This window comes from Streptomyces sp. TLI_053 (assembly GCF_900105395.1).
In the GTDB taxonomy this organism is placed as follows: Bacteria; Actinomycetota; Actinomycetes; order Streptomycetales; family Streptomycetaceae; genus Kitasatospora.
Genome location: NZ_LT629775.1, coordinates 9,795,249 through 9,852,919, shown reverse-complemented (window position 1 = coordinate 9,852,919; position 57,671 = coordinate 9,795,249). Strand labels below are relative to the sequence as shown.

Sequence of the window (57,671 nt, the reverse complement as noted above, 5' to 3'; positions counted from 1 at the left end):
GGTCGGTTGGCCTGCGGTAGGACTCGCCGGTGGCCAGGAGCAGGCCCACGTCGTAGCGGGTCGCGGGGCGGCGGTTCTTCGAGCCGGGTGGGCGGCCGTGACCCGGCCGGGCGGATCAAGGTGGGGTGGACGACACGGGTTCCTCTCAGTCCGCGCGAGGCCGCTCTCGGCCACGCTCTCGCCGGTGCCTGGGGCATCGGAGCACTGGGAACCTTCAAGTCCGTCATCGGACATGGCGGAGTACCTCTGTGACCCGGCCGGGCGGAAGGTTCCAAGGGTCGTTGCAACACGTGGCCGGCTCGATCAGGCTTCGATGAGTTCATGCAAACGCTCGGCCGGGGTCTCCCGGCCGAGCGTTTTGCGTGCGCGGCCGTCGAGTTCGACGGCGACCGCGGCCGAATCCTTCGGACCGTGGAGAGACAGATCGGTGCTCATGGGCAAGAACCGGCGGAGCAGGCCGTTCGCTGGCCTGTTCGGGCCGCTTCTCGAGCCGGCCGCGCCACGGCCCGGACAGCAGGCTCAGTGTCTGAAGCTGCCGGTGGACACGGTGTTCGAGGGCGAGCAGCTCGGACGCTGAGTCCAGGCGCAGCGGGCCGACTGGCCTGGCCTGGAGGAGGACCAGCGGGACCTGCTGACGGCGATCGGCATCGAGCCGGACGTCGAGCTGGTGGCCGCGAAGGCCGCCGCCGAGGTGAAGCCGAGGGTGTCCCCTGGGGACCGGTTCGCCCAGGGCCTGAGCGCGCTCGCCCAGTTCGTCGAGCGGGAACGGCACCCCCGGGTGCCCCGCCCGCACAAGGAACCGGTGGAGACCGTCGCGGCCGGCCCCGGCGGTGAGGAGCAGGTGGTGGTGTCGCACTTCGCGCTGGGCACCTGGCTCAACAACCAGAAGGCCCGCCGGGCGAAGCTCAGCCCCGGTCAGCTCGCGCAGCTCGCGGAGCACGGGGTGCAGTGGGCGTAGGGGGTGGGGGCGGCGCGGGACGCGTTTTTCTGGGCTCGGGGCCCCCTGATGCCACCGTTGCCCGCTGGAACGGTGGTGGTCGGGAAGGTCTGGAGTCCTGCCGTGGTGGCCTTCCTCGTCGGTGTGCAACAGGTTGGCTGCGGTACTGGATCGGGCGTACTTGATCATGCTGTCGGGGGAACGATGGGGGTATGACTGGCTGGCAGCGGGCGTGTTGGTGGGGGCTCGGCGTCGTTGGCGCAGGCGCGGTGGCGGGCACGGTGTGGTGGTTGACGGCCGCCCATCCCGGCGGTGCCGGGCAGGCGTGGGGCGCGATGAGCGCGGTGGCCGGCGTCGCCGCCGTCGTGGTCGCCCTGTGGCAGCTGCGCGCTGCCCGTTCGTCGGCCCGGCGGGACGAGCCGATGACCGGCAGCGGCGGGGCGATCGTGGCGGACGGGGACGTGTCGGACTCGACGACCTCGGCCACCGGCCCCGCCCCGGCCTCCGGTACCGGACCTGCTCCGGCGACGGGAACGCACGGCACCACCGGCGCCATCGTCGCGCGCGGCAACGTGAGCAACTCGCACACCGAGTACCGACCGTGAAGTGGGGCAGGAAGAAGACGCCTGGGCAGGAAACGGGCACCGGCAGTCGGCAGGGGCACGATGGCGCCGAGAAGCAGACCGGAACCGGGCAGCGGAATGCGGATGCCGGGGAGCAGGTCGTCGACGGCGGTCCGGGTCTTCGTGGGAGTACGGGGGCGATCGTCGCGGCCGGGGACGTGATCGGCTCCTCGACCCAGTTCGTGCAGGCCGAGCAGGCGTTGGTCCTGCCGGCGGAGGCGTATGCGCCGATCCCTGCGGACGCTGCCCTGGGTGGGGTGTCGAACGTCCGCGGTGGGCTGTTCGTCGGGCGCCGTGAGGAGCTCGCGCTGCTGGACGCGGCGTTCGAGGGTGCGGGCGAGGTGGTAGTGCACGCGGTCCACGGGCTGGGCGGGGTCGGCAAGTCGGCCCTGGCCACTCACTGGGCCTCGATGCGCACCGAGCCGGTGCGGTGGCGGATCACCGCCGACACGGCCGTCGGGGTACGGGCGGGGCTGGCCTCACTCGCCCGCGCCCTCCAGCCGGGCCTGACCGGTCTGCCCGAGGACCTGCAGGTGGAGCGGGCGGTGCGCTGGCTCGCTGGCCACGACGGGTGGCTGCTGGTGCTCGACAACGTCGACGACCCCGCCAATATCGAACCCCTGCTGGAACGCATCCCCCGCGGCCGGGTCCTCGTCACCACCCGGCGTACTGGTGGATGGCACCACCGTGCCACCGCCGTCCGCCTCGGCGTCCTGGAGGCGGGCGACGCGCTGGACCTGTTCGTGCGGGTCCTCACTCACGACGGCCCGCGCGAGAGCGAGGGCGCCGAGGCGGTGTGCGAGGAACTCGGGCACCTGGCCCTGGCCGTCGAGCAGGCCGCCGCGTACTGCGCACAGACCGGCACCGTGCCGGTCGCCTACCTGGAGATGCTGGCCCGGTGGCCGGCCGACATGTTCGCCGCCGGAGCGGAGACCACGGACTCCGAGCGCACCATCGCGCGGATCTGGCACCTGACTCTGGACCGCCTCACCGACACCCCCCTCGCCGGCGACATTCTGCGGATTCTGGCCTGGTACGCCCCCGACAACATCCCCCGCGAACTCCTCCACCATCTCGCCGCCGAGCCCGACGGCCCCACCGTCCCACAGATCAGCACCGCGGTCGGCCGGCTCCTGGCCTACAGCATGATCACCGACAACCGCGACGGCACCCTAACGGTCCACCGCCTCGTCCAGACCCTTGCCCGCACCCCCGACCCCCACGACCCCCACCGCCGGGCCAACGACATCACCACCGCCCGCCACCGAGCCACCCAGTACCTCGCGGCCGCTTTCCCCGACGATACGGGGCAGCCCGACAGGTGGCCGTTCTTGCTCGCCCTGATTCCTCATGTCGACTCCCTCGCTGATCGGACACCTGAGGCGGCCGACACCGTCACCACCGCCGCCGTGCTCAACAGTGCTGGTCTCTTCCTCATCACCGGTCAGGGCCAGGCTCGGCGCGCCGCCGCCCACCTCAGGCGCTCCCTGACCAGCCTGACGCGGATTCTGGGTGAGGACGCACCCGACACCCTCACCACCGGCAACAACCTCGCGGGCGCATATCGGTATGCCGGCGACCTGGCCCGCGCCATCCCCCTGTACGAACATCTCCTCCAAGACCGGGTTCGGGTCCTGGGCGAGGACGCACCCGACACCCTCACCACCCGCAACAACCTCGCCCACGCCTACCAGGGCTCGGGGGACCTGGCCCGCGCCATCCCCCTGTACGAACAGACCCTGGACACGATGGTGCGGATCCTGGGCAAGGACGCACCCCACACCCTCATCACCCGCAACAACCTCGCGGGCGCCTACCAGGACGCCGGGCGCATCAGGGACGCCATCACCCTGTACAAACAGACCCTTCAGGACCGGGTTCGGGTCCTGGGCGAGGACGCACCCGACACCCTCAATACCCGCGACAACCTCGCGGGCGCCTACCGGGGTGCCGGCGACCTGGCCCGCGCCATCCCCCTGTACGAACAGACCTTGGAGATGATGGTGCGGGTCCTGGGCGAGGACGCACCCGACACCCTCATCACCCGCGGCAAGCTCGCCCACGCCTACCAGGCCTCGGGAGCCGTAGCTCGCGCCATCCCCCTGTACGAACAGACCCTGGACACGATGGTGCGGGTCCTGGGCGAGGACGCACCCCACACCCTCAGCACCCGCGGCAAGCTCGCCCACGCCTACCAGGCCTCGGGAGCCGTAGCTCGCGCCATCCCCCTATTCGAACAGCTCCTTCAGGACCAGGTTCGGGTCCTGGGCGAAGACGCACCCAACACGCTCACTACGCGCAACAACGTCGCAGCCTCATATCGGGACGCCGGCGACCTGGCTCGCGCCGTCCCCCTGTTCGAGCAACTCTTACAGGACCAGGTTCGGGTCCTGGGCGAAGACGCACCCAACACGCTCACTACCCGCAACAACCTCGCCCAGACCTACCAAACCTCAGGGAACGTTGCCCTCGCCGTCCCCCTGTTCGAACAGCTCCTTCAGGACCAGGTTCGGGTCCTGGGCGAAGACGCACCCGACACCCTCACCACCCGCAACAACCTCGCCCACGCCTACCAGGGCTCGGGGGACCTGGCCTGCGCCATTCCCCTGTTCGAACAGACCCTGGACACGATGGTGCGGGTCCTGGGCGAGGACGCACCCCACACCCTCATCACGCGCAAGAACCTCGCCAGCGCCTATCGGGAAGCCGGCGACCTAGCCCGCGCCATCCCCCTGTACGAACAGCTCCTTCAGAACCGAGTACGGACACTGGGCGAAGACGCGCCCGAGACCCTCATCAGCCGCAACAACCTCGCCGCCTTCTACCGGGACGCCGGACGCACCAGCGACGCCGTTGCTGTGCTGCGGTCCGTGGTGGAGGGCCGGGTACGGGTTCTGGGTCCTGATCATCAGGACACGGTGGATTCGCGCGTGGGGCTGTTGGTGACGCTGGTTGAACGGGGACGTTCCCTGTTGCCCGGCAACTCTGCGGGCGCGTGGCAGAACGCTCTTGAGGCGGTACAGGCTGTCGGCCCGTACTTCGTCGAGGATCCTGGCGTGTACGGAACCGCGCTCGCCCACGCTTTCAGGCTCGCCGCGGATGTCCTCGATGTGGATGGGCAGTCCGAAGCAGCCGCCAAGTACCGCCAGCACGCCCGGTACGCCGCAGGAGCAGCGGCAGCGGCCCGGCGCGCAGAAAGCCGCCGCCGCTGAGTTCTGGGAGCCGGCCGGGAGACGCCCCGCAGTCCAGCGGGTGCTCGAAGCCGGCCTGATGCGTACGTGGCGCGCGCCGGACCCACATACGCTCGGCGCCTGACTCTCCAAGATTTCGGACCACTGCAACGGGGCCGCCAGGAGAGCTGAGAGCGCCGGGACAGCGGCGGGTGTTGGAGGAGATCGACCTGTGGTGGTGCCCGGTGTGTCCGGTCGCCTGGCAGCGCGCCTACGCCACCGCCCGAATGTGGTGGCTCGACACCGACGGCCAGGCCGACTTGGACCCGGCTGCCCACGGACACGGTGTTCGAGGGCGAGCGGCTCGGCCGACGAGTGAAGGCGCAGCGGGCCTGCTGGCCCGGTCTGGAGGAAGACCAGCGGAATCTGCTGACGGCGATCGGCATCGAGGCCGCCCGAGCTGGTGGCCGCGAAGGCCGCCGCCGAGGCGAAGCCGACAGTGTCCCGCGGCAACGGTTCGCCCAGGGCCTGGCCGCGCTCGCCCAGTTCGTCGAGCGGGAACGTCACCCCCGGATCCCCCGGCCGCACAAGGAGCCGGTGGAGACCGTCGAGGCCGGCCCCGGCGGCGAGGAGCAGGTCGTGGTGTCGCACTTCGCGCTCGGCACCTGGCTCAACAACCAGGAAGCCCGCCGGGCCAAACTCACCCCGATACAGCTCGCGTAGCTCGCCGAGCACGGTGTCGAGTGGGCGTGAGCGGGGCCTTCGAACCGCTTGGGCGGTCCTGTGGGGGCGTGGGCTGCCATCGCCGGCACCGGTTGCGGGATGACCGGGAGGCCGCGTTGGAGCCGGGGCCGGCCGGGTCCCGGTGAGCGGGCGCTGCCCGGGGTTCGTGATGCGGACGAGCGGGCGGCCGACCCGTTCGACGAGTACTACCTCGGCCTCCGGACCGACTGGTAGAGCAGCCCAGCCGGGTAGACCGAAAGGGGCCGTCTCCCGCTGGGTGGCGGCCCGTTCCGGTGTACCCGGCAGTCAGGGTCCGAGCAGACCGGGGTGGAGGAGGTTCGGTCGTGCGGGATGTTTGCGCCTTCGCCGATCACGGCGTGGAGTGGGCGTAGCGGCCCTCCACAGGGTACGGGACGGACGGTCGCGAACCCGGGCCGTCGGCGGCTCTTCGCCCGTGCCCGGGGCGGGGCCTTCGTCGTCGTGGTGTCAGGGGTTGCGCCAGCTCCGGAGCCGATCGGCAGCCGCTCGGGTGTCAGGGTGGTCGTGACCGAGGAGCCGCTCGCGGTCGGCCAGCACCCGCTCCATCAGGTCGACCGCCTCACCCGTACGCCCCGCCTCCCAGTAGGAGAAGGCAAGGTTGCTGCGGATGCCCAAGGTGTCGGGGTGGTCGTGGCCGAGCAGCCGCGCGGCATCAGGCAGCACACGTTCCTCAAGCACGATCGCCTCGTCCGTACGTCCCGCCTTCCCGTAGGAGGAGGCCAGGTTGGCGCGGGCAATCAGGGTGGTGGGGTGCTCGTCACCGAACAGTCGCTCACGATCGGCGAGCACCCGCTCCTGAAGATCGATCGCCTCACCCACACGCCCCACCTGCCAGTAGGAGTAGGCCAGGCTGCCGCGGACGTCCAAGGTGTCGGGGTGCTCGTCACCAAGCAGTCGCTCACGATCGGCCAGCACCTGCTCCATCAGGTCGATCGCCTCTCGTGTACGCCCCGCCTGCCCGTAGGAGAGGGCAAGACTCCCGCGGGCGGCCAGGGTGTGGGGGTGCTCGTCACCAAGTAGTCGTTCACAATCGGCGAGCACCTGCTCCATCAGGTCGATCGCCTCTCGTGTGCGCCCCACCTCGCTGTAGGAGACGGCGAGGCTGTGGCGGATGGTCAGGGTGTCGCGGTGGTCGTGGCCGAGCAGCCGCTCACGATCGGCGAGCACACGCTCCTTAAGGTCGATCGCCTCACCCACACGCCCCGCCCGCCCGTATGACTGGGCCAGGTTTCCGCAGGCGGCCAGAGTGTGGGGATGCTCGTCACCGAGCACCCGCTCGGCATCCGCTGCGAGGCTCTGCCAGTGGGTGACGGCGGCGTGGATCAGGCCGGTGCTGGTCAGGCTGTGGCCTGCTGCGAACAGGACGGGGTGGCCGTGGGGGTGCCAGAGGAGGTCGTCGGCGTGGGTGGTGAGGGTGTCGGTGTTGGCGCGCAGGACGGCGGTCAGGTCGCGTGCGGTGTGCTCGTGCTCGGGCCAGGTCTCGAAGAGGGCGTCGGCTGCGGCGTGGACGGTGGCGGGAAGTTGGGTGGGTGGGGTGGTTTCGCGGGCGGCACGGGCGGTGAGGGCGTGCAGGCGGACCGTACGGTTGGTGTCGCGGGCATGGTGGGTGATCAGGGCGTAGTGGTGGAGCAGGCGCAGGGCGGCGCGGGCCTGGCCGGCGGTGACCGGATCAGGGTCGGGGGTGCCGGGGGGGAGTGGGGTCCTGTGGGTGGTGAGGTAATGGGTGACGGCGTCGGTGGCCCAGAGTTGCTGGGGGTGACCGGCGGGGTCGAGGTGCGCGGCGAGACGGATCGCTGGGGCCGCGAGGCCGACCGGTTCGCGTTGCTGGGCGGCGTCGAGGGCCAGGAGGAGCGAGGTGGTGACCTGGCGGCCGTACCTGTCGGTGTCGGCGCCAGGCGGCAGGAGGGTGGTCAGGCGGGAGGTGCGGTCGGTGAACAGGCCCAGGTAGGCGGTGCAGTCGATGTCTTCGTTGATCATGTAGGCAGCGGCGTGGGCCAGGGCGAGCGGCAGCCGGCCCAGTGCCTTCGCAAGGTCGTCGGCCCGGTTGTCGAGGAGGTGGGCGCTACCGGCTGCGGTGAGGCGCTCGCGCAGGTAGTCGAGCGCCTCGTCGGGGGTGTAGGTGCCGATGTCGACGACGGCGCGACCGTTGCCGGTGACGAGGGCGTCGCGGCGGCGGGTGGTGGCCAGCACCCGCCCGTCCGTCCCGGCGGGCGGGCGGGGCCACCACGGGACGGTGTTCTCCAGGTCGGTGAGGTCGTCCAGGACCACCAGCCAGGTGCGGTCGGTGACGGCCAGCCAGTCCAGGAACGCCGCCGCGTCGTGTTCGGCGTCCTGCCCGTGCGCGCCGGGCACGCCGGCCTTCGCTGCGGCCCGCGCGTAGGTCGCGACGATCTGCGCGGTCTCGGCGGCGTCCACCCACACCAGCACGTCCAGCCCGTCGGCATGGGCCCGGTGGGCGCAGGTGGCGGCGAGCTGCGACTTGCCGACACCGCCGCCACCGGACAGAACTTGGGTCAGGACCACGGTCGTGTTGCGCTCCCGGGCCCGGTCGATCTTCTCCTGCAGGTCCGGGCGGGACTGGAACGCGGAGGCCAGCGGCGGCACCGTACCCACCCGTACCGGCCCAGGTGCCGATGCGGGCGCAGGGTGGTTGTGGTGGTGGGTGACCGTCAGGTTCCCCGCCTGGTAGACGTCACCGCCGACGGTGCTGTTCTCGATGCGGTTGTCCACCTCGGTGTGCTCGACCCGGCTGCCCGCCCCGATCGCAGTGTGGGTGATGTCGCGCCCCGCACCGACGGACCCGTCCCCCGACACGTCCACCCGCACCGAGGACGACGCCCCGGCGCCGACGCCGGCCGGCCCGTTCGTCGGCCCCGGCCCGTCACCCTGGTCGTCCGACAGAGAAACCGCCGAAACGGCACCCTCGCCGGGCGCCGGCGCACTGTCCCCGCCGGCCGGGCCGTCGCTGCCGATGGCCTCCGGTGGGGCGCCTGCGCCGGGAACGCCGGTCCGCTCGGGCCGCTTCCCGGGCCGGCCGCGCCACGGCCAGAACGGCGGGCTCACAACCATCTCCCCCTCGGATCGATACGGCAGGTGCCGCCGACGGTGGTGAATCCGGAACGAACAAGGTCGACGTCGACATCGTGCCCGTCGAAGCCCAGGACGCCACCGCCTGCTGCAGCACACCGGGCGCCGCCGGGCACCCCGCCCGCACGACCACCACGGCACCCACCCCCTGGGGTCCCGGGACGGCTCCCCTGGCGAACACCCGAACGTCATCCCGACCGCAGCGTAGCCGCAGCCAGGGGGTGTGCGGGGCGGGCAGCCCGAGGCCCGGAACCGCCCAGGTCTCTACAGTTCGAGGTCCATCCAGTTGAGGCTGTTCAGCGCGACCTTCGGCGCGCGTCGGCCTCCGCCGGTCCCGAAGTAGTGGTCGCGCAGGCCGTCGGCGAGGATCTCCTCCTGTTCGTTCTGGGTGGCTCCGCGGTCGCGGGCGGCGTAGAGGGCCTGGGCGACGCTGCCGGGCATCCGGAGGTTCTGCAGGAACCGGTCGCGGGGGTCGTCGGTGGAGTTCGGGCCGGCGTCGAAGCCGAACGTGCCGGAGATGTGGAGCGTGAAGCCGTTGCTCTCGGCGGCCTTGCGGACCCTGTCCTTGACCCTGGGCTGCCATGTCGCGCGGACCTTCTGCTCGATGGCCTTCGCCGCGGCCGGCTTGGGGGTGCCCTGGCCCTTGAGCCAGCGCTGCACGGTGCGCTGGGAGACGCCGAGGTCCTGGGCGAGCTTCTTGGTGGAGCCGTTGGCGCCCTTGAGCAGGAACCGCATCCGGGCCTGGACGGACTGCGGGATCGGGCGGGTGCGCTCGGCGCGCTCCAGGCCCTCGTCGATCTCCCCCACGGGGCATCAGATCCTTTTCTGCCGCCCCTCGGCCGGGGCGGCGTCGCGTCATCGTGGCGGTGGCGGGCGGTGCGGTTACTCGTCGGCGGAGACGATCCCGCCGGTCTTGATGTGCCGGGCGGGGTTCGTGTCGTCGGCGAGCAGCTCGGCGATCTCCGGCATCGGCCTGCTGCCCTCGAACTTCACCAGCCCGGGGGACACTCCGAGGCGCAGGGAGGTGGTGAGGGTGCCGTCGGCGCGGGTGAGGATGTCGAGGGCGCCGGGGCCGGGTGAGGCGAAGACGGCGCAGTCGGAGAGGATCGCGAAGGCGTGCAGGCCGGTGTGGGCGGCCATTTTGCGGAGTTTGCGGTGAAGGTTGACGGTGGCGGTGTCGATGACCAGGGCGCGCATCAGCGGGTCCCAGGTCGGGCGGTCGAGTGCGGCCCAGCGCTCGCCGGGCGTGTAGCCGTGCCCGCGGGGCCTCTCCTTCATTTTGCCGATGGTGCCCTTGGCGGTCTGTTTGATCGCGGTGAGCACTGCCAGTTCCGCCGGGTCGCCCTGGCCCGCCTTGATGGCTTCCATCTTTTCCAGGTAGGCGACGGGGTCGGTGTCGGCGAGGGTGAGCGGGATGCCGAGGGCTGCCATCGTGTCCAGGTATCCCTGGCGCAGGTGCTTGTGCCAGGGGTCGAGGTAGGGGCCGCTCTCGTGGCGCAGCCAGCCCTCGAGCGGCTGCGGGCGGGCGCCGAGCTCGATGGCGTAGGCGACCTTCGCGGTGGAGTACCAGGCCGGGCCGGTCGGACGCGTCCCGTCTGCGGTGAACGGGGAGGGGAGCAGCGGGTTCGTGTCGAGGTGGGAGAGGTCGACCAGCCAGCTGCCGGGGATTTTCGGGTCGAAGGTGGGGTTGAGTTCGTGGACGGGGCCGGACAGTGGCAGGGCGAGACGGCCGGCGGCGGCGAGGAAGGCCGTGTTCACGTCGAGGCCGACGGCGAACGGCGCCGCTGCCTCCTGGTCGGTGAGGTTGCGGTGCCAGTCCCACGCCTCGGTCACCAGTTCGCCGCCGGGTTCCCGGCCCTGGGCGAGCGGGTGCATGTCCGGGACTTCCGGCGGCGCTGCGTCGAACGCCTCCTTCGGGCGGGAGCCGTCCACCGGTCCGGACGTCCAGCCCGCCTCGGTGCGTACCGCGCGGGTGGGCGGGCGCAGTGCGGTGACCAGTTCGAGGCCGGAGACGGAGGTGGAGCCGCGGGGGGTGAGGACGCGCTTGGCGTAGGTGCCGAGCAGGCGGGCGAGGTCCTGCGGGGCGAGGCTGTCCGGGATGTTCCAGCCGCCGGAGGTGAGGGCGCCCCAGGCGGGGATGCACAGTTGGACGCACTGGCGTTTGCCGTCCTCGGGGCTGCGGTAGATGCGGGCCCACGGGCCCAGGCCGCGCTGGGTGAGCTGCCAGCCGGCCTTCTCGACGGCCTTGACCGTCTTGTGGGTCTTCGGCAGCTGTCCGAGCCGTGGGACGAAGTCCTTCTTCTCGTCGCGGCCCATGGCGGGCAGGCCGAGCTCAGCGAGGGCGGTGTCGGTGATGACGACCAGGGCGTCGCCGTCCTTGCCGTGCCGGTGCAGGCGTGGCGAACCCAGGCGGTTCTCCAGCGCCCACTCCACGACGTCGGCGAGCGTGCGGCCGGGCGGGGCGGTGGGTGCCTGGGTGCCGTCGGCGAGGTAGGCCACCAGGGCTTTGCCGGACGGGGCGACGTCCAGTACCGCGAGCGGTCCGGCCGGGAACCTGGCGGCTGCGGCCTGCTCCCAGTCCGCCGGTCCCTGCGCCGCGGCCGGCTTCTTCGCCGGGGCCTTGCGCGCTCGCGACGAGCCGGCGGCCGGACGCGACGGGGCGGGGCGGCGGGGCGCAGTTGCAGGGGCGAGCCCGGGGGCGGCCTGGCGGGGTTCAGCGGCCGGAGCGGCCGGGGCATCCGGCGCCGGCGCGTCAGCCGGGGCGACGGGGTCGGGGTGCTGCTGCACGGCGGCAGGGGCGGTGGAGGGGCGGCAGAACCCGCCGAGGTGCATCGGGTGGCCCTGGGCGCGGTAGACCGACGGCTGCCCGCACTGCACGCACGGCGCAGGCTGAGCCGTCAGAAGCGAGCCGTCCGGGTTCTGGTCCAGCATCACCGGTTGTGCGGCGGGCGCGGACGGGGCCGGCTGCCCGGCCACGGGCGCGGGTGCCTCGGGCGCCTCGGCCGCGGCGCGCACCGTAGGCGGCGCCTGCGCGGCTGCGGGCTCGGGTGTCCGGCCCCCGCCGGTGGTGCGTACGAGGCCGGCGGTCTGGGCGAGCCGCAGCCACTCGGCGGGCTCGACCGTGCCGTGCTGCAGCGCCAGCGTCGCCAGGAACGCGATGTAGACCTCGCGTTTGGGCGGGCGCGGCTCCGTCGTCCCCGCCTCCCAGCGCACGATCGTCTCCCGACGGGTCTTCAGTGCGGTGGCCAGCTCCTCCTGCGTGTACTCCCCCGCCTTGCGCAGCCGCTCCCGCTCCGCGGGCACCGGCAGGTCGTCCACCGGCTTCGGCCGTGCCAGCAGTGCGTCGATCGACGCGAACAGGTCCTCACTCATCGACACCTCACCTCCACCACACACCCTAGCGTGAAAGTCACTTTCGGATCGCACTTCTCGGTCACACATTCACTGGATCGGGGCATGCCGCGTCCCGTGTCAGATGATCTTGACCGATTGCCAAATGATCTTGACGGGTGAACTCCGGGGGGAGGTGACGGGTGGCCCCACGCACGCGCGAGGCCGGCGGCGGCACGGCCGGCTCGTTCCGGCGACAGGGGCGGCCACACCAGCCGGACACCATCAAGAGAAGTAGTCAGAGAAGTAGACGCGCCCTCCCGGACGCCGAAGGCCCGGTACAGGTGGTCTTCGCGCGCGAGGCGCGAGGCCGCACGCGCGGACCGGCCACCGGGGACATCACGGGGCCGGGACAGCAGCACGGCAGGGGCGGGAACCACCTCGGGGCGGTGGGCGGCCACGTGGGCTACGAGTCGTCGCTGGAGCGGGATCGGCCGATCCTGCTGGACCGCGAGCCCGAGGTCGTGGGGATCGCCTCGCAGCCGTTCTGGCTGCACTGGCACGACGGCCTGCGGCGGCGCCGGCACGCGCCGGACTACTTGGTGCGACTGGCCGACGGCCGGGACCGGGTGGTGGACGTGCGGGCCGGCAACCACCCGCCGCCTCGCCTGCGTCGTCCCCGACAACGACACCCAGCGCCACCGCATCCGAGCCCTGGCCGGGGCCGGCCACTCGACCGCGTACATCTGGGCGCGGATGATGGACGACCACGACACGCCACTCACCTGCACCGCCATCAACAGCTCCCTCCGCCGCGGCGGCAGATCCACCGACCTCTCTGCTGAGCGGACCCGAGGCCGCCGACGGGGCGAGCGAGAGCCGGGAAGTCAGGCAGTCGGCAACCGCACGTGAACGCCGTGTACGTCACAGCGGCTGCCGCCAGTTGCGATAGGCGTGCGGAGGTCTGGCGAAGCCGCTGTCGCTGAAGGGGTTCGGCAGCGTGCCGTCGAGGGTGCCCGCCAGGAAGTCGCCGAAGCCCGCCGCGAAGCGGACCCAGGGTTCCTCCCCATGGTGGTGCTGGCGCTTGAAGACGACGACGTCCCAGCGGTCCGGGTCCCGGGTGTCGCACAGCCAGAAGGCCACGTCGCTGTTGGCACTGCCTGCGAACGGGAGAAGCCTTCCCCCCTCCAAGTTCTCCGGGGCGATGCCGGTGCGAGCCACCGGCTCCTCCCTGGGGTCGAAGTCCAGCCCGTCGATGAGATCGCCGTACGGGGAACCGGCCACCGGCGGCGTGCTGACGCCGAGGTACTCGTCCAGTTCGCCGCCGCCGTAGAGCGTGACGAAGTCGCGGTAGTCGGCGGGCAGACGCAGGCCCGTGGTCCGGGCCAGATCCTCCCAATCGACGGTGTCGCCGGGGACGCTCGGCTCCCCCAGCAGGGCTGAGAGGCGGGTGATGGCCGGGTGGACCATGATGGTTCTCCTCCATGCGTGGCGCGGTTCGATCAGTCACCGTATTGCCCGGCGCCGCCCCAGCCGGAAGACGTCGTCGCCGAATGCGGAGTACGCCACGCCAGCCTCAAAGTGACGCTGGGTGGATCCCCGGAAGCCTACCGATCGTCAAGATCATTTGATAACCAGTCAAGATCATTTGAGACGGGACATGCCGAAGCATGATGGCTGTACCGCGCCTGTCCTGTGACAAATGATCTTGACTGTTTGCCAGATGATCTTGACCGGTCGCCCGGGTGGATCGTCCTCGGATGCGAGGCGGCCAGCCGGGCCCTGCAGGCGCTCTACTCGGAGGACGGGAGGGAGGCGGAGTTGCGGTGGGTCCCCTCCAGGTAGGTGCCGATGTACGCCCGCAGGTGGGAGACCCAGTACCGGATCGTCATGGCGCTCGGGATGTGCGGCCACCGGCCCGCTCTCGGCCTTCTCCGCGATCTCGCCCGGCACCCCTTCGGGGCCACCACGGTGTACGTCGCGCTCGGCGACGCCATCGTCCGACCGAGCGCCCCCGAGGACACGGCCGATGCACTGCGCTGGTGCGTGAACTCCGGCACCCCGATGCTCGCCGACGGCGCCCTGCGCTCCGTCGCCATGCAGCGGCCCCCGTGGATGCGGCCACGATCGACCACATCCTCGACGTCCTCGCCCCCTGGATCCTCACGACGACCTCCGCTTCTGGGCGGCGGCAGGATGGACGGGCCCTCGCGTTCGGGGATTCCTCCAGGACTGCGCAGCCGGCCCCCGGGCCGACGCGGCCATCTCGTCCCTGCGGGGCAAGTACCAGACCCACTCCCCTCTGTAGCGACTCGCCCCGAAGCCCACCCGTCAAGATCATTTGGCAAACGGTCTTGACGGACAGCAGGTGAGCGCCCACCAACGTTTCACCCGCGGTCTGCCGAACGGGACTGATCCGCGGCCACCGGGCCGGCGCACGGGGCAGGGGCGCACGGTCGGGCACCCCTGCCCCGCGTGCGTGAGTACAGGACGCACCCCCGGAACCATGCGCCGGCCCCCGTCGACGACCGGCGGCCCGCGCGCTGTGCGGAAGTCCAGCGGGACGTTTCTGCGGCAAAGGTGGCTGCCTGCGGCCGGTCACCACGTGGAGCCGCAGCGCCAACGGCAACCTCGGCCCGGTGGGACCGGGTCTCCGGAACCGGTGACCCGGTCCCACCTTCGCTGTGGCGGCCCGCTCAGAGCATTCCGGACTCGACCGTCCGGGCCAGGATGTGATCTGCCTCGGCCGCCGTCAGCGACACGGTCGAGGAGGCTCTCTGCCCGAAACAGCGGACCCGGTACTCGTACCCGCCTTCGCTGGTCTCGGCTATCGATACGCACATGTGCATCGGTGTCTCGCAGCCCCGAAGGCCTCGTTCGAGGTGCAGGTGACGGCGCAGCGCGGCGATCCGGTGGTGCGGGGGCAGGTGGAGCTGTGCGCGGCAGCTCTTGCAGCGCAGGAGGTGGCGCACGCTGCCGTGGCGGGCGAGGAATTCCATGCCCTGTGCTTCCTGGGTGTTGCAGTTGCCGCACAGGGGTCCGCGGATCAGGCCGTGTTCGTGGCAGTGGTCCCAGGCGGCTGCGGGCCGGGCCGGGCTGCACATCGTGCACAGGAAGTCTTCGGCCCGAGGGCCCTGTTCGCGGACTCTCGCGTAGGTGGTGCCGGCCAGTTCCTCGTCGTAGCGGCGAAGGTCAGCGGTGGCGCAGGTCGGGCAGAGCACCTTCCATCCGTCGGCGGCGGGCGTGTGCCGGGTCGGGTCCGTGTTGTGCGTGCCGCAGGTGCCGCAGACGCAGTTGCCGGCGGCCAGCGTGGTGTCTGCCTGTTCCCACTGGTCGAGGACGAGGGCGAGTGTTCGGGGGACCGTCCAGGTGTCGCGCGACCAGACCAGTGCGGGGAGTGGGAGCAGGCAGGCGATGGAGTGGTTGGCGCAGCGTTGGAGCAGGCTTTCGGGGGTCAGTCCGCAGGGCAGTGCCCATCCGTCGGGGCTTCGTCGGCACGGTGTCCCGCACGGGCAGCCGTTCTTCATGCGCGCGGCCAGGGCCGCGTGGTCGGCCCAGCGCCGGATCCGTTCCCTCCAGCCGGTGCGGGGAGGTGTCGCGGGCTCCTGCTCGCCGGGGCGGTGCAGCCGTGGGTCGAGGAGGTCGCCGAGGTCCCAGGGCAGTGCGGCGATCGTGCGCCCGGCCGCACGGACTTCGTCTTCGTCGAACTGCCACCGGTTGGCGCGCTTGTGGGCGCGCACCGGCACATGCCCGACGAAAACGAAGTCGTGCTCGGCGAAGCGCTTGCGCTGGAAGTGCTCCGGCACTGTCGGCACCGGGCAGCCGCGTGTCTCCTCGGCCAGACACTGCACAGCCAGCTTTTGACTGATCGTCCGAGCAGCCTGACAGGTGGCACCGACAACGCTCTCTGCGGTACTGGGGGCCGAGCCGTGCGGCAGGACCTGCGATCCTGCGCACGGCGTTCGGCCCGCTGAACGACAGGGCGGACGCCGACCTGCCGACCGAGGCGGGCAACAGCGGTGCCTGCCCGCTTCCCCGGCTTCCTCCCCCGATCCGGAACCCCGGCTGCGCGTACCGCACCGCCCTGCCGCCACGGGCCCTGGGAGCGGGCCGGCTCCCAGGGCCCGTGGCGGGCCGGACCACGGCTGAAGAGCCTTGCGCCGGTCATCAGCGTGGGAAGCCTGGCGGCAGCGGCTTCCCGCCCGGGGCCCAGGGGCGGCACGGGTCCGGGTGCGGCATGCGGCGTGCGGCGTGTCCGTCATCGGCCCAGCGGGCGGTGTTCGGCCGCCGGGCAGCGCGAGTGCCGACCCCGCGGCCCCGCAAGCCGCACCGGGTCAGAAGCGGGTCAGAAGCGGGTCTCCCCGGCCCGGCCTGCGAAGTCGTCGTCGAGGAACTCGCGGAACCGCTCCCGGCCGCGCAACGGAGGCCGGCCCGCGGCGACGGTTCCGTACCAGGCGGCCTCGGCCATCAGCGCGGCGGCCTCGTACCACTGCTCGTCCCCGCGCCATGGCACCCGCGACGCGGCCGCCATGGCGCGGGCCGCGTTCCCGGCCGCGAACGCGTACTCGCTGTCGGGGCCGCAGGAGTCCTGGGCCGTCCGGTAGACGACCGGCCGGCGCCCCGCGGAGCGGACAACGTCGGAGCATTCCAGCGGGTCGTCGTCGAGGGCGCCGACCGCCGCCCTCGCGAGGGCCCGGCCGTCCGCGAGAGTGCCGGCCTGCGACAGTGCGAGGAAGGCCGCGTGGTAGACCTCCGCCCCCATCTGGTGACCGGCCGGCAGGAACCCGGCCGCGACAGCCACCGCGTGCGCCTCCCGCTTGCAGGCCCGGGACACGCCGGTGAACGTCGCCCGGTCGAGCGTCCGCAGCTCGCGGTGGGCGTGCTCGACCAGGGCGTACGCCTCCCACCACGCGTGCTGCTGCGCGTCGACCCGCACGATGCGGTGCAGACTGTCCGCCGCATCGGTCATGCCGTGCTCGCGCAGGGCCCTGGACAGGGCGAGCCAGCGCTCGTTGGGGGTGACGAGTCCCAGGGCCGCGGTGTAGGAGACACCGGTGGTCGCCTGGATCCGGCGTGCGAGGTGTGCGGAACGGGACTGGTGCTTGGGCATCAGGGCCTCGGTCTTCCGGCGCTCCCGCCCACGCCCGGACCGCCCCGCTGCTCGATGCACATGCCGATGGGGGAAGTACGCGGGCCCGTTGGGGACCTTGACCCGTTTCCCCAGCCACGTGGGAGCCGGACGGGAGGCAGTACGCGCCTGGCCGTGCAGGACATTACCAGCCAGGCCGGGCCGGAACCGGCGACGCGCGGGCCCACCGAACACGAAAGCCCCCCTGGGGTCCGGCACGGGCCCACGGCCCCCGGGGCCAAGCGCGCCCGGCCCGTTCCCGGACAGCGCGGCAGGCGGGCGCACACCGGCCCTCCGCCGGCACCACGCACAGCCGGGAAGACAACGGCTCGGCCACGCTCACCGTCACTGTCCCGCACGCCGCCCCGACCCTGGCCGCAGGAACCGTGTCCGCGCTCACCAAGAGCCGGGAGGCTGCGCCGCTTCCCACCGACCGGCGAACTCCTTCGGAAGCCGGCAGCGGCATTCCCCACGACCGCAGGCCACGCCCCGCACGTGAGAGGCCGAACATGCGCAGCACGCTGGTCGGAGCCAGTAGCGGCGACTCAGAAAGGAAGGTCCTCCTGAAGCCGTGCCTGCCCGTTCTGCTGTCCCTCCAGGTAACGCTGCCGTGCTGTTGGCAGCGGGTCGCAGGCTTGCGAGCAGTACTCGGGGCGCGCCTGCGGATATGCGCCGGCGCCGAAGCCGTCCTCGAGCCGGCTCAGCTCCCGCCGGCACCCCTGACAGCCGCCTGCTGCCTGCCTGAGCCGCGCTGCCTCCTTGCGGGCGGTCTCCCACAGCCGCAGGCGCTCGCGGCCCATGGCACGGCGGGTCCGCAGGACGAGCCCGTACTCGGCAGGTACGTCGTGTTGTTCAGGCTCGTGCGGGTCGTCGAAGGCTGCCGTCACGATCGTCTCGGCCATCATCTCCCCCGCCCCGACCGCGACAGCGGCCTTCATCAGCTCCTCGACGGGCCAGTCCGGACTGCTGCGCTCGTGTTCCCCGGACCGGTGGCTTGCCTCGGCCCAGAACCGCCCGGCCGTCACCAACGAGTACAGGTCAAGATCGAACAAGTGCGATGAACACCATGGGACTTCGGTTTCCAGCATCCGCCTCTCGCAATCCGGCTGCCGACACAGTTCCGTGCAGGCACCACCGGCCAGACCGAGAGCGAACCGGCGCTCTCCGCACGCCACCACAACCCTGTCCGCGTCCACGACCTCCACCCTCAGCCCGGTGTCCATGCCGACTGCCGACGCGGACAACTTCCCGGCCAGCGTGAGAAGCGCGGGGTGAGGGACGGCCGTGCCCAGGAGCGCGGAGACGGAGGACGGCGCAGGACTCCAGTCCTCGCTCGGGTGCCACCGGTCCCCCCATGCCCCAGGAACCGCCTCGGATCCCGTCGCGACGTCGACCAGCAGCTCTCCCAAGGTGAACGTCACTACGGGCACGGGGGCGATCATGTCACCACTCGCTTCCTGGCCCACGTCCCAAGTCCTCTCCACGCCAGCTGCCGTGCGGCCCAACTGCCCTCCGGGAACAGCACTTTCACGCCCGGATGCTAGCGCGGGCACCCGAATCCCTCCCGGTGCCGCGCCACTGCGACGTTCCGGTACGACCGGGACTCGCGAGCGATGGGAGCCGAGGCGCTCCGAGCACCGAGTTCGGCGACGCGGCCCCGGAACGCCTTCCAGGACCGCTGTGAGCTGATAAGAACTCGGCCGGGGCGTCATCACGACGCCCCGGCGATGACAGGTCTGCTTGCGGGGCGCGCTGGACCATGGCCTCCACCGGACCAGCCGGTCCAGCGACTGTCGCGGTCGGGCGCAGGGAAGTGTCCGGCTCATGGCGGTGGCGTGCAGAGATGATCGGGTCGGCGGTGGCTGATCGGTCGTGGGCACCCGTACCTCCGCCCGCGCTTCGGACCGTCGTATCCCGTTGCCTCGACCAAACGGGGCGCGGTGTCCGGTGGAGACTGCTTCTCGGCGTGGGCCTGGTGGAGGAGCGGTCTGCGGCGTGGGTCAGCGGTCCTCTGTCCGGGCGCAGTGCCGCAGGAGGTACTCGATCTCGTCGGGCGCGTGGTGCATCCTTTCCTGTCCCCAGGTGCTGTCGAAGTCGAACGAGGATCGGCTGGTCCGCTGGAGCCGCAGTGCCCGCAGGGTCGTGAGCGGGGCGAGCAGGAGCCGCCACAGGGCGACCCTCATCCGGTGCGTCCGTGCTGGGCCGTCGCCCGGCTTGGCGGTGTTGTGGCTGCCTTGAGTGCCTCGACGGATTGGCGGAGCAGGATCTGCATGGCCTCGTGCCGGGTATCCAGGTCCTGGAATCCGGCACCGAGTTCCTCCCACAGCTCCAGGAGGGGGTACCACCAGGTGTTGCAGGACCTGATCGCGCGTGCGGCACGTTGGAGCTCGGCCACCCGGGCATCGTCGGGGATCTCGGAGGCCCGCTCGATGTGGTCGAGGACCACGAGATCCGGGTGGTCGTAGAGGGCTCTCTTGAGGAACTCCAGTCGCCTGATGCGTTCGGTGTCGGCCCGTCGGGCGGCCAGGGTTTCCTGTGCGGTGGTCGAAAGACGCAGGGTGACGTGTGCGGACAGGAGCCGGTAGTGGGGGCTGCGCTGCCGGTCGGGTGCGCCGAGTGCCATGTTGAGGGTGTCCTGGGCGGTGGGCAGGTCGTCCGGCAGCAGCCCGGCGGTCACGTCCGCAGCTGCGCAGCGCAGGTCGCTGCGGGCCTGCTCCTCCAGGTTGGCCCGGTCGCGGGTCGTGGGCCGCCAGAGCAGGGTGAGCGTCGCCTCGAAGGGTACGCCGGCTTCGGCGCTGGGCAGTTGACAGGGGCTGGGACACGTTGTGGTGCGGGCCGCGCGCTGCCACGGCCACCTCATCGGGCGGTGCCGTCGAGCGCGAATACCTTGTGGAGCGGGGCGCTGACCAGGTGCTGGTAGAAGTCCTCGGCGATGTTGACGCCCTGTGCGGTGACGGTGCCCTTGAGTGCCTGCATCAGGTCCATTCCTGCCTGGAACATCCGGTGCCCGCGCAGCGGAACAAGGAGTTGGTCGCGCAGTTGCACGTAGCTGTCGGGGTCGCCTGCGCAGGAGCGGATCCAGTCGGTGATCCGCGGGATGGTGTCGACCGCGGTCTGGGGGCTGCCGAGCAGTTCGAGCAGGGCCCGCTGGACGTCGATCTCCGACCCGTCGGCGGACAGCAACCACGGCAGCCCCTGGGTTTCCACCGCCATCAGGGCGAGGAAGGCCAGACCGCCGCTCCGGGAGGAGAGTTTGCCCTGTTGCCAGGTCCGGACCTCGGTGACCAGTCTGGTCCGGCCGGGTCCCTGGGCGAGTTCCTCGAACGCGGCGAGGACGCTCTCGCGGACGGCCGGGTCGTTGGTCGTGCGGGCCACCCTCCGCAGCCGGACCACTGCCATCTTCGCGGCGGCGGGGCCGGCCTCGGAGTCGGCCAGGACACGGCGGCAGGTGGAGACGACGGTGGGCGCGTTGCCGTTGGTGTCGGCCCACTGGTAGAGCGTCGCCCAGACGAGGCGTCCGACGTGTTCGTCGTACACGACGGCGCGCAGGACGGCTCCCAGGAGGTCCGGCGCGATCACTTCGGCCAGCTTGCCGAGGTGCTCCCTGGTGCCGTGCCGCAGGGCCAGCTCTGCGATCGTGCGGACCACGGGGTCCGTCGGGTCCGGGCGGTCGGCGAGCTTCGCGAGCCAGCCGATCAGTGGTGTGCGCATGGCCTCGTAGTTGTCCCAGACGTACTCGACCACAGCGCGCCCGTACGCCGGCCGGTCGAAGAGCACCATGTCGCGCGCGTCGACCGTGGCACCGACGTCCTGAATGCGGCGGCGCAGGCCGCGGCCCGCGAAGGACGGCTGGGCGGCAGATCCCGCCGCTGCCTCGGTACCGGCCGATTCGACCGCCGTCTGCAACTGCCGCGCGCCGGCGGACACTCGGGAGACCGGCGCGGACTGCTGGACCGCCAGGGTCAGCAGCAGGTAGCGGTCCTCGAGCACCAGCGACTGCTCGGTCCTTCCGCGGACCGCGACGTGCTCTCCGAACAGTTCGTCCAGTTCCCCGCGCCAGTCCGACAGTGCGTCGAGCACGCGGTCCTCGAACGTCTTCGTCGTGGCGGGGCCCGCTGCGCTGCGAAGCATCGCAGGCCCCTGGTGGTGCAGGTGGTGCTCCTCCCAGGCCGCGACGATCCGGTGGGCCGCCCGAACCGCCGAGACGGCGTTGAGGCCGTGCAGCTGGGCCATGGCCGGGGCGGACTCCGTGACCTCCTGCGCCGCTTCGTGGTGGCCGCCGGCCCGGAGATGGGCCTCCACGAGCGCGCCGGCGGCAGGAGGATCTGCCAGACGTAGGACCTGCACGCCGGGCCTGGAGAGCAGACCGACGACGTCCCACACTTCCTGAGCAACCGTCAGTACCAGGCGGGAACCGCATCGGGCGAGGTTCGCCGCGTGCTTCTCGAGCGAGCCGAGGAAGTCGACCGAGACCCTGTCGGTCTCCGGATCCTTGAGGTCGAGCTGGAAGACACGCCCCCTCTCGAGGGGCAACCGGGCGCAGCTGGGCGTCTTCCAGTCCGCCTGCAGTTTGACCAGCGCCGCGCTCGGCTCGGTGTGTTCGCTCAGCAGGCGCAGTGCGAACGTGGTGGTGCCGATCGCGCGGGGGGCGACGACGACCAGGACGGGTTCCCGTAGCAGGCGGGTGTCGGGGTCCAGGGTCTCCTGCCAGGCCTGCGTCCACGCGTCGCGGACGAACGGCTGCTTCTGGAGGACCTCGCGGTCGACTTCCTCGCCCTCGAGGACGTCGCGTTTGCGGGTCTCGATGATCAGTTGGTCGACGACGCCGATGGCGACGTCGACCTGGCTGTGGAAGTTCGCCACCGGTGCGGTGAGCGTGCGGACCCCGGGAGCGATGTCCTCGGCGGCGGGCTGTTGCGGTGTTTGCCCGGCCGGGTTCGGCGGGGTGTCGGGCTGCGCCGGCTCGTCGTCGGGGTGCGGGGGCAGCCAGCTCGGCAGCCAGGTGCTGGGGTCGCTGCTCCTGCCTCCGTCGCCGTTGGGCCTCTCGGAGGGGCGGGGCAGGTAGGGGGTGTCTGACACGGGCTTCTCCCTTGTCCAGGGGGACGGGTACGGCGACGCAGGGTCAGCGGCCGCGCTTCACGATCCGAAGGTTCTCGACGTGGCCGTTGATCACGGGGTCGTTGAGCGCATTGTTGAAGTTGAGGACCGCCCCCGCCCTGGCGGGTCGGTCCGGCACGGGGGGTGCCGGGGACTCCTCGGAAGGGCGCGCCGCGGCGCTGTCGGGGTCGGGCAGGTACCCGCGCAGGGAGGTGGTGGGCAGGCCGGGGACGAGGAGCCGGCACGGTTCCTCGAACCCGGGCTTGTCGGCCACCCGGGCCGTGGCCGCCAGGAAGTGGTCCTGCGTCGCCTGCGGCCCGGTGCGCCCGGCCTGCACGGAACGCCGGTAGACGGGCTCCGAGAGGACGGCTGCCAGGAACAGCCCGTTGTCGGTCGCGGCCGCGACGGCCTGGTAGGCCGCGTCGCTGTTGACCAGACGGCACGCGTCGTTGATCGCGGTGCCGCGGCCGTCGGGAACGCTCAGGGGGCCGACGTGGAGGGCGGTGCGAAGGCGGATGACCGGGGCTCCGGCCATCCGGATTCCGGCGTACCGCTGGAGCGCGGCGCTCAGGTTCGCCAGGAGCGGATCCACCAATCGTGCCGTGTGCCGGGGTGGCAGCAGCAGAATGACGCCGTCACCCGTGTCCCTGTATCCGGTTCCCAGAGTGGCGGGGGCGGGCAGGCCGCTCTGGGCGAAGACGGTCTCCAGGATGCTGTCCAGGTCGGCCCGCACCGGTGCCATCCGTACTTCGGGCAGTCGGCTGTAGCCCTTCATGTCGACGACCATGACGGCCTGTTCGGGTGGCACGTCGTGGCCTGTGGCGTCGTGGTCCGGTTCGCTGGCGGAGGCAGTCATGAGAGGGCCCTTTCGGCAGTAGGGGCAGCAACGAGGCCCCATGCTGCTCGGCCGCGCGGACCGGTGGTGCCCAGTACTGGGCACCACCGCGGTGGCCTGTGTCACGTCAGGTGAGCACGTGGGCCTCGATGGCGGGCATGTTCCGCACGACCAGCCCGCCGCCGGCCCCGGTCCCGACCCAGCCGCGCTCGCGCCACGGCCTGATGGCTGTGCCCACGCCGTTGCGGGACGCCCCGATCAGCTGCGACAGCTCGGTCTGGGTCAGCCGTACCACCGTCTCGGAGCCGTGCCGGGAAGCTGCTCCGACGATTCTGCCCAGTGCTGCGGCCAGACGCGCCGCCACCGGTGCGGTTGCCATTTCCAGACGGGCCGCCTCCGCTTCCCGAACACGCGCGATCGCGTGGCGCAGCAGGGGCACTTCCAGATTCTCGGATTGGACGAAGGACAGAAATTCGGGCGCGGGAATGATGTGGACGCGGCACGGTTCGGCGGTGATCACGGAGGCCGAGCGCGGTTGGGAATCCAGGACCGCGAGTTCGCCGAACAGTTCACCGGCGCCGCGGACGGCCAGCAGTGCCCGCTCGCCGTTCGCGCCCGCGAGGGTGACCAGGGTGGATCCGGAGCTGAGCAGGATCACCTGGGTAGCGGGGTCGCCCTGACGGAGCAGCATGGTTCTGGCGGGACGGCTGCGTTCCGGAGCAAGACCGCGCAGTTTCGACCAGAGCTGATCACCGATGATAGATTCATGGCAAAAATTCACATTCCCCCCTAATTCTCCTGGAATAACAGCGGCACGATGATCTCAATTCGTACAGGAAATCAACAGACCGATTCCGGTCACCGTTCCCGCTGCCGCTATCAGGTCCACCGAGGCCCTGATCGCCCGGAACTTCCGTTCGGCGAGAGCGGCCAGGCACCGCAGGCGCCGCGTCTCCAGATCGATCAGGCCCGCCCGGTCGAGGGCCGCCGGTCCTGCGGCGGCTCCGGCCGTCGCAGGACCGGACCGCAAGGACCCGAACTCGGCGGACAACCGGCCTTGCGGCAGCACGGGCCGGATGGCAAGAAGTGCAGCCGCCGTAGCAGCGGCCAGGAGCACACAACCGCACAGCACTGCCGCGGTCAGCAGCACCGGTCCGGCGGACCAGGCCGGGGCAGCCGCCACCGCCGCGGCCAACAGGCCGCCGGACAGCGCGCAGAGCGCGGCGGCCTTCCCGTCGGCCCGTTGGAGCTCCACGAGCACCGCCGCGGACCGTGCCGCGAGCACAGCCTCCACCGCGTTGGAGGAGGGAGCGTCACCGCCGCCGTTGGTCGCCGCCATCGGGAACCTCCTGGGCCGGTCGGGAGAGTGGGTCCTCCCCACTCTCCGGCAGGGCCGCGGCCCCGGAAGCCCAGTACCGGGCACCGCTGCTGTTCACCGCGTCACAGCCGGCGCGGCCAGAGGCGGCCCGGCGCGATCTCCCGGTCCGTCCACGAGGCCCTGGCAGGGCCGCAAAGAGCACCGACACGCGCGGTGCGGGCCGGCGCCGACGGGCCCGTCCCGGCCACCGCAAGGAACCCGGGCCCGGCACGCACATGATCCGCGCCTACCCGGCTGCGCCTCGCGGCCGCCCAACCGCAGGCGAGGACGGCCGACGCGGTCGCGCCCGCCAGGCTCTACAGGAGTGCCGCCGTCGACCGCGCTCGGGGCCGCGGCGCCGGTCGGACGGTTCGCCGAGGGCGACCTGCGGTCGGTCCTAGGACGCCGGGGCGAGCACGGCCGAGTTGTACTGGGCGGGTGTTTCGTGTTTCGGGAGCCGCCCGGGGCAACGAGATCGAGCGTCATTTTCGAGTTTGTGAAGCGGCCTCGACGCAGGGCGCGGCGGGATGCTGGTGCGGCGACTTTCGGGTGACGGTGTCCGGCGCCGGCAGGGCGGCGGGGCACGGCTCAACCTTCCGAAATGTGTAGCGCGCTTGACATTCGGGGTCGGCGAGAGCATTTTGGGCGTCGAGCGCGCTGCACATCCGGTGGCGCCGGCGGAGGGGGACGGTCGTGCCGGTCAGCATCACGCCGGAGGAGGTCCGCGAGCTGTGGGACGCCCCTGCCCGTACGGCGGTCATCGATCGGGGTGAGGACCTCGCGCCGGTGACGAAGGAGGACCTGGCTGCGCTCGCCGACCAGGTCGACACCGACGACCGGGGGCGCCCCCTGGCGGACCAGTGGGACGTCCTGGCCGACCAGCTCAACACGGTCGAGGCGGAGCCGGCCGCGGGGCCGGCCGCCGATATCCTCCAGGCCGTCGAGGATGCGCGCCGCTACCGGGACAAGGTGAAGGCCGACGCCGACGAGGAGTTCAACTCGCTGGTTCGCTCCGCGATGCTCAACCGGAAGGTCACCAAGGTGAAGGTCGCCGAGCTGGAGAAGGCCGCCGATCTGTCCCGCTCGCGGCTCTACCAGATTCGCGACGGGCGCCGCTGACCCGTGGACCACCTCGACGCCGCCTTTCGCCTGGTCACCCGGCGGGAGGCGGAACCCCTCCTCGGCTACGCCCCCGGCAGCCTGAAGGCCGTGATGCAGCAGCAGCGGGGCCGCTGGCCGGGGCCGGTCGCCTGCCGCAGGCGCGACCGGGCACTGCTGTGGGAGCTGGACGTCCTGCTCGCCGCCGCCCGGCCGGCCGCCCGGGTGCGCTCGCGGCGGCCCGACGGCGCCGATCCGGACGGTCTGGTGACGTGTCTGGCCTGCGGTCGCCGCTTCCGCTCCCTGGCGCCGCACCTTGCCCGCGTCCACGGGATGTCGGCCGCCCGCTACCGTGCCGAGCACGCGCTCCCCGCCAGCGCCGCACTGATGGCGACCGACGTTCGGCGCTCGCTCTCCGCGACCCGCACCGAAGCGATGGCCGCCGACCCGGACCTGCTCGAGCCGATGCGAGCCTGCGCGCCCCCCGCGGAAGAACTCGCCCGCCGCTCGGCCCGGGCCCGCGAAGCCACCGACGGCCTTCCTGCGGTGCGCGCCGCGCGCCGGTCCGCTGCCCTGCGCACCGTCCCGGCCGCCCAACAGGCCCGCCGGGACGCGCTCGAAGCGACCGCCCGGGCAGCCGGCTTCGCGTCGATGACCGAGGCCATCGAGGCCACCCGCGACATGCCGAGCCGTGCCGCTGCGGCCCGGATCGGAGTCGGCGCCAGCACGGTGAAGCGCCGGCGCCGACAGTCCCGGTCGTGAGGCCGCCAGCGCGCCCGCTCGACCGTGGCGGGCGGACCCGGCCGCCGTCGGCACCGCCGCGCGACGCGGACGCCTGCCGGGCGGCCGGGCCGCCCCGGGCGTCACCGCGCGGCGCCCGGGCCGCGGGAGTGCTCGTACCGGGCGGTGCGGGACAGGAGCAGCCGCACACCCCGGCCGGGACCCTCGACGGGTCCGCCGAGCCGACGGGTCCGGGGCACCGGCACCCGGGGGCTCCCGCACACGGGCAGGCAGTCCACCCGGCCGCCGGAGAGCGCCGGGGCAGCAGGGCTCCGCGCCGGAGAAGGCGGGGTCCTTGCCGATCGGGGCCTTCAGCCTCATGTCGTCGGCCCACTGCCGGAAGACCGAATCACAGGTCCGCCGGGCATTGCCCTCCTGCCACGCGCGCGAGCACCCCCCAGGATCCGCACCGTCCTCGATGGCAACCCCGGCCGACACGACAGGGCGCGGCCGGCGGTACATCCCGGCCCGGGCATGGTGCCGGGCGCGCCGCCCGACAGAGGAGAAGGCACGAGGATCCTGCCCCGTGGCGCGAGCGTCGTCCTACCGTGCCCGGTGCCGGGGCCGGGCGGTTGTCGGGGCGGTGGCGAGGAGCGCCTGCGTGCGCCGCCGGAGGGCCTCGTCCTGGTGGATGATGCTGTCTTCGGTGCCGGAGCGGACGGTGCGGGCGTCGCCGTGCGCGAGGACGGCGAGGCGGGCGAGCTGGTCGTCGGTCAGGGTCGCGATGCCGAGCGTGTCCAGTGCTTCGCATGCGCCTTGGGGGTCGGAGTCCGTTTCGGCGGCGCGCAGTGCGGCTTCGGCGAGCGCGGGGCGATCGAGCGTGCCGGGTTCCGCGACCGTCAGCAGGGCCAGCACGGCGGCCGGCGCCGACCTCGGATCGGCAAGGGCTGCTTCCAGATGAGGTGCAAGGGGTCGCCCCGCGGGGCCGAGGAGTCGCACGACACGGGCGGCCCGTGCGACGGACCATTGCGACCAGCGGTTGCGTGCGGCGCGGCGGAACACGGAGTCCAGGACCGTGACCGCCTCGTTCGCGTCGCCGGTGATCAGCCACAGGGCCTCGGCGAGGGCGGTGTCCGTGTCCAGCGCGAAGGTGGTGCCGGCGCCGGGGCCGGCGAGTGCCGCGCGCAGCTCGGGCAGCAGCGCCACCGCCCGGGGGCCGAGTTCTCCCGCCGCGGCGGCGGCCTGCCTGGGGCGGAAGTCGCCCTGCCGGAGTGCGGGGCCGAGGAGGTGCAGGAGGGGCGCGGTGTCGCCGGTGAGGTCGTTCAGGGCTTTCGCGGCGGCCAGGGCGCCGGTGCCGGCTGCCGCTCGCAGGGCCGCTGCGGCGCGGGCCCGCTGGTCCGGTGTGCTGTCGCGGGCGACGGCGGCGAGGGCCGGGGCCGCCGGGTCGGGCGCGTGCGGGAGCAGTGCGCACAGCTCGGGCAGGGCCTCTGTCGCCGCGCTCCCCCAGCCGGCCAGGAGGTTCGTCAGCTGCCAGGGTTCGTTGCCGCCGAGGTCCCGGGGCCGGGAGAGCCGGGTGCGGACCGCGGTGAGCAGGCCGGGGTCGTAGGGGAAGGGGTCGTGCGGGCTGCGGAGTCCGGCGGCCGCGTCCAGGGCCCGGGGGCGTCGCGCGAGGCCCGCGGCCAGGAAGGGCGTCGCCAGGGTGGGTGCGACGAGGACCAGGGCGGCCAGGGCGCGGTCCGCGACGTCGTCGTCCTCGTCCGGGGCCCGTCCGGCCAGGGGGATCAGGATGTCCGCCGCCGGTTCGGCGGCCGGGCCCAGGCGGCCCAGCAGTGACGACAGGGCGAGCACCGACGCCTCGTCGACACCCGCCGCACGCAAGGCCGGCACCAGGCGCAGCGGGGCGCTGCGGGACATCATGCACGCGCGGTCGGCCGCCCGGATGCCCTCCTCCCGGACCTCGGCCCGCCCGTCGCGCAACGCCGACACGACCAGGGCGAGAGCCGCCTCGCGTTCGGCCGGGTGGTTGCGCTCCAGCAGGGCCTCGACGACGGCGGCCAGCGGTTCCGTGCGGTCGATGTCGAACGCGGAGCGCAGCGGGTCGGCGGGCAGCAGCGACAGCATCGCGGTGTGCAGGGCCCCGGTCCACGGTGCGCCCGCGTCCAGGTGGGCGAGGACGGCGGCCAGGCGCACCTCGGCGGGCCGCGAACAGTCCAGGGCGGTGGCTGCGAGGGCGGCGCCGGCCGCGGGGTCGATCCGGGCGATCGCGGACAGGACTTCCGCCCGGACCGCGGCCTCGGGCTCCTCCTCCCAACGCGCGTGGAGAGCGGGCAACGCGATGCGCGCGCGGGTGCACGACACACTCCACGCGGCGGCTCGTCGCACGTCCGTCCCGGCTGCCGCCAGCAGGGGCAGGAGCAGCGGGAGCCGGGCGGCCACGGCCGCGCGGACCGTGCCGGGCTCCACCTCGTGCTCGTCCTCGCTCGCGGCCATGCCGCCGAGCAGTCGCAGGACGTCCGCCGCACGGTGGCCGGCGGCCGCGAGGCCCGCCAGGAACGGGACCGTCACCGCGCTGGCGTCGTAGACCGTCCCCTGGTGCAGCACGCTCCCGTACAACTCCGACAGCGCCTCCCGCGCCGCGCCCGCATCCGCACCCGCGAGCGCGCGCAGCATGTCGGGCAGGTCCTCCGCACTGCCGTACGCATGCGAGTGGGAGGACCAGGAGAGAGCGTCCAGGCCGTCGAGCGGATGTACGAGGTCCATACGGGACATGGTGGCAGTCCCCACCGACACATCCTGAGGTCTCTCCGCTTGTCGTCTAACTGTCGGCGCGGCCTGCGGGGTCGTCCTGCGCTTGCTGGGCGGCGGCTTCAGCTCGTGTCAGTGCCCACCGCATGTGATGGGCATGCTCACGGGTCCAGTCCCGGAGAGTGGGTGACTCAGCGTTTCGCTGGGCGGCGGCTTCGGCCGACTCGGTCCAGGCGCGGAGGACTTCGAGAGGGCGCTGGTGTCCGCATTCCAGTTCGCCACCCGATTGGTCCGTGACCACGGCCTCGTAGCCGATGTTGACATGGAGACTGACGCCTTGGTCGTGGAAGACGACTTCGAAGGGCTCTTCGTCGGAGTGCACGCCCTCAGGAGTCTCGGTGGTGATCGTGAACTGCTCCTTGGGGTTCATCCAGTAATCCTCGCCCCATGGTTCGACCCAGATCCCGAGGCTCTTCTCGTTGTCGTTGTTCAACCTGATCGTCGGCATGGCCGCAGCGTAGCCGTCCCGTGTGGCCTGCGCTGCCGCCACCTGTAGAGGCTTCGCGGTTCGCAGCGGCTCGTCGTGGTTCGGTGTCTTTCTAGTGGTGGGCGGGCCGGGCGTACGCCTCGCCGGTGGCCAGGACTCCGCTTACCCACCACGGGAAGGGCACCGAACCGAGAGGGACCGCGGCGAAGTGCTGAACCCGACGCTCATCGCACGGGAGCAGGTGTCTGCGCAAGAACGCCGACGCCGTGCACGCGCATCGACCCGTCCAGCGTGAGCGGATTGACGCCCAGGGCCGAGGCGATCTCCTCGGCCATGTCGAAGGCACGCCACTTCCACTCCTCCTCGGCATCATCGTTGCGCGCGCTCTCGTCCCGGACGGGCGGCAGACCCATCCGCTCCCGCTCCGCCCGCTCCTGCACAAGCGGCTCACCCAGCGTGAGAAGGCCGTCGTCGACGCTGCCGGTCTCGCAGTAGCGCCGCACCACCACCCCGTGCTCCGCGATCAGCCAAGCCGAGCCGTCGTTCTGCGTGCCGAAGTAGTACGCCTGCGCCGCTCCGTAGCGGGAGCTGAGGTCGACGCACAGACGCAGGACCTCGTCGCTTCTGTCGCTGTTGCACGGATCGCACCACGGGCCGATCACCAGAGTCCACCCTTCGATCCCGGGACTCACGTACACCCGGGCCAGTCCGTCCGGATTGTCCTCGGCCCCTCCGTGTCCGTCCTCGTCGATGGCAGCCTCGGCCTCGGCGAACGTCACGGGTAGGGGTCGGGTGAGGCCCAGCGACGCAATGACTCCCGCTTGGTCCCCGGTCGGTACGGCGATCCAGTAGAGCCAGCATGTCGACAACGGCCTCGGCCGGTCGTCCCTCACGATTCTCACAGCCACAGCCTGCCACTCCGGGGCCCGCCCGTTCGAAGCCGGACGTCAAACGAAAAGATCACCCGGAGGGAACGGTCGGCGAACAGCCCGACGCGGGCGGGCACCCGACGGCAGGCGCCCGGACAGGAGCAGTGCGGTCGACACGAGCCCGCACTCGGCAGCCGGCCCTCGGGCCGTCAGTGTCTGCCGCAGCAGACCGGTTCAGCAGCTCCCTACTGAGCGTTCGACCTCTTCCCGCACCCTGTTCCGCGGGGAGAGGCTGATCGGCTCCGTGAGCTCCCGCGCGGGCGTGCCGACCGGGAGCAGCGCGGTCGGTGGAATCCCGTACGTGAGGATGCGGTCGGCGTCCCGGGTGTGCTGCGTGTGGGCGTCCAGCACGCCCGGGAACGCGGTGCGGGTGCCGGTTCGACGGCGCACCGCCTCAACCCATTCCCCCGCCAACGTCACGCCGACGTAGGCCAGGCCGTCCCCGTCGGGCCACGTCGGATCCATCGCCGTCCCACGGACGTCGACGCACCACGCATGGTGCACGACCTCCCTCCCGCGCAGGGCGAACCCTTCGGCGTAGGCGAGTGAACCCGCAGACGCCCGGGCGACGCGCAGGGCGTTGCGGAAGGGCTTGCCCCCGATGCTGCGCCGCGGCATGCCTGCGGGCCAGGGCGTGGGTGTGTGGAGCCGGCCCTGCGCGAGGACGACGGCTTCGGGACAAAAGCCTTCGTCGGCGCGGAGCACCAGAACGTGGATCAGCTCGTCCAGCGGGTCGGTAAGGGGCACGTGCTCAGCGTGCGCCGCTCGGGCGGGCGGTGCGACCGGTCGGGACCACCGGGGTGAGAACGGCCCGGGGGCGTGCGCGGTGGAGCGCGGCCGGGATGCGCCTCGGCCGCCGGCCTTCCTGCCGGTCGTGACCTGCGGCCTCGACCTGGCCGCCACTGACGACATGGAGAGCGACCGGGCGGAGGCCGAGGGTGTGATCACGTGATGAGCATGATCGGGATGAGGTCCGTGGTGGTCCGAACGGGCCGTTGAGTCTCTCCGAAGCGCAACGCAACTACGAGACGATCGGAGCCTGCGCGCCCCAGCGGGTCAAGTACGCTCGCGAGCCCTTCCCCGAGGAGCGAAAGTACAAGGACCCGGAGTACCGCTGGATCTAGAGGTGGGGCGATCCACCGGGGCTGTCACCCCCATGGGGATTTCTCGAACAGCTGGGCGGCGTTCGCGTGATCCTGAACTCGGCCAAGAGATTCGGGACTTGACGCGAAGGTCGTGCTGGTGGTCGTGGTGGATCAGGGCGTGCAGTGCGAGCCGTTCGGGGAATTGATGCGCTTCCGGGGGTCTTCTACGACTGCCTGACCGGGCGGCGTGACGCGCTGTTCGAGCTCGCAGACGCGGTGCTGTGCACCGACGGCCCGGTGAAGACTCTGGTCGCCCTGGCGTTGGCTCCCGAGCACCGCCGCGGCCACGGGGCCTTGTACGGCGCGCTGAATCGGGGGTGGGTGAGCGCGTACTGCGCATTCGTGCAGGCCGTGATGTCGCTCCCTTCGGTTACCCTCGCGAGGCCACGGCGTTCGCGGTGGCGCCGGTGCGGTGCCCAACGCCCTGAACCCGATGAGGAGAGCCGTGCGCGACTATCTCGCTGAGGTCTTCGCCATGCTCGGCCCTGGCGACGATCGGTTCGCCAGCCCAGAAGCGTGGGCCGACTTGGAAGCCGAGCTCCGCACCAAGCTTCCCGAGGACTACAAGGCGGTGATCGACGCCTATGCCCCCATGCAGATCAACGGACACCTCATCCTCAAGCACCCGGCCACCGAGCGCTGGAACCTCGGGAAGGAGATCCGCCAGACCTCCCGCGCCTGGGCCGAGCTGGATTGGGAGCGCGAGAACTGGCTGGAGCCGGAGGAGGACGCCCGCGCCGTACTCGGCCTGAGCAAGATGACGTTCGGTACGAAGGACGGCCTGATCCCGCTCACCAGTACCGATCGGGGAGAGTACATCTTCTTGGCCCCGCTGCCTGACGGCACGGGAGTACGGATCTGCGCGGTCGAGCACGACGGCTCCTGGTACGAGTACCGGATGAGCTTCGCCGAGTGGCTCTACCGCTACCTGATCGGTGAGGACATGGTCGGCCCGAACAGCTCCACCTTCTACCCCGGACCGGTGCTCCTGGAACCGCTTCCCATGTCACCCGACGACCGCCCCACGCCGACCCACGGCCCCCACCGCCGCATGTGACAGACGCGAGCACGTCGACTGGCAGCGGATGTCGGCACGTCAACTTGGAAGCTGCGTGCCCCGCTCTACGCTGGCCGGGCGACCGGTGATCTGGTGCGGTCGTGCCCGGCGTGCGGTGATCGACTGAGCACGGCGGCACGGGCGGGGGCGGTGTTCTGTTCGGCGCGGTGCCGGGCGGCGCATTGGCGTTCGGCGCGCCGTGCGGGTGTCAAGGTGACCCCGATCCGGGCGGGTCGGCGAGCGGTGTGCCCGGAGTGCGGGGTCTCGTGGACGGTGGGGCTGGAGCGGTCGGCGGGGCACAGTTCTGCTCGGGGCGCTGCCGGACCCGGGCGCGGAGGCGTCGGGCGGGGCGCGCGAGGGCAGCTGCGCGCAACCGGAGTGACTCCGCCTGGGTCGCCGATGCGGCCTGTGCACCCCGTACACCTGTACCCGGCGGGCGAATTGGCGCTGATCCTGGCGACAGGATGGGGTCGGTCGTCGGCGGACGTGTCGACGCCCCGGGCCTGGTTGGGGCGGGTGGTCTGGACGTCGGAGCGGGTCGGGGCGGCTTCGCAGGAGCGGTACGACGAGCTGGTGGCGGAGGGCCGCGCTCCGGTCGGATAGGTGCCGGTGTCGAGGGGCCGCAGCGACGCGTAGTCCGGTGCGCGCGGCCGTCGGATGGTGCGCGCCGGTCCCTCGGCCACGTCGACCTGCGGGGGCGGGCTTCTGCGCTCGAGCTCAAGCGGACCACAGACCTGCCCGGGGCGCTGGTCCGCGGTCCGGTAGAAGTCTGCGGGTGCCGGCCGGTCGCTGCACGGGAGCGCACAGGCGTACGGGCTGCCGAGGGTGGCGCCGCGTTGTGGGCCCGGGACGGGCCACGACGCGCGGCGCCCAGACGGCGGTGCATCGCCCCGACGTACTGACCGGGTGGTGAAAGCGGGCCTCCTGCGGGACCGCCGCACGGCCCGTGTGGTGATCCGTCTTCCTCGCGGGCCTTCGTCCAGTGCCGGCGCGACTTGGCCCTGGTGGTCGGGCTGCGGTCCGGCGGGGCTGTCCGGTGGGTCACAGGAGGTCGGCCGAGGGGTGGCGGTGCAGGGCGTACCAGAGGATGGGCGGGGCGTCGGGGCGGGTGGCGGGTGCGGGGTGGGCGGTGGCGGCGGCGGCGAGGCCGCGCAGCAGGGCGGGGTCGGGTTGGGGGATCTCCCCGTGGTCCTCGTCGTCGGCGGTGACGGGGAGTTGGTGGACGACGGCGGCGATGCGCGGTGGCAGGCGGACGTCGAGGCCTTCGTGGCAGCGGGCGATGATGTCGTCGCGCACGTGGGCGGGCAGGAGGCTGGCGCCCAGGACGGCGCCGGCGTCGGCGGTGGCGGGTCGGGGGTTCGCGGCCAGGGACTCGGCCTGCTCGCGCCACCAGTCGGCGTCCCGGATCTCACCGCGGCTGCGGTGCAGCAGGTTCAGGCAGCTGGCGGCGGTGTAACTGCCGGCACCGGCGGCGAACTCCCACCAGAACCGGGCGGCCTCCCGGCGCCCGGTCACCTGCAGCAGAGCACCGAGAACGAGCGCCCCCTCGGGATGGATGCGCCGGCTGTTCGCGAGCTGGCGCAGCGAGGGAGCCGCGGCCGGCTGCGCAAGGACGAGGGTGACCGCGAGGTCGAGCTCGTGGGCGGCCTGCACGTGCTCGGCACCCAGCGGCGGCGCCACCGCGAACAGCCGCCGCCAGGCACGACGGGACGCGCGCTCCTGGTCGGGCGGAGGCGGCAGGTCCGCCGGGGAGCGCCGGGCCCGGCCGGCCCGGTCCCCGTCCCGTTTGCCCGGTACCAGGCGGTCGCGTCCCATACTCACTCCTTGTTGTCGCGGTCGGTCCCGGCCATCAGGCGGTTGAGCCTGCGCAGTGCCTGGTGGGCGGTGGACCTCACGTTCGTCTCCGAGATGCCCAGGTGCTCGGCGATCAGCGCGTCCTTCAGCCCAAGGAGGTACCGCAGGACCACGACGTCGTACTGGCGCTCGGCCAGGCGCAGCACCGCCTGGTAGAGGTGTTCGTGGTCGCCGAGGGTTTCGAGGCCGATGCGGGCCTGGTCGGCGAAGTAGCGGATGGCCTCGGCGCGGTCGGCCGGCGGGCTGCCGGGCGGGCGGCCGGTCTCGGCGATCACCTCGGCGACGGCGTCGGCCACCGCGCTCTTGATCAGCATCCAGGCGTAGGAGGCGGGGTGCTCCTCGCGCAGGGCGACGGCCCACTGCCGCCAGAGATGGTCCTTCATCCGCTGGACGGCCCGCAGGGCGAGCACGTCGTCGTGGAGTCGGGCGCGGGCCAGCCCGAACCAGGCATTGCCGTGCGTGTCGCAGAACGCGGTGAACGCCAGGTGCAGTGCGGCCCGCGAGCGGGCCGCCGCCGTCTCGTGCTCGGTCACGTTCGAATCCTCCCCAGTGGCCGGTCCTGCCGGCCGCCCGGTCCGACCTGTGTGCCGGGCCGGGTTCTCCCCCGGGGCCGGCCGGTCGGCTTCCTGTGGGAGCGGTTGCTCCCCACTCGCACATCGAAGCGCACGGGCATCCAATACGTGAAGCCGATCACATAACGACATTGCACGTTATATGGCATGACGAGCAGTTTCCTGATTGCACGTCAATTGTGTTCGCTTATGATCGTGTTCTACCGCTTCGGCGGCCGCGGCCGTCCGGTCGGCACCGGGCGGGGGCGGCGGGCCTTGATTGCCGCCGCCGGGGTGTGGGCATAGTGGGGGAAGGCCGCGCCAGGGGCCCGCCAGTCCCCCGCCACGGTGGCGAGGGCTGCGCACAGCCCTGCCCGCGCGCCGTCGGGGTACCGCGACTGGGGGAGCAGATGAGCGAGCAGGCCACAGCACGCGGCGACGACGAACCGGCGGCCGAGGTGGTCCTCGACATCCACCGGCCACACTCCGCGCGCATGTACGACTTCTTCCTCGGCGGAACGACCAACTTCGAGCCGGACCGGGTGGCCGCCGCCCAGACCCTCGCCGTCTTCCCCCACGCCCCGCTCGCCGCCCGCGCCAACCGGGCCTTCATGCACCGCAGCGCCAGGATGCTCGCCGAGAGCGGCATCACCCAGTTCCTCGACATCGGCACCGGCATCCCGACCTCACCCAACCTCCACGAGATCGTCCAGGCCGTCGACCCGGCCTGCCGGGTGGTCTACGCCGACAACGACCCGATCGTCCTCATCCACGCCCAGGCCCTGCTGCGCAGCTCCGCGGAGGGGCGCACCGCCTACATCCAGGCGGACGTGCGCGATCCGGAACACGTGCTCGACGCGGTGGAGAAGACGGGCGTCCTGGACCTGGACCGGCCGGTGGCGCTGAGCATGAACGCGCTGCTGCACTTCGTCCCGGACGACGACGGCGCGCACGAGATCGCCCAGGCCTTCAAGGACCGGCTCCGGGCACCCGGCAGCGCCCTGGCCATCTCGCACTTCACACCGGACCACGCGCCCCAGGACGCCGCGCGCGCCGCCCGCGTCTACCGCGAGGCCGGCACCCTCGTCCAGGCCCGCACCCGCGAGGAATTCGCACGCTTCTTCACCGGCTGGGACCTGCTGGAGCCCGGGATAGTGCCCACCCCGCGCTGGCGCCCCGACGCCGAGTCCGCCCTCAGCCCGGTCAGCGACGCACACGCGTCCTGCTACGGCGCCGTCGCCGTACGCCCCTGACTCCTCTCTGCGACCAGCCTGACACGCTGCGCCGCGTGATGTGAAGCCGCCGACCTCCCAGATGTGACGGTTCCGGGGCGGACAGCATCCCGTGGTAGCGGCGGGGCCCGAGGGAGCCGGGCTGCTCCGACTCGGTGCGCGCTCTCGTCGCACTGCTGGTCACCCTGAACGAGCAGGTCGACATCCTGCACGGTCAGGTCGAGGACTGCTTCGGCCGGCACTCGAACGCCGAGATCATCCGCTCCCGGCCCGGACTGGGACCGATGCCCAGCGCCCGGGGCCTCGCAGAATCCGGCGACGACCCCCACCGCTACGCCAGCGCCAAGGCCCGCAACAACTACGCCGGCACCAGCCCGATCACCCGCGCCTGCGGCAGAAAGAAGGCCGTGACCGCCCGGCACCTCCGCAACGACCGGCTCATCGACGCCCTGATCGCCCAGGCACTCCGTACTACGAACCTCACCGGGCGCCAGGGCCTGCTACGAGCGGCAACGAGCCCGCGGCATCGAATTCAACGCCGCCCTGCGCCAACTCGCCAACCGGCTCGTCGGCATCCTGCACGGCTGCCTCAAAACCGGCACACCGTACGACGGGGCAACCGCCTGATCCCACCGAGCCCAAGCACTCGCCGCTTGACGCATCCAGCTCACGGGCGGGGTCGTTCCTCCTGTCGCCCACGAGTCGAGGCAGCCTCCCTCACAGTGGTGTACCCGGATCCCCGCTCCCTGGTCCAGGGCATCTCCCTCGAGCCGGTGGGCCGGTACCAGGTAATGCCCCACTCCGCACCCCAGTCCTTGCCGGTCCAGTCGTAGGCGGGCGTCCAGAGTGGTCGGACCGGTTGAGGTCCCCACTCCTCCGGGTCCGGGCGCACCAGCAACTCGTCCTCATGGGCGTAGCCGCCGGTGAGTACGGTCGCCACGAACTCGGCGAAGCCGCCGTCGAAACGGTCGAGCTCACCGTCGTCGACGCCGTCGAAGTCGCAGAAGACGGCCACCGGCCACTGCTCCGGGTCCGGGCCGGTGGTCAGCCAGCAGCAGTAGTTGTGGTTGCTGTTCATGCCCCAGGGCAGCAGCCCGCCCGGGTCCGGGAACACCGGGGTGTGCTCCTGGTCCCAGAACTCGTCCTCCCCCTCGACCTGCAGCCGGAACTCGGTGTCGGTCTCGAAGCGCCACCCCGCCAGGCCGCCCGCAGAACCGGCGACGCGGGAGCGCCTCGTCGGTGATCGCACGCCCCACTCGCCGTTCAGGTTCACCGCACCGTACAGGTCGACGAACGCCCGGTAGTCCGACGGCAGCTGGACCCCGAGCTCGGCCGGTGCCAGCTCCCACGGCACCCGCGCCGGGGTGTAGACCGGCTCACCCATGATCGCCCGGAGCCGGTCCCACGCCTCGGTCATCGCCCAGCCCCTCTCCGGCCGTCAGTCTGTCAGAGGCTGCACTCTAGGCCACGGCTCCGACAGGCTGCTGACCCGACCGGAAGACCACTGGCCGACAAGCCCCACGGGGCACTGCCGACCCTCGTTCAGCGTCGGCCATCCCGCTCACGAAGGCAGTCACACGCTGATGATCGGGCCCAGGCCGGCCGCACGGCGGTCGCCCAAGCTGTTACGCAGGTCGCCTCACCGGGAGGAGACGGCCGACGAACGGCCGGCCCGGTCGAGCGGCTCGACGGCGGGCGGCCGGACGGGACCGGCGCTCTCGACCCGGGCCCGCGCTCGGCGGTGGACCTCGGGCGGCGGCCTCCTTCGTCGTAAGCCGAGGCGGGTCACCTCTACGCCCTCGACCTCGTCTCGCACCTCGCTGTGCGGCATCCGGGTCGAGCGGTGTCCTCCGCGGTTACGTCGCAGGGTGGCCGATCAGGCCGAGGAGGGGTCGCAGGGGGCCGGGTACGGCCGGTGCGACTCGGGTGATGTCGTGGCCCGTCCACCGGACAGTGGTGCCGGGCGCGAAGGTGCGGCCGCCGTCGGGGTCGGCGGTGACGAGCGGGCGCAGTCGCAGGTAGCCGGGCCGGGCCCGGACGATGTCGGGTTCGACGCACCATCCGAGCGGCCGGAGCCAGGCGTCGAGGGCGGTGGTGTCGTCGTTCGGGTCGGCCGGCAGAACGAAGCTGGCCCCAGCGCTACCGGACTGACATTCGCTCATAGGTGGAGCGTATCGGTGCGGCTGGCCGGTGCCGGCCGCACCGTCCGGTCCGTCCCGGACATCGTCCGCTCGAGTGTGTCGTCCCCGTCTAAGCAGGCGCATCCTTCCGTTGCGGGTCAACCCGCGCCCTCGCGCCGGCTGCCCTCCGGTCTGCCGGCGCGCGGACTGTCGGCGGGCGGGCGAGCGGGCTGCACAAGGGTGACCTCGATGGCGATCGCGCCCAGGGCTTCCCGTTCCGGCGGGTAGATCTCCCTGAGCAGTGCCAGTTGCCGAGCCGCGTCGAGGTCGGGATGGATGCGATCTTGGTTCTCGGCAGCGAGCAGGGCGGGGAAGTCGGTGTAGACGCTGGCCCGGACGACCTGCACGAGTGTTTTCCCTGCCGTCCCGTCGGCGGGAGTGAACTCGATCAGGTCACCGGCCTGTAGAGCACGGCGCTTGGCGTCGGCGACCCGGATCTCGAGCGTCTTGGTCCCGGAGGCCATCAGCGGGACCAGGTGGGAGAGCAGCGACATCCGGTGTGTGGTGGGCACGGGCCTTCCCCTGGTCCTGTACTGGTGCGTTGCGCTGTGGGCCGGTCGCGGCGAGGCCGGAGCGGTGCGCGCATGCGCGGTGATCTGTTCAGAGCAGGCCGAGGTGGTCCAGCCCGCGGTAGGCCAGCTCGACGTCGGTCATCAGCCCGTCGCGGACGACCTGCCGGAACTCCTCGAGGGTGAGCAGGGCGACGTCGACGAACTCCATCTCGTCGAGGTCCTGGTCGGCGACGCGCACGCAGTTGCGGGCGACGAACGCCCAGCGCTTGGCGGTGGAGCCGGCGTCGTCCCAGCAGGATCCCGCGAGCTCGAGGTCGCCCTTGTAGCCGGTCTCCTCCAGGAGCTCACGCCCGGCGGCGGTGGCGGGGTCCTCACCCGGTTCGATGAACCCGCCGGGCAGCTCGGGGAGAACCGCGTCCGGGCCGGGCCGGTACTGGCGGGCGATGATCACCTTGTTGTCGGGTGTCAGTGCGAGCACCGCGGCGGCCGACGGTTCGTTGCGCAGGAGCTTGTCCCTGCTGGTGCCGTCAGGCAGCCGGTAGGTGACTTTGTCGAGGGTCCTGCCCATCACCTGGAACACGGTGCTGCGGCCGGTCTCGGTCCAGCGGTCGGTCATCGTGCCTACTCTCTGGGGGCTGGGGCTATGCGGCGCGGTGGAGGGCCGGCCGGCCCTCCTTCAGGAAGGCGCGTACGCGGGGGTCCTTCTCCCACGGGCCGAGGCCCCGGGCGAACCGGCGCAGGTAGTCCCGGGCGCGGGACGACTCGACGCCTCCGAGGATCCCCAGTGCCCGCCGGCCGACCGCCAGCCCCTGGTCGAGGTCCCGGCCCTGCAGGTGCGCGCTCGCGGTGACCGCGAGCCGGATCCCGGTGGCCCGCGTGTACCGGCCGGAGGGCATCGCGTCCGCCTCCGCGCTCCAGGCGAGTGCGGAGCGCGGGTGCGCCAGGTCCAGATGGATCTCGGTCGCGTCGGAAGCGACGCCTGGCGCGGGTGTAGTAGTCCAGCCACTGCGGATCGCGGCCGTCGTCGCGCACGGCTGCCAGCAGCTCCTCGGCCCTGCTCAGGGCGCGGGCCGCGGCCGGGCCGTTGCCGGCCTTCGCGTGGGCCCTGGCCTCGGCCAGCTTGGCGAACGACAGCACGCGCGGCGACGCGATGTCCTTGGCCCGGTTGTGGGCCGCCCCCTCGGCCATGTCCACCGCCTCGGTGGCGGCGCCCTTGATCAGGGCGGCCAGTGCCATCGTGGTGAGCACGTAGCAGCCGATCTCCACGTCCCCTCCGGCCTTCGCCATCCGCAGGGCCTGGACGAACTGGCGCTGCGCCACGTCGTGGCGGCCCATGTCGAAGGCGGACCAGCCGACGAGGCGGGCGAGCTCGGCGGTCACGGCGAACAGCTGGCGGCCGACGTCCTCGGTGTAGGAGCCGTGCAACAGGGGGGATGCGCGCCGGTCGAGGCAGTCGTTGACGGAGGACAGCTTCCAGTTCCCGCCGCCGTACTTGGCGTCCCAGCGGCGCGCGTCCTCTGCCGTCTCGCGGAGCTCGTCGATGTCGCCCTGGCCGACCCTGCGGCCGCCGTGCTCGGACCGGTGCCGGTCGGCCGGCTCACTGAGCCATCGGATGCTGGGGGTGGTGAACGCGGAGACGGCGAAGCCGGCGGATCCGGTCACCAGGGTGCGGCGGTTCAAGGTGCTCCAGTACTCGGTGGCGGCGCGAACCGCGTCGCCGGTGTCCCGGGCGAAGGTGAGCCCGGTATCAGCATGCGCCGCTCCGGGGGCTGTCATTCCGATGTCGGCGAGACTCACGCGGCGCCCGAGCCGCTCGGTGAACAGCCGGGCGAGCAGCGCGGGAGCGGGGGCCTCGGGGACCATCCCGCGTGCGATCCAGTTGGAAAGGCTGGTGTTCGTGTAGCTGCGGGGGTGTCCTGCCTGCTCGCAGAGCCGGTTGAGGCTGTGTGCCAGCGAGTTCTTGGACGCCCCGGACTCCTCGAAGACCCGGGCCAGGGCATCGTTGGGCGGCCTGCGCCGTCGGCCGGACTGCGTCACCCGCACACCTCCTTCGAGTGATCACCTTCAGTGATGAGATGTTGACGCGGTGTCCGATCCTAGGGCACCGGCCTGTCCCCCGGAACGCCGATGCGTGATGTGTGAGCCCCCCTTGTGAGCATCCCGCCCCCGGCCGGGATCCGGTTCCCTACTCGTAGCGCAAGCCGGCCCTGCCGACCGGCAGGACCACGGACCGGAGGTCGCTCCAGACCGACGTCCAAGGCCCGTTGACGTGCTGCGCACTGCGGATCGGAAGGGATGGGCATGCCGGGGTCGACCCGATGCCCGGGCCCGCGGGCACGCCCTGTGCCCGCTGATGTCCTGGGCCTGGGCAGTGAAAGGCACGGAGACGGTGCGCCCGGTGCGGGCGCGATCGCCTCTCGGCGATTGCGTGGCGGCGGCTCCGCCCGGGGTCCGTGGTCGCACCCCGGCCACGGGCGGTTGCGCGTGTGGGCAAGCGCTCCGTTCCTCGGGCCCGGGCGCACCGGCCCGGCCGGGTTCCGTACGGAGGCCGGGGGCGCGTTCGTGTTCCAGCGGAGCTCACACGGCTGCCAGCCGCGACAGCAGCGCGGGGACACCATGGACCCGCGCGTACGGCTTGAAGGCCGGAGCGAGTTCCTTGGCCTGCGCGACGCAGCGCTGCGCGCCGATCCGGGTCGCCGTCTCCACCGCGGCGGTCGTGATGTGCAGCGCCTGCTCGACGTCGCGGGTGCCCAGCAGTCCGCGGGCCTGGGAGAGCTGGAACACGGCCCTCGTCTTGGCCCGGGCCTCGGGGAGAAGACCGATGCCTTCGTCGATGCGGCCCAGGGCTTCGGAGGCGCGGCCGAGGTCGAGCAGGCACTGCCCGGAGTCGACAGCAAGGTCGGCCGGCCCCATCCAGGCGCACCATGCGGGGGCGGGGTCGGGTGCATCCGTGAGCAGGGCCGCCTCGGCGGCCGAAAGGTCGCGGTGGCAGGCGTTGCCGTCGCCGAGGGCGGCGTGGGCGCGGGCGCGCCGGAGGTGCAGCAGCGAGCGGGCCGTGGGGTGGGCGGCGCGCGAGAGCGCCTGGGTGAGCGGGGCGACGGCGCTGTCCGGGTTCTTCAGCCAGATGGCCTGGTACGCGAAGTCCGAGAGGACTCCGGCGCCCAGATCGCGGTCGTCGCCGGCGTGCGCGCCGACCAGGGCCGCGTTCCACAGTCGTCCGGCCAGGTGGTGCTCGCCCTGGTCGAAGCGGTACCACCCGCAGGTGACGGCCAGGGTCGCGGCGAGGCGGTGCAGGCGGCGGCCGGTGGCGGCACTGTAGTTCCCGCCGTCGATCAGGTCGGTGACGGTGGCCAGCTGGGCGTCCATCAGGCGGGCGGTGTGCTGGCGCTGCTCGGTCGGCAGCGCGTTGAGCGTGCAGCTGGTGTCCTCGAGCCAGTCCAGGAGCTGCGCGTCCACGCGCTTGCCGTCGAGGGCGGTGCCGAGGCGTTCGGGCTCCAGGGTCGCCCACTGGGCGGCGAGCCCGGCGAGAGCGAACGCTCCGAAGGCGACGAAGGTACGGCGACGGGGGTCCATGGCGGCTCTCTGGGCGTCTCGAAGTGCGGTGACGGTGCGGCCCGTCCCGACGGGGACCGGTTCCTCGCGGCCCGGCAGCCAGTCGGGCCAGTCGAACAGCCCGACGTCGCCGTGGGGTACACCGAAGGCGTCGGCGATCAACAGCTGCGTGTCGGCGAGCGGGACCTTGTGCCCGTGCTCCCAGCGGCTGACCGCGCTGTTGTCAACGCCGGTGCGCAGGCCGTGCGGGTGCCCGGCCGCCGCCAGACGCAACCGGGCCACCAGATCGCTCTGGGACCAGCCGCGTTGCGCCCTCGCGTAGGCGAGGGGATGCGCGATCTGCTGTGCCATGGAACCAACTCCATCACCGCCGGTGCCCGGAAGCCTATCCCCGAGCCGGGCGGGACAACACCGGGACAACCGACAACCCCTTTCCCGAGCAGCCGAGTTGGACTGGAATCGTCCTCCCTCGGTCGAATGGCGCACCAGGTCGGAAGACAGCAGCAACACCCCGGTCGTGCACGGCCCGCACCGCCGCTACGGCAACACCCCCTTGTCCCGTCCCACCACGTCCGGCACCCGCGGGTGCCTGCGGAACATCGCGAAGGGGAGCCGGCGCATGGAGCACCGGCCGATCGGCCTCACCTCCCTGGTGAAGCCGCCGGCGCGGCCCGCCGCGCACCCGCAGCCCGGCCGCGGCGGTCCCGTGACGTGCCCTGGCGTTCTGCCGCAGCCCGGGCGGTGTTCGCCCGAGAACGACCCGACGAGTTTCGAGAGGAGACCCCCATGCAGACGTCGCACCGCATCCCTCCCTGGCAGGTGGCGGAGGCCCAGCTTCTGCGCGGCACGCCGCAGGGCGCCCGCGCCGTGAGGCTGACCGTCCGGCGCCCGGGGACGACACTTCAGGAGGCGTACGCCGTGCAGGAGTACGCGGCCGCGTTGCGGATCGGAGCGGGCGACCGCGTCCTGGGCTACAAGGTCGGCCTGACGTCGGCGGCGATGCAGGAGCAGTTCGGCATCGACGAGCCCGACTCCGGGATCCTGTTGGAGTCCGCGGGCCTGCCCTCGGGCGGGGTCGTGCGCTGCCCCGACCTGGCGGAGCCCCGGATCGAGGCCGAGTTCGCGTTCCGCCTGGGAGCCGACCTGTTCGGCGACCGTATCGGGGTGGACGAGGCCCGCGCGGCGGTCGACGGGGCGTGCCTGGCGCTGGAGGTCATCGACAGCCGCTACGAGCTGGAGGGCATCACGCTGGTGGACAGCGTCGCCGACAACGCGGCGAGCGCGGCCTTCGTGCTCGGCGAGTTCTCGGCGGTGCCCGGCTGGGACCTGCGCGACGAGGAACTGTCGGTCCAGGTCGACGCTACCGGCGTCGCCACAGGCGCGGGCCGCGAGGTACTGGGCGACCCGCTCCGCTCCGTTGTGTGGCTGGCGCGGCGCCTGGCCGGCCGGGGCAGCGGGCTGAAGGCCGGCGACGTCGTCCTGGCGGGTGCCGTCCACGCCAGCGTCCCCCTGCGCCCGGGCCTCACCGTCCGGGCCTGCTCGCCTTCCCTCGCGCCGGTCGGCGTCCATGCCGTCTGACCGCACCAGCATCGCGACTCCCACGACCGCAGGAGGCCCCGTGCTCGCCGCCCCGCTTCGCGCGGCCGTGATCGGTCCCGGACTGCTCGGCCTCGACCTGGCCGAACGGCTCACCCGCTCGTCCGCCCTGAGCTGCGTGCTCGTCGCGGGCCGCCACAGCAGCGCCGGCCTGCGGCGCGCCGAGCGCCTTGGCTGCGCCGTCTCCACCGCCGGGATCGACGCGGTCGCGGGCAGCGGCGTCGACGTCGTCTTCGACGCCTCCAGCGCCGCCGCGCACCCGCGGCGCCGTGCCGAGCTGGCCGCCGCCGGCGTCCTGCTCGTCGACGTGACACCGGCCGGGGAGGGCACCATCACTGCTCCCACTGTCAACGGCGACGCCGCCGAGACCCGGCGCCATCTGAGCCTGGCCAGCTGCGGCGCCCAGACTGTGGCCCCGGTCCTGGCGGCCGCGGCCCGGCACTGCGTGCCCCGCTACGCGGAGATCGTCACCACCGCCGCGTCCGCGAGCGTCGGCCCGGCCAGCCGGAGCAACCTCGACGAGTACATCGCCACCACCGGCGCGGCCGTGCGCCGGTTCACCGGCGTGCCCGGGGTGAAGGTCCTCACCAGCCTGAGCCCCGCCCTGCCGGCCCCCGTCTTCCGCGCCCAGGCCACCCTCCTGGCCGACGGCGCCGACCGGCAGGCCGTGCGCGAGGCCGTCGAGGCGGCGGCCGCGGCCGTGCGCGGCGCCTTCGCCCCCGGCTACCGGCTGGCCGGCTGCACGGTCACCGGCGAGCGGATCACCCTCACCGTCGACGTCGCCGCCACCGCCCAGGGCCTGCCCGGGTACGCCGGGAACGTCGAGATCATCAACGCGGCCGCGGTGGCGCTGGCCGAACGCCACGCCGCCGCCCGGATCCTGCGAGGCACCCCATGACCGAACCCGCACCCGTGATCCTGCACGACGCGACGCTGCGCGACGGCCAGCACTCCGTCGGCCACCGCCTGAACGCCGCCCAACTGCGCGCCTACGCCGAAGCCGCGAACGCGGCCCGCGTCCCCCTGGTCGAGGTCGGCCACGGCAACGGCCTGGGCGGCTCGTCCCTGCAGATCGGCCGGGCCCTGCTGGAGGACCGCGCCATGATCGAAGCGGTCCGCGGCGTCCTCACCCACAGCCGCCTGGGCGTGTTCGTCGCCCCCGGCTGGGGCACCGGCCACGACATCAAGGAAGCCGTCGCCGCTGGCGCGGACGTGGTGCGCGTTGCCGCGCACTGCACTCTGGGCGACGTGACCGAGCGCCACCTCGCACTGGTGCGCGAGGCGGGTGCCCAGGCGCAGGCCGTACTGCTGATGAGCCACATGGCGGAGCCCGGCCGCCTCGCCGAGGAGTGCGCCCGCATGGTCTCCTACGGCGCGCAGGCCGTCGGCATCATGGACTCCGCCGGCCACTACACGATGCGCGACGTCACCGAGCGGATCGGGCGGATCGCCGACGCGGTCGACGTGCCGGTGATCTTCCACGGCCACAACAACCTCTCCCTGGCGGTGGCCAACTCCCTGGCCGCTGTCCGGGCCGGGGCGAGCGTCATCGACGCATGCGCCCGCGGGTTCGGCGCCGGAGCGGGCAACACCCAGCTCGAAGCGCTCGTCCCGGTCCTGGAACGCGAAGGCCATGCCACCGGCGTCGACCTGCCCGCGATGCTGCGCGCCGCCGACACCGCCGAGGACCGCCTCCTGGAGAGCGGCCCGCCCACGACGGACTCCGTCAGCATCGTGTCCGGCCTGTCGGGGGTGTTCTCCGGCTTCCGGCTCCCGGTGCTGCGCGCCGCCGCCGAATCGGGCGTCGACCCGCTGGACGTGTTCGCCGAGCTCGGCCGCCGCGGCGCCGTCGCCGGCCAGGAGGACCTCATCGACGCCGTCGTGCGCGACCTGGCGAAGGAGGCCGCGTGATGGCCCCCGTCGAACCTCCAAGCGAGGTGGCGGCCGTCGTGTGCGCGTTGGGCACCGCCCGGCCCGAACACATGGTCGCCAACGAGGACATCGCCCCGCGCCTGGGCGTCACCCCGGACTGGATCGCCCGGCGCACCGGCATCCACCGCCGCGCCCGCGCGGCAACCGGCACCTCCACCGCCGACCTCGCCACCGAGGCCGCCGAACTCGCCCTCGCCCAACGGCCCGATCCGGACATGGAGGTGGACGCGCTGATCGTGGCGACCATCACGCCCGACCGGCGCTGCCCGGCCACTGCCCCCGAGGTCGCCGCCCGCCTCGGACTGGCGGGCATCCCCGCCTTCGACATAGCCGCCGCGTGCACCGGCCTGCTGTACGCGCTGCAGATCGCCTCCGCGCTGATCCGCTCAGCCACCCACCGCGGCGTGCTGGTGATCGCGGCGGACCGTATCCCGAGCCTCGTCGACCCCGACGACCGGACAACCGCCCCACTGTTCGGCGACGGCGCGGCCGCCCTGCTACTGCGCGCAGGCCAGCCACACGAACACGGCGCCCTCGGCCCTGTCGTCCTCGGCGCCGACGGCCGCCACGCCGACACGGTGAGCGTCGAACACGGCGGCTTCATGGCCATGCACGGGCCGCAGATGTTCCAGCACGCCGTCACCCACCTCGCCGCGGGAGCCGAACGGGCCCTCGCGGCGGCCGGATGGAGCCTCGCCGGCGTCGACCGCTTCGTCCCGCACCAGGCGAACACCCGTATCACCGACGCCGTGGCCCGCCGCCTGGGCCTGGACGAGCACCGGATCCTCGACCTGATCGCCGACACGGGCAACACCAGTGCCGCCTCGATCCCACTCGCCCTATCCGCCGCGCTGGCCGAAGGCCGGGTCCGCCCCGGCCAGCGCCTGCTGCTGTCGGCCGCCGGAGCCGGACTGACCTGGGGAGCGGCCACCCTGCTGTGCCCCGACCACGCCCCGCCCGCCACCGCCCGCCCCGCCGCCCACCCGACGCTGGAGAAGACCCGATGAAGGAGAACCTGTCCGCCCTGCTGCGCGAACTCGGCGTCGAGACCGCCCACGCCCGCCCCGAGGACCGCCTGGAGGCCATCGGCGTCGACTCGCTGACCATCGCCGAGCTGAGCCTGGTGCTGCGCGAGCGCACCGGCGCCGACATCGGCGAGGACGCCCTGGCCGCCGCCACCACCATCGGGCAACTGGAGCGCCTGGTGGGCCCGCACCTCGACATGGCCGCGGCATGAACGCCGCCGTCTGGCTCATCACCCCCGGCTGCCGGCCCGGACGGTTCGCCGCCGTGCGCTCCGCCGGCGCGGACATCGCCGTCCTCGACCTGGAGGACTCCGTCCCCGCGGAACTCAAGGACACCGCCCGCGCCGCCGTCCTCGACCACCTCGCCAACAGCGCCACGGCCTCCGCGGGCGTCCCGCTGGGGCTTCGGATGAACGCGATCACCACCCGCGACGGGCTGCGGGACCTGCTCGCCCTCGCGGACGCCCCCCGCCTGCCCGACGCGCTGCTCGTCCCCAAGATCGAGGACCCCCGCGACACCGACCTCGTCACCCGTCACCTCCGGCCCGGCGTGCGGGTGTGGGCACTGATCGAAACGCCCCGAGCTGTCCAGCGGCTCCCCGAGATCCTCGCCCCCGGCATCCTGGCGGGCGTCGTGTTCGGGGCCGCCGACTACGCTGCGGCGACCGGCTGCGCCCGCACCCCGTGGGCCCTGCACCACCCGCGCACCGCCGTGGCCGCGGCCTGCGCCGCCGCCGGGGTGCCCGCCCTCGACTCCCCGTACTTCGATCTCGCCGACACCGTCGGCCTGCGGCGCGAGAGCCGCGAGGCCCGCGACCTCGGCTTCAGTGGCAAGGGCGCCGTCCACCCCGGCCAGATCGCCCCGATCCGGGAGGCGTTCGCCCCCGACGACGCCGAACTCGCTCGCGCTCGCGCCCTGCTGGCGGCCGCCGCCCGCACCGACGCGGCCGTCACCGCCACCGGCGGGCACATGACCGGCCCGCCCCTGCTGGCCGCCGCCCGCGCCACCCTCGCCCGCGCCACCCACCCCGCCGATGGAGATCTTCAATGACCGAGACCGTCCACCCGCCCGTTCCGGCCGGGTACCGCCGCATCGACGCGGTTCGGGTACGCGAGACAGTCGGCCGCGGCCTGGAAGAGTTCACCGTCGGCGAGATCATCGAACACCGGCCCGGCCGCACCGTCACCACCACGGACCACGCCCTCACCCTCGCCCTCACCGGCAACGTCGCCCCAGTCCACTCCGACCAGCAGTTCTGCGAGGCCACCGGCCGCACCGAGCCGCTGGTGTGCGGCCAGGTCACCCTCGGCATCGTGCTCGGTGCCAGCGTCCGCTCCACCAGCAGTCTCACCACGGCCAGCCTCTGCCTGGACGGCCTTCGCCTGACCCACCCCGTCCACGTCGGCGACACCCTGTACGCCGAGACCGAGACCCTCAGCGCCCGCCGCTCCGCCAGCAACCCGGACAACGGCGTCATCACCTGCCGCACCACCGGCTACAACCAGCACGGTGAACAGGTCATCACCTTCACCCGGACCTTCCTCGTCCCCGCCGACGCCGACACTGTCCGCGACACCACCGGGTACTGAGGAGCAGAGCGCTGATGACCGAGAACCTGACCGTCACCGCCCCCGACGACGCCCAGTGGGTCCAGTACACCGCCCTCGCCACCCGCGCCTACGGCCACCCCGTCGCCGACCTCGACCTGCTGCGCCCGCACGCGGACGCCCGCGTCGGCCTGCGCGCGGGCCGCATCGTCGCCGGAGGACTGGGCCTGCTCGTCACCCAGCACTTCGGCGGCCTACCCGTCCCCGCCGCGTGCCTGGCCGCCGGCAGCATCGCCCCGGAGGAGCGCGGCGCGCACCTGAGCGTGCGCATGCTCGCCGAACGCCTGCGCCCCCTCCAGGACCAGGGCGCCGTCCTGGCCACCGTGTGGAGCACCTCCACCGGCTACGCCCGGCGCCTGGGCTGGGCCGCCCCCACCCCCGTCTTCTCCTGGACCGTGCCCACCGACGACCTCAAGCGCGCCTTCGACCACCCCGACGCCGCCGCCTTCGCCATCACCCACCACCCCGACCGCCCCGCCGGGGACCTGCAGCGCACGCTCGCCACCCGCTGGAACGGCCCCTGGCAGCGCCCCGCATGGTGGAGCACCTGGCAGCAGCAGACCTACCCCCGCCTCGCCACCTACACCTTCGCCGAACCCGGCCGCCCCCCGGCCGGGCAGCTCAGCCTCACCCTCGACGAGCACCCCGCCGACGGGCGCAGCATCGCCGTGCGCGACTTCTGGGCCGCCGACCACCGCGCCGCCGCCGCGATGCTCGCCTTCGTCGCCCGGCACAACTCCCGCATCCCCACCGTCTGCTTCCAGCGCACCGGCATGCCGCCCACCCTGCTGCTCCAGCACCGTCTGCACCGGGCCGGGGCCGCGACCGCCCGCCACTGGCACCCGTGGATGCTGCGCGTCCTCGACCCCGCACAGGCGGTCCGGCTGCGCGGCTGGCCCGAAGACCTCGACTTCGCCCTCCCTATCGACCTGCTCAGCGAGGACGGCGAGGAGGTCGAGCACCTCGCCCTGCAGATCACCGATGGCAAGGCCGACCTGACCTGCGACAACGCCCCGCGCACCCGCCGCCTGACCCTGACCCGGCCCCAGTTCGCCACCTGGTACGCGGGTGGCTACCGCTGCGCGGAGGCCGCGCACCTCGACGGCGTCCAGGGCGACCCCCGCGACGTGCGCGCCCTCGTCGCCGCCACCGGCGACCGGCAGCCCTTTCTGCCCGAGTACTTCTGACCCGCTGTCCGCCTCCCTTGGTGGCGCGTGCCCCGACCGTGCCAGGGCGCGTTGACCACCGCGAAGGGAGGCGGACACCACGCCGCGCACCGCCCGCGGCCCGCCCCGGGAGGCGGACCCGACAGCCCTGCCCGCGAACCGAACGGAAGAACACCCCTCATGATCGACACCCGCGCCACGAGCCCCGCCCGCGACGCCCTGCCCGACGACCTCCAGCGCTGGCTGGCCGGCACCGGGCTCCCCGCGGTGACCGGGAGCACCGACACCTCCTGGGACCGCTACAACTCCAAGGTCTGGCGGCTGGACACCGAGGGCGGCCCCGCCTTCGTGAAGATCAGCCCGACCACCCAGGACCACGACCGCGAGGTCTACGCCTACCGGCACGTCGCCGCCGCCCTCGACGAGCACGAGGCACCCCGCCTGATCGCGGCCGACCCCGGCCTGCACGCCGTCCTCACCACCGCGCTGCCCGGCTCCGTCGTGCGCGACCTGCCGCTGGAGCGGGAGACCGAGCAGCGGGTGCACCGCCTGGCCGGCGCTGTCCTGGGCCGGTGGCACGCCTGGCCCGAACCGGCTGGCGCGCAGGCCCGCGAGCGCATCCTCCAGCAGGCCGCCGACCAGGCCGACGAGGCCGCCCGGTGCCTGGAGACGGCCGGCGAGCACCTGAGCCAGGCGCAGCGGGAGCTGGTGCGCAAGGTCTCCACCGACCTGCCGGTGCTGGCGGCCCAGGTGCCGGTCGTCTTCCTGCACGGCGACTTCTCGCCCCGGAACTGGCTCTGGGACGCCGAGCGGGAGAGCGTCGGCCTGATCGACTTCCAGGTGGCCAGCCACGGCCTGGCGGTCGCCGACCTGGTGTGGCTGTTCGGCGCCCAGTGGCCCACCCGCCCGGACCTCAAGGACGCCTTCCTGGCCGGCTACGGCCGCCCCCTGTCCGAGCCCGAGCGGCAGCTGCTGCCGCTGCTGACCGCCCGCCTCGCCGTGTCCTACCTGACCACCGGCGTCACCGAAGGCAACCAGATGCTCGTCGATCGGGGCCGCACCGCCCTGGACCACCTCGCCGGCGGCAGCTGACCCGCACCGGGGCCCGGCCCGGTGTCGGCCAGGCCCCGGCACCCCTCGACCTCACGACCAAGGAGCGGCCATGACCTCGCACCATCCCGGCCCGCCCCCGACCGGTGCCCGTCCCGGCAGCGTCCGCGTCGCGCTCGACGACGTCCGGGCGCTGATGGTTGCCGCCTGCCGGGCCGCCCGCGTACCCCGGGACAGCATCGCCACGGTCGTCGAGCACTACCTGGCCGGGGAACTGCGGGGCAAGTCCTCCCACGGCATCGCGAAGTTCTGCTTCGAGTCGACCCTGTTCTCCGAACGCCAAGGCGTTCCCCGGGTCGTGCGCGAGCACGGCGCGCTGGCCGTCGTCGATGCCCGCCGCGAGATCGGGCCGCTGGCCGCCCGGTTCGCCGCCGACCTCGCCCTCACCCGCGCCCGCACGTTCGGCGCCGGGATCGTGGGCACGCTCAACGCCCAGCGCTACGGGATCCTTGCCGACACCGCCGAGCACATCGCCGCCGCCGGCATGCTCGCCGTCGTCACCAACACCTCCCGGCCCGAGGCAACCCCCGGCGGCGGCCGCACACCCGTCCTCGGGGTGAACCCGCTCGCCTACGCACTCCCCACCCTCCACGGCCCGGCGTCCGCGGACATGTCGACCACGCTGGCGCCGATGGGCGTGCTGTGGGAGGCCCGCCGCGCAGGCGCCGACCTGCCCGACGGCTGCTTCGTCGACGCGGACGGCACCCCGACCACCGACCCCGACCGGGCCGAGACGGCCGTGATCTTCGGCGAGCACCGCGGCTTCGTACTCTCCCTACTGCTCCAGGCCCTCACCGGCAGCCTGTTCGGCTTTCCCATGGGCAGCGGCGTCGACTCCACCTGGAGCACCGGCTACACGGTCATCGCCCTCGACCCCGTCGGAGGGCACAGCGACGACGCCGCGACCGCGAACACCCGCCTGCTGGACGAGATCACCCGCGGCCGAACCCGCGACGACCTGCCCCTGCGCCTGCCCGGCCAACACAGCCACCAGCGCCGGCACAACGCGCTGCGCGAGGACGCCCTCGACCTGCCGGCCGCCGTGCACCGCCGCCTGGCCGCCCGCGCCGCCGGCGACTTCACCTCCGACTGACCACCAGGAGTCCCACCGTGCGCCCCTTGACGTTCCACTGGTTCCTGCCCACCGGCAGCGACGGCACCACCCTGACCGCCGGCGTGCGCGGGGTCCACGGCCCCGGCCACGACACCGCCACCGCACCCGACCGGCACCGCGCCCCCGACCTGCGCTACCTCGCCCAGATCGCCCAGGCCGCCGAGCACATGGGCTTCGACGCGATCCTCACCCCCGCTGGAACGTTCAACGAGGAGGCGTGGATCACCTGCGCCGCCCTCAGCCAGCACACCGAGCGCCTGAAGTTCCTCGTCGCGCTGCGCCCGGACTCCATATCCCCGACGCTCGCCGCGCAGATGGCCGCGACCTTCCAGCGCCACAGCGGGGGCCGGCTGATGCTGAACGTCGTCACCGGCGGCGACCCGGCCGAGCAGGCCCGCTACGGCGACCACCTCGGCAAAGCCGCCCGGTACGCGCGGACCGACGAGTGGCTGGCCGTGCTGCGCGGGGCCTGGAGCCCTGAGCCGTTCACCTGCTCCGGGTCGCACTACGACGTGCGCGGCGCGGCCGTCTTCTCCCCGCCCGACCCGCTGCCGGGCGTGTACTTCGGCGGCTCGTCCGACGAGGCACTGCCGGTCGCGGCCCGCCACGCCGACGTCTACCTGACCTGGGGCGAGCCGCCCGTCGACGTGGCCGCCAAGCTGGAGCGCGTCCGCGCGCTGGCCGCCGGCGCCGGGCGCACCGTGCGGTTCGGCATCCGTTTCCACGTCGTCACCCGCGACACGAGCGAGCAGGCGTGGGCCGCCGCCGAGCGTCTGCTGGTCGGGATCGACCCGGCGCACGTGGCCCGGGTGCAGTCGACGCTCGCCGGCAGCCAGTCCACCGGTCAGGCCCGCCAGAGCCCGCTGAGCACCGCCTACCGCCACGGCGGCCGCACTGCCGACCTGGAGGTGTACCCGAACGTGTGGGCCGGGGTGGGGCTGCTGCGCGGCGGCGCGGGCACCGCGCTGGTCGGCTCCCACCGCGAGGTCGCCGACCGGATCGCCGAGTACGCGGCACTCGGGATCGAGGAGTTCATCCTGTCCGGGTTCCCGCACCTGGAGGAGGCGTACGAGGTCGGCGAGGGCGTACTTCCCCTGCTCGGCGCCGGCACCGTCCGTGCGGCGGTGGGTCGGTGAGCACCCCGGTGAATGTCCTGGTGGTCGGCGTCGGTCCGCACACCCGCCTCAACCACCTGCCCGCGCTCGCCGCCGCGCAGGACGCGGGCCTGGCCGGGACGGTGACCGGCGTCAACCTGCCGCACGCCGCCGCACCGGTCGACTACGGCACGCCCGGCCAGCCGCGTCGGATGCCCATCGTCGCCGTCCAGCCGCTCCCCGCCCGGTGCCGCACGCTGCCCGGCCCGGTGCTGCGCGTGCTGGAGGAGGCGGTGGAGCGGGAGCGCGTCGGCGCGATCGTCGTGGCGAGTGAGCCGTCCGTGCACCTGCCCTACGCGCTGTGGGCGATCGAACGGGGCCTGCCGTTGTTGCTCGACAAGCCCCTGACGGTGCACCCGGGCGCGTCCACCGACCCGGCTGCGGCACAGGCAATCGCCGACGACTTCGACACCCTGCTGGACGCCTACCGCACGGCCCAGCAGCGCGATCCGCGGATGGTGGTCAGCGTGCTGGCCCAGCGCCGCTGGCACCCCGCCTTCCGCCAGGCGCGGGAGCTGATCGCCGAGGTCGCCGAGGCCACGAACTGCCCGGTCACCTCGATCCAGTCCAGCCACGGCGACGGCCAGTGGCGGCTGCCCGACGAACTCGTCGACCTGGGCTACCACGGCTTCCGGGACGGCTACGGCAAGGCCGCGCACTCCGGCTATCACCACTTCGACATCGTGCCGTGGTGGCTGGCTGCCAGCGAGCGCCCGGGTAAGGAGCTCGACGAGATCGAGGTCCACGCGGTGTGCACCCGTCCCGCCGACTTCCTCACCCAGCTCACCGTCGCCGACCACGCGCGGGTGCTGCCCGGCTTCGCCGACCGCAACCCGTACAGCGAACAGGACCTGCACCGGCTCACCGCCAACTTCGGCGAGGTCGACGTGCACCTGAACGTCGCCTACCGCGGCCATGGCCGGGTACTGGCGCTGGGCAGCCACAGCCTCGCCCACACCACCTTCTCCCAGCGCGCTGTCCTCGACCCGGTTCCGGGCAGCCTGTACAAGGGCAACGGCAGGATCGGGCAGGAGAGCCACATCGTCCAGCAGGGCCCGTTCCAGGCACTGCACCTGCACGTCCTGCAGACCCTGCACGGTGACGGGGAGGGCGTCGACCCGCGGGCGGCGGGCGGCGCCGACCACATCGAGCTCCACGTCTTCCGCAACGACCGGCTGAACCTGGGCTGGGAGCGGCACCGCAGGCTCGGCTTCGACGACCTCACCCGGGGCACCGGGCCGGGCGCGGTGCTGCCCACGCAGCGCTCGGCCCGCACCTGCGCCGTCACCGAGTTCCTCTCCTGCCTCGCCGGCCGCACCCCGCGCGCCGAGCTGGCCTCCGACCTGGCCGACCATCGGCGCCCGGCCCGCCTGATGGCCGCCGCCTACCTGTCGATGGCCCGCCGCTGGGCCGCCGGCGACCGGCCCACCGCCCCGGCGGTGCTCGACTTCCACCCCAGCACCGTTCCCGGCCCCGTCCCTGCCGCGGTTCTCGCCCCCACCGGGCGGGGCGGCCGGGAGCTCGCCGCCTCGGGGGCCGAGCGATGAGCGCCCCGACCGCCGCCGACCGCGGCACGCCAAACCTGGCCCACGTGCTGGGCCCGCACCTGTTCCCCGTCCTTGAGGCGTGCCGCCCGCACACCGGCCGCCTCACCCGCGTCGAAGCCTGTGTCGGTGGGAACGTCAGCCACGTCCACCGGGTCTTTGGTGAGGCGGGCAGCGTCGTCGTCAAGGTCCGAGGCCGCCGCTTCGCCCGGATCGCGATCCCCACCGACCCGGCGCTGATCGCCGTCGAACACCGCGCCCTGACGCTCCATCACGGCCTGCTGCCCGACCTGTTCCCGCAGGTCATCGCGTTCCTGCCCGAGGCGCACGCCATGGTGCTGAGCGACGTCTTCCCCGACCGGCGCACCTGGCGCGAGCACCTGGACGAACGCTGCGCCACCGCCGAGGAGTGCACCCGCCTGGGCACGGCCCTGGCCCGCGTCCACCGCGCGACCGCCCACCTTCCGCCGCTGCGCGACGGCGACGGGGACGACCTCTTCCGTACCGAGCACGCCTACGGCTACTGCCTGCGCGCCGGCCGACACCGGGCCCTCGACGAGACGTGCCGTCGCCTGGACGCCCTGCCCGGCCACCAGCTCGTCCTCGGCGACGCCAGTCCGAAGAACATCAGCCTCGCCATGGGGCGCACCGCGTTCGTCGACCTCGACAACGTGCACCGCGGTGCTCCGCTGTTCGACGTCGGCTACCTCCTCGCGCACCTGGTCCTGCACCACCTCGTCCGGCCCGACCGCCTGCTGCGGCTCGCCGCCGCGTTCCTCGACGCGTACGCCCCGGTGCCGGTCAGGCCGTGGTGCGGCGACGACCTCCTCGCGGCCGTGGCGGCCGGGGTGCTGTTGTACCGGCTGGAGGCCCGCACCGTCCCCTACCCGTCCGCCGCCCCGCCCGCCACGACCGGCCGGATGCGCCACCGGTTGCGCCTGCTGCTGGACACCGGACCGTTCACCGTCCCCGACCTGCTGGAGACCGCACGGCAGGTGACAGCGTGAACCTCCCCCTCGCCACGGCCGGTGACCGGACGGACCTGGCCGCGCTCGCCAAACTGAGCGCCCGCGGCATCCACGTCCCCGCCGTCCCGTCGCTGGCCCGCGACCAGAGCCCGTTCGCCCGCCCCACCCCCGCCTGGACCCGCACCGTCGCCCCGGGCGTGGTCCTCACCGCCCGCCCCGTCGACCTCGGCGACGGCTGCTTCACCAACGCCTACACCCTGAGCGTCGACCTCGACCGCGCCCACTGCCGGCCCGTCTCCGCCCCGGCCGGCTTCCACCTGCGCCGCCTCGTCACCGGCCCCACCGCCGCCGCAGTCTCCGGCGCCTTCGCCTACATCTCCGACGACCACAGCTACCAGCCCGCCGAGCCCCGCCTCGACCTCGCCGTCCGCGACCACCACACAGCCAGCCTGCCCACCGCCACCAAGCCCGCGCTCCTCCTGCACCGCGACCGCCTGTCGGTGCGCACCCTGGCCACCGCCGGCACCCTCACCGTCGCCGGCCACCACCACACCTGGAGCGGCTCCAAGGGCCCCCGCCCCGACCCGGCACCGCCGCCCGGCCACCTCACCGTCTTCGGCGCGGCCAACTGCCGCATCCGCTACACCGACCACCCCCGCACCGGATTCCGACGCGACGTCGACCCGGCCGCCAACACCACCCCCCGCAACCCTGCCGTCCTCGACTGCACCGTCACCCCCACCCCCACCGGGACGCGGATCACCGCCCTGCACCCCGGCGGCGGCGCCGACCTGTTCACCGGCGCCTACATCCTGCGCACCCACCGGCCCCGGCCCGCCCACCTCACCCTCGGTGCGCCCGTCCACGTCACCACCCTCGACACCCTCCCCACCGCCGACATCGACAGCGCCCTGTCACTGGGCCCGTCCGCCGCCGACGCCGCCGCCCAACGCACCGCCGCCTGGGACCAGAGCCTGGGCACCAACCCGTTCCGGCCCGGAGCCCGCTACGCCCGCACCCTGCTCGCCCTGAATGGCCGGCACCTGACCCTGACCATCCTCGACGGAGCGCCCCTCGCCCCGGGCTTCCAGGGCGCCACCGTCCAGGAGACCGCGCAGCTGGTCGAGCGGGCCGGCCACGACCCGGCGGCGGTGTTCCACCTCGACGGCGGCCAGACCTCCAAAATCGCCTACCGGCACAACGGCCAGGTCGACGCGGTCGGCAGCCTCCACTACCTGCGCTGGCCCCAAACCGAGCACGAACCCTTCCGCTGGCAGGGCCTCGACGGCCGCCCCCTGCACAGCGCCCTGCAGATCACCACCCTGAAGGAGTCCCCTTGACCCAGCCCCAGCCTGGCCGCGGCCGGTCCGTCCTCGCCGTCGTCGCCCACCCCGACGACGCCGAACTCGCCATGGGCATGCGACTGCTCGACCACGCCCGGGCCGGCGACCGCGTCCGCGTCCACTGCCTGAGCACAGGTCGCCCGGGCAAGGACGACAGCGAGGTGCGCCGCGCCGAGTGCCTGGCCGCCGCGAAGATCCTCGGCATCGGCCGGTACACGTTCAGCCGGATCCCCGACACCCGCTTCACCGACCACCGCGGCGCCATCAACGCCGCCCTCTTCGACACCTTCGCCCTCGGACGCCCCGACACCGTCTACACCCACTTCCCCGACGACCAACACCTCGACCACGCCGTCACCGGCGAGGAGGCCACCGCCGTCGCGATGCGCGAGGCCGCCGACGTGGTCCACTTCCGCTCCCCCTACAGCCGGAACTTCGAGCCCAACCTGATCTTCGTCGGCACACCAGAGCTCCTGGCCGCGAAGCAGAAGGCTCTGACGTGCTTCGCCTCCCAACAGCAACTCGACATGCCCGTCTTCACCGGCCTGAACACACTCGCCTACCGGCAGCACGTGCACCACCGCATCGTCGAACGCTTCCCCAAGGACGCTTACGGCGCTGAGATGTTCCGCACCGCACGCCAGATCGTCCACGCCACACGCCCAGGCGCCGACCGGACGTAGACCCGCAGCCGATCAGTCGGCTGGACGTGGTCCCTCACAA

General features: G+C 72.9%; 49 protein-coding genes and 5 pseudogenes. 28 read left to right on the top strand and 26 right to left on the bottom strand.

Annotation, left to right across the window (positions count from 1 at the left end):
• Window positions 1-303: 303 nt before the first annotated feature.
• Window positions 304-480, bottom strand: a pseudogene (locus BLU95_RS44875) (IS30 family transposase); the annotation flags it as partial.
• Window positions 481-667: 187 nt separating this feature from the next.
• Between BLU95_RS44875 and BLU95_RS40965 the strand changes: the two are divergent.
• From BLU95_RS40965 to BLU95_RS40955, 4 genes are all read left to right on the top strand, one after another.
• Window positions 668-958 (top strand): helicase associated domain-containing protein, encoded by a 291-nt coding sequence (locus BLU95_RS40965; RefSeq protein WP_159425273.1) that lies wholly within the window; start codon window positions 668-670, stop codon window positions 956-958.
• 269 nt (window positions 959-1,227) lie between these two features.
• Window positions 1,228-1,542, top strand: coding sequence for a hypothetical protein (locus BLU95_RS41905; protein WP_107452666.1), 315 nt, complete (start codon window positions 1,228-1,230; stop codon window positions 1,540-1,542).
• Window positions 1,539-4,772, top strand: coding sequence for a tetratricopeptide repeat protein (locus tag BLU95_RS40960; RefSeq protein ID WP_107452665.1), 3,234 nt, complete (start codon window positions 1,539-1,541; stop codon window positions 4,770-4,772). Before BLU95_RS41905 ends, BLU95_RS40960 begins: the two co-directional genes overlap by 4 nt.
• Window positions 4,773-5,075: 303 nt before the next feature.
• Window positions 5,076-5,453 (top strand): helicase associated domain-containing protein, encoded by a 378-nt coding sequence (locus tag BLU95_RS40955; RefSeq protein WP_093864509.1) that lies wholly within the window; start codon window positions 5,076-5,078, stop codon window positions 5,451-5,453.
• A gap of 486 nt (window positions 5,454-5,939) precedes the next feature.
• Here BLU95_RS40955 and BLU95_RS40950 read toward each other — a convergent pair whose 3' ends face one another.
• The 3 genes from BLU95_RS40950 to tap all read right to left on the bottom strand — a co-directional run bounded on the left by BLU95_RS40950 (window position 5,940) and on the right by tap (window position 11,951).
• On the bottom strand, window positions 5,940-8,306 hold the full coding sequence (locus BLU95_RS40950; RefSeq protein ID WP_231978155.1) for a tetratricopeptide repeat protein: 2,367 nt from the start codon (window positions 8,304-8,306) through the stop codon (window positions 5,940-5,942).
• A 537-nt stretch (window positions 8,307-8,843) separates the two neighbouring features.
• The gene (tpg, locus tag BLU95_RS40945; RefSeq protein WP_093864507.1) at window positions 8,844-9,386 is read right to left on the bottom strand and encodes a telomere-protecting terminal protein Tpg; all 543 of its coding nucleotides are present in this window, start codon (window positions 9,384-9,386) and stop codon (window positions 8,844-8,846) included.
• A 75-nt stretch (window positions 9,387-9,461) separates the two neighbouring features.
• A complete protein-coding gene (gene tap, locus BLU95_RS45415) occupies window positions 9,462-11,951 on the bottom strand; it encodes a telomere-associated protein Tap (protein WP_286158609.1) in 2,490 nt (829 codons plus the stop codon).
• Window positions 11,952-12,361: 410 nt separating this feature from the next.
• Between tap and BLU95_RS44865 the strand changes: the two are divergent.
• Window positions 12,362-12,562, top strand: a pseudogene (locus tag BLU95_RS44865) (TnsA-like heteromeric transposase endonuclease subunit); the annotation flags it as partial.
• Window positions 12,563-12,833: 271 nt separating this feature from the next.
• Here BLU95_RS44865 and BLU95_RS40925 read toward each other — a convergent pair.
• From BLU95_RS40925 to BLU95_RS40875, 10 genes are all read right to left on the bottom strand, one after another.
• The gene (locus tag BLU95_RS40925) at window positions 12,834-13,379 is read right to left on the bottom strand and encodes an SMI1/KNR4 family protein (protein WP_093864504.1); all 546 of its coding nucleotides are present in this window, start codon (window positions 13,377-13,379) and stop codon (window positions 12,834-12,836) included.
• A 1,226-nt stretch (window positions 13,380-14,605) separates the two neighbouring features.
• Complete coding sequence (locus BLU95_RS40915; protein WP_093864502.1) at window positions 14,606-15,715, bottom strand: endonuclease domain-containing protein; 1,110 nt, start codon at window positions 15,713-15,715, stop codon at window positions 14,606-14,608.
• Window positions 15,716-16,254: 539 nt separating this feature from the next.
• Window positions 16,255-17,019, bottom strand: a complete 765-nt coding sequence (locus BLU95_RS40910; protein WP_093864501.1) for a hypothetical protein — start codon at window positions 17,017-17,019, stop codon at window positions 16,255-16,257.
• Window positions 17,020-17,582: 563 nt separating this feature from the next.
• The gene (locus BLU95_RS40905) at window positions 17,583-18,479 is read right to left on the bottom strand and encodes a hypothetical protein (protein ID WP_159425272.1); all 897 of its coding nucleotides are present in this window, start codon (window positions 18,477-18,479) and stop codon (window positions 17,583-17,585) included.
• A gap of 558 nt (window positions 18,480-19,037) precedes the next feature.
• The gene (locus tag BLU95_RS40900) at window positions 19,038-19,220 is read right to left on the bottom strand and encodes a hypothetical protein (protein ID WP_093864499.1); all 183 of its coding nucleotides are present in this window, start codon (window positions 19,218-19,220) and stop codon (window positions 19,038-19,040) included.
• Window positions 19,217-19,897: a hypothetical protein gene (locus tag BLU95_RS40895; RefSeq protein ID WP_093864498.1), complete on the bottom strand. Its 681-nt coding sequence runs from the start codon at window positions 19,895-19,897 to the stop codon at window positions 19,217-19,219. The genes BLU95_RS40900 and BLU95_RS40895 overlap by 4 nt, the downstream gene beginning before the upstream one ends.
• The gene (locus BLU95_RS40890) at window positions 19,894-22,116 is read right to left on the bottom strand and encodes a hypothetical protein (RefSeq protein ID WP_231978154.1); all 2,223 of its coding nucleotides are present in this window, start codon (window positions 22,114-22,116) and stop codon (window positions 19,894-19,896) included. Before BLU95_RS40890 ends, BLU95_RS40895 begins: the two co-directional genes overlap by 4 nt.
• A gap of 43 nt (window positions 22,117-22,159) precedes the next feature.
• Window positions 22,160-22,990 carry a hypothetical protein gene (locus tag BLU95_RS40885; protein WP_093864497.1) on the bottom strand — a complete coding sequence of 277 codons (831 nt, stop codon included), beginning with the start codon at window positions 22,988-22,990 and terminating at the stop codon, window positions 22,160-22,162.
• Between the two features lie 106 nt (window positions 22,991-23,096).
• The gene (locus BLU95_RS40880) at window positions 23,097-23,750 is read right to left on the bottom strand and encodes a Crp/Fnr family transcriptional regulator (protein WP_093864496.1); all 654 of its coding nucleotides are present in this window, start codon (window positions 23,748-23,750) and stop codon (window positions 23,097-23,099) included.
• Between the two features lie 42 nt (window positions 23,751-23,792).
• Window positions 23,793-24,308 (bottom strand): Pycsar system effector family protein, encoded by a 516-nt coding sequence (locus tag BLU95_RS40875; RefSeq protein WP_093864495.1) that lies wholly within the window; start codon window positions 24,306-24,308, stop codon window positions 23,793-23,795.
• Between the two features lie 711 nt (window positions 24,309-25,019).
• Here BLU95_RS40875 and BLU95_RS40870 point away from each other — a divergent pair.
• Together BLU95_RS40870 and BLU95_RS40865 are read left to right on the top strand one after the other, a co-directional pair.
• Entirely contained in the window at window positions 25,020-25,445 is a 426-nt protein-coding gene (locus BLU95_RS40870) for a hypothetical protein (RefSeq protein ID WP_093864494.1), read from the top strand.
• Between the two features lie 3 nt (window positions 25,446-25,448).
• Complete coding sequence (locus tag BLU95_RS40865) at window positions 25,449-26,186, top strand: MucR family transcriptional regulator (RefSeq protein WP_231978152.1); 738 nt, start codon at window positions 25,449-25,451, stop codon at window positions 26,184-26,186.
• Between the two features lie 561 nt (window positions 26,187-26,747).
• Here the strand turns inward: BLU95_RS40865 and BLU95_RS40860 are convergent.
• The 4 genes from BLU95_RS40860 to BLU95_RS40845 all read right to left on the bottom strand — a co-directional run bounded on the left by BLU95_RS40860 (window position 26,748) and on the right by BLU95_RS40845 (window position 31,052).
• Complete coding sequence (locus tag BLU95_RS40860) at window positions 26,748-28,904, bottom strand: hypothetical protein (protein ID WP_093864493.1); 2,157 nt, start codon at window positions 28,902-28,904, stop codon at window positions 26,748-26,750.
• Window positions 28,905-28,959: 55 nt separating this feature from the next.
• Window positions 28,960-29,397: a hypothetical protein gene (locus tag BLU95_RS43535; RefSeq protein ID WP_197698688.1), complete on the bottom strand. Its 438-nt coding sequence runs from the start codon at window positions 29,395-29,397 to the stop codon at window positions 28,960-28,962.
• 203 nt (window positions 29,398-29,600) lie between these two features.
• Window positions 29,601-30,155 (bottom strand): hypothetical protein, encoded by a 555-nt coding sequence (locus BLU95_RS40850; RefSeq protein ID WP_231978151.1) that lies wholly within the window; start codon window positions 30,153-30,155, stop codon window positions 29,601-29,603.
• A 324-nt stretch (window positions 30,156-30,479) separates the two neighbouring features.
• A complete protein-coding gene (locus BLU95_RS40845) occupies window positions 30,480-31,052 on the bottom strand; it encodes a hypothetical protein (protein ID WP_093864492.1) in 573 nt (190 codons plus the stop codon).
• Between the two features lie 221 nt (window positions 31,053-31,273).
• Here BLU95_RS40845 and BLU95_RS40840 point away from each other — a divergent pair.
• The 3 genes and pseudogenes from BLU95_RS40840 to BLU95_RS40830 all read left to right on the top strand — a co-directional run.
• Window positions 31,274-31,429 (top strand): annotated as a pseudogene (locus tag BLU95_RS40840) (CPCC family cysteine-rich protein); the annotation flags it as partial.
• Window positions 31,430-31,595: 166 nt separating this feature from the next.
• A pseudogene (locus tag BLU95_RS45410) lies at window positions 31,596-31,771 on the top strand (transposase); the annotation flags it as partial.
• Between the two features lie 112 nt (window positions 31,772-31,883).
• The gene (locus BLU95_RS40830; RefSeq protein ID WP_173862321.1) at window positions 31,884-32,507 is read left to right on the top strand and encodes an SMI1/KNR4 family protein; all 624 of its coding nucleotides are present in this window, start codon (window positions 31,884-31,886) and stop codon (window positions 32,505-32,507) included.
• A 1,041-nt stretch (window positions 32,508-33,548) separates the two neighbouring features.
• Here BLU95_RS40830 and BLU95_RS40820 read toward each other — a convergent pair.
• Both BLU95_RS40820 and BLU95_RS40815 read right to left on the bottom strand, forming a co-directional pair.
• On the bottom strand, window positions 33,549-34,322 hold the full coding sequence (locus tag BLU95_RS40820; RefSeq protein ID WP_197698686.1) for a hypothetical protein: 774 nt from the start codon (window positions 34,320-34,322) through the stop codon (window positions 33,549-33,551).
• Between the two features lie 2 nt (window positions 34,323-34,324).
• Window positions 34,325-34,894, bottom strand: a complete 570-nt coding sequence (locus tag BLU95_RS40815) for an RNA polymerase sigma factor (protein ID WP_093864489.1) — start codon at window positions 34,892-34,894, stop codon at window positions 34,325-34,327.
• 186 nt (window positions 34,895-35,080) lie between these two features.
• Between BLU95_RS40815 and BLU95_RS42830 the strand changes: the two genes are divergently transcribed.
• The 3 genes and pseudogenes from BLU95_RS42830 to BLU95_RS45730 all read left to right on the top strand — a co-directional run.
• Complete coding sequence (locus tag BLU95_RS42830) at window positions 35,081-35,218, top strand: hypothetical protein (protein ID WP_159425271.1); 138 nt, start codon at window positions 35,081-35,083, stop codon at window positions 35,216-35,218.
• Between the two features lie 104 nt (window positions 35,219-35,322).
• The gene (locus BLU95_RS40810; RefSeq protein ID WP_093864488.1) at window positions 35,323-36,165 is read left to right on the top strand and encodes an SAM-dependent methyltransferase; all 843 of its coding nucleotides are present in this window, start codon (window positions 35,323-35,325) and stop codon (window positions 36,163-36,165) included.
• Between the two features lie 263 nt (window positions 36,166-36,428).
• A pseudogene (locus BLU95_RS45730) lies at window positions 36,429-36,557 on the top strand (IS110 family transposase); the annotation flags it as partial.
• 254 nt (window positions 36,558-36,811) lie between these two features.
• On the opposite strand, the gene BLU95_RS40800 reads toward BLU95_RS45730, so the two are convergent.
• The 6 genes from BLU95_RS40800 to BLU95_RS40775 all read right to left on the bottom strand — a co-directional run bounded on the left by BLU95_RS40800 (window position 36,812) and on the right by BLU95_RS40775 (window position 42,739).
• Entirely contained in the window at window positions 36,812-37,561 is a 750-nt protein-coding gene (locus BLU95_RS40800; RefSeq protein ID WP_093864487.1) for an SMI1/KNR4 family protein, read from the bottom strand.
• A 439-nt stretch (window positions 37,562-38,000) separates the two neighbouring features.
• On the bottom strand, window positions 38,001-38,306 hold the full coding sequence (locus BLU95_RS40795) for a hypothetical protein (RefSeq protein ID WP_093864486.1): 306 nt from the start codon (window positions 38,304-38,306) through the stop codon (window positions 38,001-38,003).
• A 116-nt stretch (window positions 38,307-38,422) separates the two neighbouring features.
• Complete coding sequence (locus BLU95_RS40790; RefSeq protein ID WP_159425270.1) at window positions 38,423-38,836, bottom strand: ASCH domain-containing protein; 414 nt, start codon at window positions 38,834-38,836, stop codon at window positions 38,423-38,425.
• An 88-nt stretch (window positions 38,837-38,924) separates the two neighbouring features.
• Window positions 38,925-39,452 (bottom strand): NUDIX hydrolase, encoded by a 528-nt coding sequence (locus BLU95_RS40785; protein ID WP_093864484.1) that lies wholly within the window; start codon window positions 39,450-39,452, stop codon window positions 38,925-38,927.
• A gap of 5 nt (window positions 39,453-39,457) precedes the next feature.
• Window positions 39,458-40,873: an NsdA family TPR-like regulatory protein gene (locus BLU95_RS40780; RefSeq protein WP_231978149.1), complete on the bottom strand. Its 1,416-nt coding sequence runs from the start codon at window positions 40,871-40,873 to the stop codon at window positions 39,458-39,460.
• Window positions 40,874-41,413: 540 nt separating this feature from the next.
• Window positions 41,414-42,739, bottom strand: coding sequence for a helix-turn-helix domain-containing protein (locus tag BLU95_RS40775; protein WP_093864483.1), 1,326 nt, complete (start codon window positions 42,737-42,739; stop codon window positions 41,414-41,416).
• Window positions 42,740-43,174: 435 nt separating this feature from the next.
• Between BLU95_RS40775 and BLU95_RS40770 the strand changes: the two genes are divergently transcribed.
• The 15 genes from BLU95_RS40770 (at window position 43,175) to BLU95_RS40705 (ending at window position 57,631) form a co-directional block, all read left to right on the top strand.
• Window positions 43,175-43,966, top strand: coding sequence for a 2-keto-4-pentenoate hydratase (locus BLU95_RS40770; RefSeq protein ID WP_093864482.1), 792 nt, complete (start codon window positions 43,175-43,177; stop codon window positions 43,964-43,966).
• 40 nt (window positions 43,967-44,006) lie between these two features.
• Window positions 44,007-44,882 carry an acetaldehyde dehydrogenase gene (locus BLU95_RS40765; RefSeq protein WP_231978148.1) on the top strand — a complete coding sequence of 292 codons (876 nt, stop codon included), beginning with the start codon at window positions 44,007-44,009 and terminating at the stop codon, window positions 44,880-44,882.
• Window positions 44,879-45,895, top strand: coding sequence for a 4-hydroxy-2-oxovalerate aldolase (gene dmpG, locus BLU95_RS40760; RefSeq protein ID WP_093864480.1), 1,017 nt, complete (start codon window positions 44,879-44,881; stop codon window positions 45,893-45,895). The genes BLU95_RS40765 and dmpG overlap by 4 nt, the downstream gene beginning before the upstream one ends.
• Window positions 45,896-45,933: 38 nt before the next feature.
• Window positions 45,934-46,923: a beta-ketoacyl-ACP synthase 3 gene (locus BLU95_RS40755; protein ID WP_231978147.1), complete on the top strand. Its 990-nt coding sequence runs from the start codon at window positions 45,934-45,936 to the stop codon at window positions 46,921-46,923.
• The gene (locus tag BLU95_RS40750; RefSeq protein WP_093864478.1) at window positions 46,920-47,153 is read left to right on the top strand and encodes an acyl carrier protein; all 234 of its coding nucleotides are present in this window, start codon (window positions 46,920-46,922) and stop codon (window positions 47,151-47,153) included. Before BLU95_RS40755 ends, BLU95_RS40750 begins: the two co-directional genes overlap by 4 nt.
• Window positions 47,150-47,992, top strand: coding sequence for an HpcH/HpaI aldolase/citrate lyase family protein (locus tag BLU95_RS40745; protein WP_093864477.1), 843 nt, complete (start codon window positions 47,150-47,152; stop codon window positions 47,990-47,992). The genes BLU95_RS40750 and BLU95_RS40745 overlap by 4 nt, the downstream gene beginning before the upstream one ends.
• Complete coding sequence (locus BLU95_RS40740; protein ID WP_093864476.1) at window positions 47,989-48,531, top strand: MaoC family dehydratase; 543 nt, start codon at window positions 47,989-47,991, stop codon at window positions 48,529-48,531. The genes BLU95_RS40745 and BLU95_RS40740 overlap by 4 nt, the downstream gene beginning before the upstream one ends.
• A gap of 14 nt (window positions 48,532-48,545) precedes the next feature.
• Complete coding sequence (locus tag BLU95_RS40735) at window positions 48,546-49,736, top strand: GNAT family N-acetyltransferase (RefSeq protein WP_093864475.1); 1,191 nt, start codon at window positions 48,546-48,548, stop codon at window positions 49,734-49,736.
• A 159-nt stretch (window positions 49,737-49,895) separates the two neighbouring features.
• Window positions 49,896-50,807: a phosphotransferase enzyme family protein gene (locus tag BLU95_RS40730; RefSeq protein WP_093864474.1), complete on the top strand. Its 912-nt coding sequence runs from the start codon at window positions 49,896-49,898 to the stop codon at window positions 50,805-50,807.
• 70 nt (window positions 50,808-50,877) lie between these two features.
• A complete protein-coding gene (locus tag BLU95_RS40725) occupies window positions 50,878-51,918 on the top strand; it encodes an Ldh family oxidoreductase (RefSeq protein WP_093864473.1) in 1,041 nt (346 codons plus the stop codon).
• A gap of 26 nt (window positions 51,919-51,944) precedes the next feature.
• A complete protein-coding gene (locus tag BLU95_RS40720) occupies window positions 51,945-53,075 on the top strand; it encodes an LLM class flavin-dependent oxidoreductase (RefSeq protein WP_093864472.1) in 1,131 nt (376 codons plus the stop codon).
• A complete protein-coding gene (locus BLU95_RS40715) occupies window positions 53,072-54,640 on the top strand; it encodes a Gfo/Idh/MocA family oxidoreductase (RefSeq protein WP_093864471.1) in 1,569 nt (522 codons plus the stop codon). Before BLU95_RS40720 ends, BLU95_RS40715 begins: the two co-directional genes overlap by 4 nt.
• Complete coding sequence (locus BLU95_RS43530) at window positions 54,637-55,644, top strand: phosphotransferase (protein ID WP_197698685.1); 1,008 nt, start codon at window positions 54,637-54,639, stop codon at window positions 55,642-55,644. Before BLU95_RS40715 ends, BLU95_RS43530 begins: the two co-directional genes overlap by 4 nt.
• A complete protein-coding gene (locus tag BLU95_RS40710; RefSeq protein WP_197698684.1) occupies window positions 55,641-56,945 on the top strand; it encodes a phosphodiester glycosidase family protein in 1,305 nt (434 codons plus the stop codon). The genes BLU95_RS43530 and BLU95_RS40710 overlap by 4 nt, the downstream gene beginning before the upstream one ends.
• A complete protein-coding gene (locus BLU95_RS40705) occupies window positions 56,942-57,631 on the top strand; it encodes a PIG-L deacetylase family protein (protein ID WP_231978146.1) in 690 nt (229 codons plus the stop codon). The genes BLU95_RS40710 and BLU95_RS40705 overlap by 4 nt, the downstream gene beginning before the upstream one ends.
• Window positions 57,632-57,671: the final 40 nt, after the last annotated feature.

Coding starts and splice junctions, on each gene's coding strand:
- BLU95_RS40900 (WP_093864499.1), bottom strand. CDS start 19,220: ATGAGGGTCGCCCTGTGGCGGCTCCTGCTCGCCCCGCTCACGACCCTG.
- BLU95_RS40795 (WP_093864486.1), bottom strand. CDS start 38,306: ATGAGCGAATGTCAGTCCGGTAGCGCTGGGGCCAGCTTCGTTCTGCCG.
- BLU95_RS40910 (WP_093864501.1), bottom strand. CDS start 17,019: ATGCCCAAGCACCAGTCCCGTTCCGCACACCTCGCACGCCGGATCCAG.
- BLU95_RS40820 (WP_197698686.1), bottom strand. CDS start 34,322: ATGGGACGCGACCGCCTGGTACCGGGCAAACGGGACGGGGACCGGGCC.
- BLU95_RS40895 (WP_093864498.1), bottom strand. CDS start 19,897: ATGAGGTGGCCGTGGCAGCGCGCGGCCCGCACCACAACGTGTCCCAGC.
- BLU95_RS40810 (WP_093864488.1), top strand. CDS start 35,323: ATGAGCGAGCAGGCCACAGCACGCGGCGACGACGAACCGGCGGCCGAG.
- BLU95_RS42830 (WP_159425271.1), top strand. CDS start 35,081: ATGACGAGCAGTTTCCTGATTGCACGTCAATTGTGTTCGCTTATGATC.
- BLU95_RS40925 (WP_093864504.1), bottom strand. CDS start 13,379: ATGGTCCACCCGGCCATCACCCGCCTCTCAGCCCTGCTGGGGGAGCCG.
- BLU95_RS43535 (WP_197698688.1), bottom strand. CDS start 29,397: ATGCCGACGATCAGGTTGAACAACGACAACGAGAAGAGCCTCGGGATC.
- tap (WP_286158609.1), bottom strand. CDS start 11,951: ATGAGTGAGGACCTGTTCGCGTCGATCGACGCACTGCTGGCACGGCCG.
- BLU95_RS43530 (WP_197698685.1), top strand. CDS start 54,637: ATGAGCGCCCCGACCGCCGCCGACCGCGGCACGCCAAACCTGGCCCAC.
- BLU95_RS40800 (WP_093864487.1), bottom strand. CDS start 37,561: ATGACCGAGGCGTGGGACCGGCTCCGGGCGATCATGGGTGAGCCGGTC.
- BLU95_RS40745 (WP_093864477.1), top strand. CDS start 47,150: ATGAACGCCGCCGTCTGGCTCATCACCCCCGGCTGCCGGCCCGGACGG.
- BLU95_RS40785 (WP_093864484.1), bottom strand. CDS start 39,452: ATGACCGACCGCTGGACCGAGACCGGCCGCAGCACCGTGTTCCAGGTG.
- BLU95_RS40860 (WP_093864493.1), bottom strand. CDS start 28,904: ATGGACCTCGTACATCCGCTCGACGGCCTGGACGCTCTCTCCTGGTCC.
- BLU95_RS40750 (WP_093864478.1), top strand. CDS start 46,920: ATGAAGGAGAACCTGTCCGCCCTGCTGCGCGAACTCGGCGTCGAGACC.
- dmpG (WP_093864480.1), top strand. CDS start 44,879: ATGACCGAACCCGCACCCGTGATCCTGCACGACGCGACGCTGCGCGAC.
- BLU95_RS40875 (WP_093864495.1), bottom strand. CDS start 24,308: ATGGCGGCGACCAACGGCGGCGGTGACGCTCCCTCCTCCAACGCGGTG.
- BLU95_RS40740 (WP_093864476.1), top strand. CDS start 47,989: ATGACCGAGACCGTCCACCCGCCCGTTCCGGCCGGGTACCGCCGCATC.
- BLU95_RS40735 (WP_093864475.1), top strand. CDS start 48,546: ATGACCGAGAACCTGACCGTCACCGCCCCCGACGACGCCCAGTGGGTC.
- BLU95_RS40730 (WP_093864474.1), top strand. CDS start 49,896: ATGATCGACACCCGCGCCACGAGCCCCGCCCGCGACGCCCTGCCCGAC.
- BLU95_RS40770 (WP_093864482.1), top strand. CDS start 43,175: ATGCAGACGTCGCACCGCATCCCTCCCTGGCAGGTGGCGGAGGCCCAG.
- BLU95_RS40905 (WP_159425272.1), bottom strand. CDS start 18,479: ATGATCGCCCCCGTGCCCGTAGTGACGTTCACCTTGGGAGAGCTGCTG.
- BLU95_RS40830 (WP_173862321.1), top strand. CDS start 31,884: ATGAGGAGAGCCGTGCGCGACTATCTCGCTGAGGTCTTCGCCATGCTC.
- BLU95_RS40775 (WP_093864483.1), bottom strand. CDS start 42,739: ATGGCACAGCAGATCGCGCATCCCCTCGCCTACGCGAGGGCGCAACGC.
- BLU95_RS40725 (WP_093864473.1), top strand. CDS start 50,878: ATGACCTCGCACCATCCCGGCCCGCCCCCGACCGGTGCCCGTCCCGGC.
- BLU95_RS40885 (WP_093864497.1), bottom strand. CDS start 22,990: ATGACTGCCTCCGCCAGCGAACCGGACCACGACGCCACAGGCCACGAC.